Source organism: Streptomyces sp. NPDC052101 (assembly GCF_040680235.1).
In the GTDB taxonomy this organism is placed as follows: domain Bacteria; phylum Actinomycetota; class Actinomycetes; order Streptomycetales; family Streptomycetaceae; genus Streptomyces.
This window is the reverse complement of record NZ_JBFAWH010000018.1, coordinates 57,269-112,631: the sequence shown is the minus strand read 5'-3', so window position 1 is coordinate 112,631 and position 55,363 is coordinate 57,269. Positions and strand designations below refer to the sequence as shown.

The following is a 55,363-nucleotide window of genomic DNA, read 5'->3' as shown; positions in this document are numbered from 1 at the left end:
CGCCCCCGCGTCCACCCACGCCTGGAGCTTCTTCACCGCGTCGGCGGCCGTGGGGTCGGTCACCGTCGAGGAGTCGACCACCTTGAGCAGCTTCGGCAGCACATCCTCGGCACGCAGATCGGCGACGGCCGCGTCGGCCATGGCCTGCACCAGCTTGCTGCGGGTCACCCCGCCCGCCGCGACCAGCTTCTTCACCCGGTCCTGCAGCAGATTGCCGCGGTGCACGGAGCCGTCGCCCCAGGACGCGGTCGTGTAGTCCTTGGCCTGCTTGTTGTTCCAGGAGACGTAGTAGTCCTGGTCGACGGAGTTGGGGTGGGCGGAGGCCGGGGTGTAGTCGGCGGTGTTGGTGGCCGGGTCCCAGTTCTGCCACTCGTACGCGGGCTGGGCCCAGACCGGGAACTCGGAGTCGACGCCGGCCGCCCGCACCGGGTTGTCACCGCTGTTGTAGTACGCGGTGTGCTGGGAGTCGGCGTAGAACCAGTTGAAGGTGTAGTTGATGTGCTGGGCCGCGCTCTGGAAGTCCTTCGGGCCCTTGACGAAGTCGGGGTCGTTCAGCATCTGGAAGCCGATGATCGAGTCGGCCTCGTGCAGATACGAGGAGCGCAGCGTGGTGTAGGCGACCTTCTTGCCGCCGACGGTCGCGCGGTACTCCACCGGCCCGTACCTCGTGCGCCACACCCGCATCGTGTACGACCCCGCCGGCGTGCCGTCGGCCGTGGTCGGCGACCAGGCGTTCTTCTGCTCGACCTTGTCCATGGCCGTACAGGTGCCGTGGTACAGGTAGTGGTAGTCGTCCTGGCACAGTTCGACGGCGTAGGTGTCGATGATGTCCTGGCCGGAGGTGGTCGCGGACCACGAGTAGTCCTGGCCGCGGCCGAGTTCGACGTACATGCTCAGCCCCGCGAAGGAGGCGCCGCGCGCGCTGATGCCCGGGCCCTGGATCTCCTGGAGCATGAGCAGCTGCGGGGCGAAGTAGCCGGTCTGCGGCCCGAAGACGGCGATCGGATGCCCGCTGGCGGTGTACTTGCCGCTCACGACGAGCGCGTTGGACATCCCGCGCCTGGCCGAGCCGAGCGTGGTCTTCGCCGCGGTGGCGGAGGTGCTCTTGGCGGCCGCCGTGCCCGCGCTGCCCGTGCGGTCGTAGACGAGCGGTTCCTGGGTGACCGAGCCGGCGTCGGGCAGGGCCTCGCCCTTCGCGTCTGCGGGCTTGGTGCCGTACGGGAAGCTCTCGCCGTCGTGGACGGTCAGGACGGCCTCGGGGTCGTTGCGCTCGCGGAAGGACTCCCAGACCTTGGTGCCCTCCTCGACACCGTACTTGGACTGTGCGGCCATCAGCGAGAGGGCGTTGTTGACCTCACCGCCTCCGCCGGAGCCGAACAGCGAGCCGATGACGGAGGCCAGTGCGACCAGGTCGGTGATCTTGAAGTGGTCAATGGTCCCGGAGTTGGTGATCGGGTCCTTGTGGCCGGTCAGGTCGTACTCGCCGGGGAAGTAACGGCCGCTGTCCGAGGCGTCGATATAGGCGTTGATGCCGGCGAGGTAGGCATTGGCGTCGGCCAGGGCCTGCTGACCGCGGGCGCCGTTCTTCGCCACCGCGTTGTCGATCTGCGCCTGCAGGTCGGCCTCGGTGTACGGCGCGTTGCGGTAGAACTCCTGCTCAAGGCCCTGGTTGGCGGCCGCGCCGCCGGCGAAGGAGGTCAGCTGGCCGCGGCCGACGTGCCGGAAGACGTCCATCAGCCACAGCCGGTCCTCGGCCGCCGCGTAACCGGCGCCGTACTCGGTGCCGTACCGGGTCGTACCGGTGATGTGGGGCACACCGGACTTCTTGTCCCGGACGATCGTCACATCGCCGCGCCCGCCGGGCTTCTCGGAGGAGGCGACCTGGTCGGACGGGACGCCGAACGAGGAGTCGTTGAAGAAGTTGTTGATCGTCGAGTCGGTCAGGCCGGAATAGCCGGTGGCGAGCTTGGCGTACGGGCCGAGCTGGTCCTCGGCGTGCGAGGGCTGGGTGCCGAAGGCCTGGTTGAGCAGGATCTGCGCGAGCGTCGCGTTGCCGTTCTCGCCGGGCGGCAGGATGTCCGAACACTGGCCGCCGCAGTAGTCGTTCGAGGCGATGGCCTCGGCGGCGGCCGCGGTCCGGGTGAGCGGGGAGAGAAGTCCGCCGACGAGTACGCATATCGACGCGGTCTTCAGGAACCCGCTGAAGCGGCGGGACGTTCTCAGTCTGTCAAGGGCGGTACGTGGGGTTCGCCGTGGCATGGCGGCTCCTAGCGACAGGGGTGGCCGAACGTTACCGCCGGTATCCCCAGGTTTAAAGGTGAACATGCGTCACTTTTGGAGTCGGCGAGTAGAGCGCACGAGAAGACCGCGAGAAGAGATGGAGCCGAATCACCTGTCGATACGTCTATTCGGCGACGTCCGTGCGACGACGCCGAAGTGACCGAAGTGCAGGTGCAGGTGTGACGGAGGTGCAGGGCGATGGCCGGTTTCCGGAGTCTGGCGAGACAGGTACGCGACCCGGGCTGCGATCTGGCACTACGGCGATACTCACTGCGCAAGTGCCTTGAGAAATTCGCCCCTTACGGGCATCGGGCGACCTGGGACCATCTGTGCTCCCGGGCGGGCTTCGGCCCCGAGGACCGCTCCCCCGACTCGGTGCGGCTCGTGGCCGCGCTGGAGGAGCTGGAGGAGGCGCGGTCCGTCTGGCTCGCCTATGAGACCGACTTCACCGAGCGGCGCAGGAAGGAGAAGCACGACGGGCTGCGCCGGCCGGGCAGCGTGGACGACTGGCACCGGCTGACCTGGGGCGGCTTCGGGGTCGCCTGGTGCGACGACCCACGGGTCCACCCCGGCGAGCCGCTGGGCGAGGTGCTGCGCCGGCTGATCGCCGCGCTGAACCATGAACCGGGCTCGGGCTGCCCGGTGTGCGGCGGGTACCGACTGATCTGGCGCTACGGCCTGGACCACGAGCCGTCGTCCGGCCCGGTCTGCACGGACTGCGGGATACTCGTCCCCCGCCCCGTGCTCACTCCACAGGCCCTGGCATCCGCGAGGCGGGGGCAACTGCTGGTGTCGGCCTGAGTGTTGGGGGGTTCCTTGGGGGATCCTTGGGGTGCGCTGGGGGATGCCGCACCCTGGCGGGGCTGTATCGATGCGCGGCTCCGCCGCGATGAGGGTCCCCCCGGGTTCGAGCGAAGCCGGGACTCGGGGGAGCGATCAGCCATGAAGGCGGGGCAGGCGACCGACGCCCCATCGCGGCACCACGGCATACGGCACTTCGAGGAGGAGCGCGATGCAGGCCTGCCTGAACGGCCGCCGATCCCCGGCGGACAGCGCCGCCGTTCCCATGTCACCCGAGGACATGGCGCGTTCCGCGGCGGAGGCGGTCGCGGCCGGGGCCACGCAGATCCATGTCCACCCGAAGACGCCGTGCGGGCACGACAGCCTCTCCCCGCGCGTCCTCACCCCGGTGCTGGAGGCGATCCGGGCGCGGGTGGCGGTGCCGGTCGGGGTGACGACCGGAGCCTGGGCGGAGCCCGATCCGGCAGCGAGGCTCGCCCGGATACGAAGCTGGTCGGTGCTGCCCGACTTCGCCTCCGTCAACTGGCATGAGCCGGGCGCCGAAGCGGTCGCCGCACAGCTGCTCGCCCTGGGCGTGGGCGTCGAGGCGGGCATCTGGTCCGGCACCGACGGCGCGGCCCGGTTCGCGGCCTCGCCCCTCGGGCCGAGGGTGCTGCGCGTGCTGGCGGAGGTGACCGACCCGGACCCGGCGACCGCCGAGGCCTCGGCGCGGGCCCTGCTGGCCGGCCTCGGGGAGGCGTTCGCGCGGCCGGTCCTGCTGCACGGCGAGGAGGGCGGCAGCTGGCCGGTGCTGCGGCTGGCCGGACGGCTGGGCCTCGCGACCCGGATCGGCCTGGAGGACACCCTGTTCCTGCCCAACGGCCAACGGGCTTCCGGAAACTCCCAGTTGGTGGCCGAGGGGCGGGTCCAGTACGGGTCATTTGCAGCGGTCGCCGTAGGGCAGGCCGAGCCGCCCGCCACCGGGCGAGGACGAACGCCTCCAGGGCCGAGATCACGACGTTAGCAGGCCCGAATCCGGTCGCTCCACCGCTTTCCCGTGCGGACAGTTGGAGGTGATGAAACACGTCTGACGGGCATCGATGTGCCCGCACACCCGAGGAGTTGTGATGTCGACGCTGCGCGTCACCGCCGAAGTGCTGACCGTCCACGAGCATCCGAACGCCGATGCGCTGGAGCTGGCCCAGGTGGGCCTGTACCGAGCCGTTGTCGCCAAGGGCGCGTACCGCACCGGTGAGGTCGCCGTCTACATCCCCGAGCAGTCCGTGCTCCCGCCCGGGCTGATCGAGGAGCTGGGCCTGACCGGGCGGCTGGCGGGCGGTGAGGCCAACCGGGTCAGGGCGGTGCGGCTGCGCGGCGAGCTGTCGCAGGGCATCGTGTGCCGGCCGAAGGCACTCGCGGACGTCGACCTGGCGCGGGCGGCGACCGACGGCACGGACTTCGCCGAGCGGCTGGGCATCACCAAGTGGGTGCCGCCGATCCCGCCGACCATGAACGGCGAGGTGGAGTCCGCGCCCGGCCTGCTGCCGTGGGTCGACATCGAGAACGTCCAGCGCTACCCGGACATCTTCGCGCCGGGCGAGCCGGTCGTCCTGACGGAGAAGCTCCACGGCTCGGCCTGCCTGCTGACGTACGTCGCCGAGGAGGGCCGGGTGTACGTGTCCTCCAAGGGCTTCGGCGCCAAGTCCCTGGCTCTGAAGGAGGATCCGCGGAACCTGTACTGGCGGGCGATGCGGGGGCACGGCGTCGCCGAGGCGGCGGCGAGGCTCTGCGCGCGGCTGGGCGCCACACGGGTCGGCATCTTCGGGGAGGTCTACGGCGCCGGGGTGCAGGACCTGTCGTACGGCGCCGACGGTCGGCGGGAGACACTCGGGTACGCGGCGTTCGACGTCTCGGCGGAGATCGACGGCACCGTGCGCTGGCTGGACGCGGCTCAGCTGCTGGAGGGGGAGCTGCCGGTGGTTCCCCGGCTGTACGCGGGGCCGTACGACATCGAGCGGGTGCTGGAGTTCGCGAGCGGCCGGGAGACGGTGTCGGGGCGGGGGCTGCATCTGCGGGAGGGCGTGGTGATACGGCCGGCCGTGGAGCGGTACAGCGCGGTGACCGGGGGCCGGGCGATCGCCAAGGCGGTGAGCCCGGCGTATCTGACGCGCAAGGGCGGCACCGAGTACGAGTGAGGCCGCGGCGTCCCCTGGCCGAGTCTCAGCGCCCCTCCGCGAACAGCCGCGACCCCGTCAGCCGTTCGCCGAACACGTCGTCCGGGTTGGAGAGGACGCAGTTGTCCAGGGAGAGGCAGCCGCACCCGATGCAGTCGGTCAGGTGGTCGCGCAAACGGTTCAGCTGCTTGATGCGTTCGTCGAGTTCCGCGCGCCACCTCTCGGACAGCCGCGCCCAGTCCTCCCGCGTCGGTGTCCGCTCCTCCGGCAGCTCCGCCAGGGCGTCCCGGATCGTGGCCAGCGGGATGCCCACCCGCTGCGCCGCGCGGACGAAGGCGACCCGGCGCAGGGTGTCGCGGCCGTAGCGCCGCTGGTTGCCGGTCGTGCGGCGGCTGCTGATCAGGCCCTTGGACTCGTAGAAGTGCAGGGCGGAGACAGCGGCGCCGCTGCGCGCGGACACCTGGCCGACGGTCAGCTCATGGATCGTCTCGGGAATCTTGGGCACTCCCCAGAGCCTAGAGCCTGTCCGGCGGACCGGGGCGTGCCGGTCCGTTGACAGGCGCCCCGGACCCGACCATGCTAAGCAGTTGCTTAGAGACGCGAGCGAGAGGCCGGGATCATGGCAGAACCGAGGACCTTCACCTCCCCCGACGAGCTGAAGGCCGCCGTCGGCGAGCAGCTGGGGTACACCGACTGGCTGGAGGTCGACCAGAAGCGCATCGACCTGTTCGCCGAGGCCACCGGCGACCACCAGTGGATCCACGTGGATCCGGAGAAGGCGGCGGCGGGTCCCTTCGGGACCACCATCGCGCACGGCTATCTCACGCTCTCCCTGCTCCCGCTCTTCGGCCCGCAGCTGATCCGGGTCGAGGGCGTGAGGATGGGCGTGAACTACGGCACGAACAAGGTCCGCTTCCCCGCCCCCGTCCCCGTCGGCTCCCGGCTGCGCGCCACCGCGAGGATCACCGGTGTGGAGGACGTCACCGGCGGTGTCCAGGTGAGCATCGCCTTCACCGTGGAGCGCGAGGGCGGCGACAAGCCGGTGTGCGTCGCGGAGTCGGTGTCCCGGTACTACCTCTGAGCCAGGGCGCCGCAGGACCCCTGCGCCAGGGGCCCTACTCCGCCCCGACCATCCGGAGCACGAGGTCGGCGTAGAGCGCGCCGACCTCCTCGGGGGTGCGCGGGCCGTTCACGGTGAACCAGCGGGCCACGTCGATGCACAGCGACAGCACGGCGAGGGTGGTGCCGTGGACGTCCGGCACGTCGAACTCGCCCGAGGCCACGCCCTCCTCGATGATCCCGCGCACCTCGGCGTCGACCTGGCGGCGCAGCGCGACGATCTCGGCGCGGGCCTCGGGGCCGAGGGCGTCGAGTTCGTACTGCACGACCCGCGCGGTGGTGCGCCGGCCCGCGTGCCAGCGGACGAAGGAGCTGACCGCATCGGCCAGCCGCTCCTTCGCGGTGCCCTCGCGCCGCGCCGCCGTGCGCAGGATGTCGAGGGCCTTGTCGTGACCGATCCGGCTGATCCGGTGGAGCAGCTCTTCCTTGGTCTTGTAGTGGATGTAGAGCGCGGCCGGGCTCATGCCGGCGCGGCCCGCGATGTCGCGGGTGGTCGTCGCGTGGTAGCCGCGCTCGGCGAAGGCCTCCACGGCGGCGACGAGCAGCCGCCGGGCCGCGTCAGGGGTGACCTGTTCCCACGGCTCCACTTCGCCGCCGGTCGTCTCCTCCGCCGTACTCATCGCTCGCTGGCCCCTCTCCGTGACAGGAGCACCACCATACCGCCGACGGTGAGCGAGCGCTTAGCATGCCTGCTCAGATCTTCTCGAAGGGGTCGTGCTCGGCGAGGAGCTTCTCCAGCCGCGCCTGGTCGACCCGGCTCACGATCTGCCCCGCCTCCTGCCGGTCCCTGATCACCTTGGCGAGCGTGAAGGCGGAGGTGACGAGGTACAGGACCGCGATCGCGAGGAAGCCCCGGACCCAGGCGCTGGTGTCCAGCTGGTAGATGCCGATGGCGGTGGCGGACATGGCGACCGCGAAGGAGGCGACGGCCTGGCCGTAGAAGGCGGCCGTGCTCTGCTGCTTGACCGGTGTGTCACTCATGCAGAAGAGCATCGGCGGACGTGGCCCGCGCCACATCCGCCGAAGTACTCAGGGGTGTACTCAGATGCTCAGAACGCCGAAACCCCGGTCAGGGAGCGGCCGATGAGCAGCTTCTGGATCTGGCTGGTGCCCTCGTAGAGGGTCATCACGCGGGCGTCGCGCAGGAGTTTGCCGGCCGGGTACTCGTCGATGTAGCCGTAGCCGCCGAAGACCTGCAGGGCGTTGTTGGCGGCGCGGACGGCAGCCTCCGAGGCGAACAGCTTGGCCTTGGAGGACTCGACGGCGAACGGCTGCCCGCGGTCGATCAGGTCGGCGACCCGCCAGGTGAGCAGCCGGGCGGCGTCCACGTCGACGGCGATGTCGCTGATCAGCTCCTGCACCAGCTGGTGATGGGCGATCGGCCTGCCGAACTGCTCGCGCTCTCCCGCGTACCGCACGGCCGCGTCCAGCGCCGCCTGGGCGATGCCGACGCAGCCCGCGGCCACCGACATCCGCCCCTTGGCCAGCGCCGACATGGCGACGGAGAAGCCCTTGCCCTCCTCCCCCAGCAGCGCCGAGGCGGGCACCCGCACGTCCTGAAGGACCAGCTCGGCGGTGGCCTGGCCGCGCAGGCCGAGCTTGCCGTGGATGGTGCGGCGGGTCAGGCCGGGCGTGTCGGTGGGCACGAGGAAGGCGCTGACGCCCTTGTGGCCGGGGGCTTCGGTGGAGCGCGCGAAGAGCAGGACGACGTCCGCCCAGGTCCCGTTGGTGATGAACATCTTCGTGCCGTTGATGACGTAGTCGTCGCCCTCGCGTACGGCACGGGTGGTCAGGTTGCCCGCGTCGGAGCCGGTGCCGGGTTCGGTGAGGCCGAAGCAGCCGACGTACGCGCCCGCGGTCAGCCCCGGCAGCCAGCGCCGTTTCTGCGCCTCGTCGCCCCAGGCGGCGATGGTCTTGGCGACGAGCCCGAGGGACACGGACACGATGCCGCGCACGGAGGAGTCGCCACGCCCCAACTCCTCGGTGACCAGGCAGTACGCGAGATGGTCGCCCCCGGAGCCGCCGTACTCCTCGTCGACGGTCAGCCCGAGGAAGCCGACCTGGCCGAGCTTCTTCACGATGCTCCGGTCGACCTCCTCGGCCCGGTCCCACTCCACGACATGCGGGGCGATCTCGCGCTCCACGAAGGCCCGGGCGAGCTGCCGTACGGCGGCCTGCTCCTCGCTCAGCTCCAGGTTCACCACGCGATCACCCCACACCAGATGGATCCACACCGGATGGATCTTGAAAGCCGTACATTTAAATTAGCACTGCTAGTTTCTGTTCGCAGCCCTACTATGTGCGCCATGGCCCGACCGCGCAAGCCCCTCCTCAGCACCGACCGGATCGTCGCCACGGCCCGGGAACTCGTGGACCGGGAGGGCCTGGCGGCCGTGTCCACCCGCCGGCTCGCCGCCGAGCTGGGGGTGAGCGGGCCCTCGCTCTACAACCACTTCCGCACCAAGGACGAGATCCTGGAGGTGGTCGCCGACTCGGTGAGCGGCCTGGTCGACCTGTCGATGTTCGAGGACGGCCGCGACTGGCGGACCGCGCTGCACGACTGGGCCGTCTCCTACCGGGCCGCCCTGCGCGAGCACCCGAACATCGTCCCGGTCCTCGCCCGGGGCCCGGGACGCCGTCCCGCCGCGCTGCGCCTGGCGGACGCGGTGTACGGCGCGATGGTCGAAGCGGGCTGGCCGCCGGCCCAGGCGACCTCGATCGGCGCGCTGATGCGGTACTTCATCATGGGCTCGGCGCTCGGCTCGTTCGCCGGCGGCTTCGTGGACGACGCGAGCGCGTACGACCCCGCCGACTATCCCCACCTCGGCCAGGCCCATCTGCTCGCCGAGCAGCAGGAGAAGATCGACGAGCGGGCCTTCGAGACGGGGCTGACGGCCCTGCTGGACGGGCTCGCCCAGCAGTACGAGCAGGTACGGCAGAGCGTGCAGCGATAATTCGGTGGGCGCCGAAGTGTCCGTGCCACATGCTGGGACACATGACCGCCAAGGACTCCCGGGCCGCCGCTCTCGCCGCGCTCGCCTCCCTGCTCGCCGACGAGACCCGGGCCGCGTGTCTGCTGGCGCTGCTCGACGGGCGGGCCTGGACCGCCGGTGAGCTGGCCCGGCACGCCGGGGTCGCCGCGTCGACGCTCAGTGCGCACCTGGGCAAGCTGGTGGCCGGGGGCCTGCTCACGGAGGAACGGCAGGGACGGCACCGGTATGTGCGGCTGGCCGACGCACGGGCGGCGGGGCTCGTCGAGGACCTCGCCGCACACCTGCCTCCGGCGGCGGTGCGGCGCCCTCCGCGGACGCTGCGGGAATCGAGTGCCGGTTCCGCGATGGCGCGCGGCCGCACCTGTTACGACCATCTCGCCGGGCGGCTCGGGATCACGGTCACGGACGCGCTGGCCCTCAGGGGGCTGCTGCGGCGGGACACCGGGTTCGCGCTCACGGACGCGGGCGTGGAGTGGTTCCGCGCGGCGGGGATCGCCCTGGAGGTGTCGAGTCGGCGTCCGCTGGCCCGTGCGTGCCTGGACTGGACCGAGCGGCGGCCGCACCTCGCGGGGGCGGCGGGGGCCGCGCTGTGCCGGCATGTGCTGAACGCGGGGTGGGTCGTGCGGATCGGGTCGGAGCGGGCGGTGAAGGTGACTCCGTCGGGGAAGCGAGAGTTCTCCGCGCGGCTCGGCATCCCGCCGGAAGAGCTGCGGTGAACGGTCCGATTTCCGCCAGCCCAGATCGCAACCCCTACCTAGCCTCGGGAGCATGATGAACGCCAACCGGAGCCGTGAACAGCTGCTCGCAGCGGGCGCGGCCTGTGTCTCCGTGGTCCTCTGGGCCTCCGCCTTCGTGGCGATCCGGAGTGCCGGCCAGGCCTACTCCCCCGGTGCGCTGGCCCTCGGCCGGCTGCTGGCCGGTGCCGTCACGCTCGCAGTCATCTGGGCCATACGCAGGGAGGGGCTGCCGCCGCGGGGGGCCTGGCCCGGGATCCTGGTGTCCGGGGTGCTGTGGTTCGGGCTCTACATGGTCGTCCTGAACTGGGGCGAGCAGCAGGTGGACGCGGGCACGGCGGCCCTCGTCGTGAACGTCGGTCCGCTGCTCATCGCGCTGCTCGGTGCCCGGTTGCTCGGTGACCCGATGCCGCCGCGGCTGCTGGCCGGGATGGCGGTGTCGTTCGCGGGCGCGGTGACCGTGGGGCTGTCGATGTCCGGCGGCGGGGGCTCCGTGCTCGGTGTGGCGCTGTGTCTGCTCGCCGCGGTGGCGTACGCCGGCGGGGTCGTCGCCCAGAAGCCCGCTCTGGGGCGCGCGAGCGCGTTGCAGGTGACGACGTTCGGGTGCCTGGTCGGCGCCGTGGGCTGTCTGCCGTTCGCCGGGCAGCTGGCGCACCAGAGCGCCCACGCACCCCTGTCGGCCACCCTCTCCATGGCCTACCTGGGCGTCTTCCCCACCGCCCTCGCCTTCACGACCTGGGCCTATGCCCTCGCCCGTACGACCGCCAGCCGGATGGGCGCGACGACGTACGCCGTGCCCGCGCTGGTGGTGCTGATGTCCTGGCTGGTGCTCGGCGAGGTGCCGGGTGTGCTCACGCTGGCCGGCGGGGTGCTGTGTCTCGCGGGTGTGGCGGTGTCGCGGTCCCGGGCGCGCGGCGGCCGGACGGTCCGGGTCGCGGCCGGAGAAGAGCCGCGACCCGAGAAGGTCACCTGAGGCGACGTCAGAACACGACCAGGGCCCGGCCGCCCTTGCCCGCGAGCATGTTCTCGAAGGCGGCCGGGATGCCTTCGAGGGCGATCCGCTCGGTGACCAGCGCGGAGAGGTCCAGGCGGCCCGCGCGTACGTGTTCGGCGAGCACCGGCAGGTCGCGGGCGGGATCGGTGTTGCCGTAGACGCAGCCGGACAGGGTGCGGCCCCAGTGGAAGATCTCCAGGGCGTTGAAGGTGACCTCCTGGTCCTTGCCGCCGATGCCGACGACCGTCGTGCGGCCGCCCCGGCGGGTGGAGTCCCAGGCGGCACGGATGCTGACCGCGCGGCCCACGCACTCGATGGAGACGTCGACGCCCTGCTTGCCGGTGAGGTTGCGGATCTCCCGCGGGGTGGTGTCGGAGGCGAGGACGTAGTCCGTCGCGCCTGCCGCCCTGGCCAGCTCTTCCTTCTCCGGTGACACGTCCACGGCGATGATCCGGGACGCGCCCGCGATGCGGGCCGACTGGAGGGTGGCGAGGCCGACTCCGCCGGCGCCGAAGACGGCCACCGTCTCGCCCTGGCGGACCTTCGCCGCGTGGTGGACGGCGCCGTAGCCGGTGAGGACGGCGCAGCCGAGGAGGGCGGCGTCCACCAGCGGCACCCCTTCGGGCAGGGGCAGCACGCAGGACGCGGAGACGACCGTCTCCTCGGCGAACGCGGCCACGTTCAGGCCGGGGTGCAGCTCGGTGCCGTCGGTGGTGCGGGCGTAGACGTCGGCGGCGCCGTTCAGGGCGTTGCCGCACAGCCAGACCTCGCCGCGCGCGCAGGCGGGGCACCGTCCGCAGGACGGGGCCCAGTTGAGGACGACGGGGTCGCCCTCGGCGACGTGGGTGACACCCTCACCGACGGCCACCACCGTGCCGGCGCCCTCATGACCGAGGACGGCCGGGACCGGTACCCGCATGGTGCCGTCGGACAGGGACAGGTCGGAGTGGCAGACACCGGCGGCGGCGAGGCGGACGCGGACCTGTCCGGGGCCGGGGTCGGGCAGGTCGATGCCAGCGATCTCCAGGGGGGCGCCGATGGCGGGCAGGACGGCGGCTCGTACGGCCATGGGTCGCGTACTTCCTTAGAACTGGAGGGACTTGGTCTGGAGGTACTCGGTGAGCCCGTGCGCGCCGAGTTCGCGGCCGACTCCGGACTGCTTGTAGCCGCCGAAGGGGGCGAGGGGGTTGAACCGGCCGCCGTTGATGTCGACCTGGCCGGTGTCCATGCGCCGGGCGAAGGCCACGGCCTCGGCCTCGTCAGCGGCCCAGACGGCGCCCGCGAGACCGTACACCGTGCCGTTGGCGATGCGCAGGGCGTCGTCCTCGTCGTCGTACTTCAGGATCGACAGGACCGGGCCGAAGATCTCCTCCTGGGCGATGGTCATCTCCGGGGTCACGTCCGCGAAGACCGTGGGGCTGATGAAGTAGCCCTTGTCGTGCGGGGATTCGGGGCCGCCGGTGACCAGGCGGGCGCCCTCGGCGATGCCCTTCTCCAGGTAACCGCGCACCCTGGCCTGCTGTTTGGCGCTGACCACCGGGCCGATGCGGTCGCCGTACTTGGCGGCGGCCGTCCGGGCCAGCTCGACGGCCTCCTCGTACCGGTCGCGGTGGACCAGCATGCGGGTCCAGGCGCTGCACGTCTGGCCGGAGTTGGACATCACGTTGGCGACGCCCACGTTGACGGCCTTGGCGAGGTCGGCGCTCGGCAGGATGACGTTGGCGGACTTGCCGCCGAGTTCGAGGGCCACCTTCTTCACGGCCGCGCCGGCCACCGCGCCGATCTCCTTGCCGACCGCGGTGGAGCCGGTGAAGGAGACCAGGTCCACGCCGGGGTGCTCGGCGAGGGCCTGGCCAGCGACCGGGCCGAGGCCGGTGACCAGGTTGAACACGCCGGCCGGTACGCCCGCCTCGTGGACGGCCTCGGCGAACAGCTGGGCGGTGAGCGGGGTGTCCTCGGCGGGCTTGAGGACGACCGTGCAGCCCGCGGCGAGCGCCGGTGCGACCTTGGCGACGATCTGGTGGAGGGGGTAGTTCCACGGGGTGATCGCGCCGACCACGCCGATCGGCTCGTGCAGGACGGTGGAGTTGCCGACCTTCTCCTCGAAGGAGTGGGTGGCGGCCAGCTCGGCGTAGAAGCCGGCGACCGCGATCGGCACGGCCGCGTGCACGGCCTGGGAGAACGGCAGCGGGGCGCCCAGTTCGGCGGTGACCGTCTCGGCGATCTCGTCCTTGCGGGCCACGAGGAGGTCCCGGAGGGCGGCGAGGCGTGCGGCGCGTTCGGCCGGCGGTGTGGCCGCCCAGGCCGGGAGGGCGGCGCGGGCCGCACGGACGGCGGTGTCCACGTCCAGGGCGCCGCCGGCCGGTACCCGGGCGATGACCTGCTCGTCGGCGGGGTTCACGACCTCGATGACTTCCGTGCTCTCGGCGGGGCGCCAGGCGCCGTCGATGTACAGGCCGTCGTGTGCCTTCATGCTGCTTCCTCCCGGCGGATCCGCGTCGTCCGGGACACAAACTAGCGGCGATAGTTTTTCGGCGCCAGACGTACCAGTGGACGGCGGATGCACGAGGACATCATCGCCGGGGCCGTCGGGGAGACGACACGGGGCCGCCCTTATCGCGTCACCTGGTCGCGGTGAGGTGGGCGAAGACCACCACGTTGCTGGTGTAGCCCGTGCGCCGGCTGTAGAGGCCGCCGCAGGTCAGCACGCGCAGTTCGGGCCGCTGGACGCGGCCGTAGACCTCCTTGTCCGGGAAGCTCGCCTTGTCGTAGACCTTCATCCGGTCCACGGTGTAGACGGCGGTACGGCCGTCGGCGCGCCCGACCTCGATGAGCTTGCAGGGCTTGATCTGGGCGAGCGCGGCGAAGACGGCCGGGCCGGTCAGCGTGTCCCGGTGGCCGACCGCGATCGCGGTGCCGGACTCGCCCGGCGTGGGGCCCCTTTGATACCAGCCGACCAGCTTGGGTTCGCCGACGGGCGGGGTCTCCAACTGCCGTTCCCCATCGAGCCCCAGGGCCGCGATCGGGGCCTCGACCCCCAGGGAGGGGATACGGAAGGACGTCGGCCGGGACCGGGGCAGCGGAGCGGGCGGGGGCCCGGGAGGGGGCTCGCAGGGCTTCTCCCCGCTCGCGCCCTCCCCGCCGGCGGCCGCCACCGCGTCGGGGCCGTCGGCCCCGGCGTGCCCGCCGTGCCACCCGCACCGGTTCCCCATCGCCACCAGGACGGTCACCAGCAGGGCCGTCCTGGTGAGGCGGTAGGCGCGGGTCCGGTGCCAGGGCCTGCGTCTGCGCCTACGCGGCGCCATGAGGCCGCCGGCGGCTGCGCCGGATGTACACGGCACCGCCGACCGCGATCAGGCCCACGGCACCCGCGGCGGCCACCGGCGAGTAGGCGGCGGCCATGTCGATGAGACCGCCCCCGCCCGCGTGCACACCGCCCCTCGGGGGATCGTCGCGGTCCCCCCTGCCCCAGCCCGGGCCGTCCTGCCGCTCGTGGTCCCGGTGGTCCTGATGGTCCTGGTGGTCCTCGATCTGCCCGTTCGGACCGTGCGCCCCGTCGTTGTGATCGTGGTCGTGGTCGTGGTCGTGGCAGTTGACGCGGAAGAGCTTCTCCTTGACGGCGCCCGCCGCGACCCAGGTGAGCTTGTACTGCCCGTCGGTCAGGCCGATCGCGTCGGTGTGTCCGGCGCCGCCGGCGAACTGGATGATGCCGGTGATGGTGGCGGCGGTGGGCAGCGGGGGCTGGGCCTGGATGATGTAGGCGATGTTCGGCAGGATGTCGAAGTTGACGGCGTCCAGGTAGAACTTGCAGACCGTCGGCTCGTCCTTCGACACCCCGTAGGGCACGCCCACGCTGTGCACCCTGATGTCGCCGTTCTCCCCCTGGGCCGCCGCGTTGGGCGCCGCCACCCACGACGCACCCACCGCGGCGAGGGCGGTGAGGACGACAGTGGCGCCCGCACGGGAGCCGAAGGCACGTGGTGAGGTCGTGGTGGCCATGCACATTCCTCCGAGTCAGACGATTTTCATACAAATCGTTCTTTCGACTGACTGTGCTCCATACACGCCATCCCGTACGAACCGACACCCGGCGCGCCGTCAGAGATCGCTCGTGCGGCGCAATCCGGAACGCGTTCGGCCCTGCCCCTAGCTCCGCTCCGGCCCCTGGGGCCGGCTTGCGGCGAGCTGGACGGGGATGCCGTTCAGGACGGCGTTGCCCGAGAGCGGGTCCAGCAGGCTGCCGTCGAGGAGCTGGTTGACGTTGACTCCGGGTGCGGTGGCGGCGTGGCCGAGGCGGGTGCCGGGGCGGTCGTGGCCCCAGCCGTGCGGCAGGCTCACCACTCCGGGCCGTACGGCGTCGGTGACCTCGGCGGGCGCGACGACCTCTCCCCCGGCGCCCTTCACCCGTACGTCCGCCCCGTCCAGGACGCCGAGCCGGGCCGCGTCCTCGGGGTGGATGTGCAGGGTGCAGCGGTTGGAGCCGCCGGTGAGGGCGGGCACGTTGTGCATCCAGCTGTTGTTGGAGCGCAGATGGCGGCGGCCGACCAGGACGAGTCCCGCGGGCCGCTCGTGCAGGGCCTGGCGGAGCCGGGGCAGGTCGGCGGCGATGGGGCCGGGCAGCAGCTCGGCCTTGCCGCTCGCGGTCTTCAGCGGCTGCGGCAGACGCGGGCGCAGCGGGCCGAGGTCGATGCCGTGCGGGTGGGCGAGCAGCCGGGCGAGGGTCAGCCCGTCGGGCCGGGCGCCGAAGCCGTCGCCGTACGGGCCGAGGCGCAGCATCATGTCCAGCCGCCGCTCGGGACCGGTCTCGCCGGTGAGCTGCGCGGCGAGTTCGCGCGGGTCACGGCCGTACACCGGGGAGTGCTTCTCCTGTACGGCCTTGCCGAGGGTCTGGTCGATGACCATGGCGTCGACGGCGGCGGGGTCGGCGCCGTGCATGCCGGTGGCCGCGAGGACCAGCCGGGCGAGGATCTCGCTCTCGGCCATCCGGCCGGGCTCCAGCGGGACGGCGGGGCGGGTGTAGCGGACCTGGTTGCGCACCGCGAGGGTGTTGAAGGCGAAGTCGTGGTGCGGGCTCTGGGAGGGCGGGGGCGGGGGCAGCACGACGTGGGCGTGGCGCGAGGTCTCGTTGAGGTACGGGTCCACGCTGACCATGAAGTCCAGGGAGTCCAGGGCCTTGTCGAGGCGGTCGCCGTCGGGCGCGGACAGCACCGGGTTGGCGGCCACGGCGATCAGCGCGCGGACCGGCTCGCCCTCCTCGGTGGCGGTGTCGATCTCCTCGGCGAGCGCGGAGAGCGGCAGCTCTCCCTTGGCCTCGGGAAGTTGCCGTACCCGTGAGTGCCAGCGGCCGAGCGCGAAGCCGCGCCCGGGGCCCGCCGGTCGGGGCGTCTTGTCGGTGGCGGCCTGCGGGAAGAGGGCGCCGCCGGTCCGGTCCAGGTTGCCGGTGAGGATGTTGAGGACGTCCACCAGCCAGCTGGCGAGGGTGCCGTGCGGGACGGTGCAGCTGCCGATGCGGGCGTAGACGGCGGCGGTGGGGGCGGCGGCGAGTTCGCGGGCGAGGAGACGGATGAGGTCCGCGTCGATGTCGCAGGCACCCGAGACGGCTTCGGGGGTGAAGTCGCCCAGGGCTGCCCGGAGTTCGTCGAGGCCCTGGACGTGCGGGGCGAGGTGGGCGAGGTCGGCCAGGTCCTCCGCGAAGAGAGTGTGTGCCATCGCCGCGAGCAGCAGGGCGTCGGTGCCGGGGCGGATCGCCAGGTGCCGGTCGGCGAGCCTCGCGGTGCGGGTGCGGCGCGGGTCGACCACGGTCAGGTGTCCGCCGCGGGCCCGGAGCGCCTTGAGCTTGCCGGGGAAGTCGGGGGCGGTGCACAGACTGCCGTTGGACTCCAGCGGGTTGGCGCCGATGAGCAGCAGGTGGTCGGTGTGGTCCAGATCCGGTACGGGGATGGCGTTCGCGTCGCCGAAGAGCAGTCCGCTGGAGACGTGCTTGGGCATCTGGTCGACCGTGGAGGCGGTGAACAGGCTGCGGGTGCGCAGGCCGGCGAGGAGGACGGGCGGGTAGAGGGCGCCGGCCACGGTGTGCACGTTGGGGTTGCCGAGGACCACGCCGACGGCGTTCGGGCCGTGGGCCTCCAGCACCGGGCGCAGACCGGCGGCGACCGCGTCGAAGGCCTCCTCCCAGGTGGCCTCGCGCAGTGCGCCGTCCCGGCGGACGAGCGGGGTGCGCAGCCGGTCGGGATCGGCGTCCACGGCGGCGAAGGAGGCCCCCTTGGGGCAGATGAACCCCTTGCTGAAGACGTCCTCGCGGTCACCGCGGGCGCCGGTGACACGGGTGCCCTCGACGGTGAGGGTCAGGCCGCAGGTGGCCTCGCACAGGGGGCAGATACGCAGGGCGGTGCGGGACACGGGTCCTCCCGGAGGGTCGGCGGCGATGCCGGGCGAGCGCGCGACGGCACGACGGGCTCGGGAGCGAGCATACCGACCGGTATGCATGGAGGGGAGGCCTTGCGGATGATCGTCAGTCGAGCACGCGCCCCAGATACGCCCGCAGCAGTTCCCGGGTCTCCGTGATGATCGCCTCGTCCCCGTTCGGATCGGTCCGGAAGGCCAGCTGGACGAGGGTGTCCGCGGCTTCCACGGCGACCAGGAAGACCCGGCGCAGGTCGTCGTCGGGCGTGCGGTCGAGATAGCCGGAGAGCAGCTCGGTGAGCAGGTCGGCGACGCGGGTGTTGGGCCCGGCGTGCCGGGCGCCGACCGGTATCTGATTGCCGAAGTCGACCAGGGAGAAGCCGGGCGCGGTGCGCTTCATGGCCAGGTACTCGTCGAGGACGGCGTCCATCGCGGCCCGCCAGTCACCCTTGTGCGCCTTCTGCAGCCGCCGGGTGACATGCTCGGTGTACCGCTCCAGGTTGCGCTGGGCGAGGGCGTCGGCCATCTGCCGCTTGTTGCCGAAGAACCGGTAGACGGAGCCGATGGGGACGCCGGCGCGCAGGGCGACGGCGCGGGTGCTCAGGGCGTCGTAGCCGACCTCGTCGAGGAGTTCGGCGCAGGCGTCGAGGATCCTGGTCAGCCGTTCGGCACTGCGGCGCTGAACGGGCGCGCGGCGGAGCGATGTCGCATGGGGCACGGACTTCATGATGCCTCTCCCCCGTCGGTCCGGTGAACCTCGCCCTCCCCTACGAAGAAGTGTGTCCGGTGCACTCATTTCCCCGCGACCAGGGTCGTCGTGCCGGTCGAGGGCTCGGCCGCCTCCGCGTCCGAGACCGTTATGTCGGCGGTGCTCTGCACCGGCTTGCCGCGTACGGCCCACACGGTGCCGTCGTCGGCGTACAGCCGGGCGGTGACGTGGTGGGTGCCGTGCGGGACGAGGCGGTCGGGCAGGTGGTACTCGGGGGTGCGCAGCCGGGTGACCTCGCGGCCGTCGACGAGGAGGTGCACGAGCCCACGCCCGGTCGTCGCCGCCGGCCTCATGCCGGGTGCCGAGCAGCGGAAGTGACGGAAGGTCAGCCGCACGTCCCAGCCGCCGTCGGAGAGCGGGGCGACCTCGACGCCGACCTCGGGCGCGTTCTTCCTGTCGACCTCGCGCAGATGCCGGCCGGTGTCGTCGGTGTCGTCCAGGACCTTGCCGACCGGCGAGGACGCGACCGTGCCGCCATGGGCGTGCCCGGTCGTGCAGGCCGCCGCGCCGAGCGGCAGCAGCGTGCCCGCCGCGAGTGCGGCGAGCGTCCTGCGGATCCACGGTCTCCTCGGCATGCCCAGGAGACTAGAACAGGGCTCCGGTCTCCCGAATCCGCCTGAAGTCGGGTTCCTGCCGCCCTGTGCAGTCCCTCAGGCGGAGTACCCCTGGCCCTCTTGCGCCCACCCCCACCCTATTCCTACGGTGATACATAGGAATCAGGAGCGCAAGGGAGCGATCATGAGCGGGGACGCGCGGAAGACCGCCGCGGCACTGTCGTATCTGTCCGGGTTCGGCAATGAACATGCCTCCGAGGCGGTGCCGGGCGCCCTGCCCGAGGGCCGCAACTCGCCGCAGCGGGCACCGCTCGGGCTGTACGCGGAGCAGCTGAGCGGTACGGCGTTCACCGAGCCGCGCGCGCACAACCGCCGCTCCTGGCTGTACCGCATCCGCCCCTCGGCCGCGCATCCCGCGTTCACCCGCACCGACAACGGCGCGATCCGTACGGCCCCGTTCACCGAGACCGTGCCCGACCCCAACCGGCTGCGCTGGAACCCGCTGCCCGAGCCGCCGGCCGGCACCGACTTCCTCGCCGCCCTGTGGACGCTCGGCGGCAACGGCGACGTCACCCAGCGCACCGGCGTCGCCGTGCACCTGTACCACGCCAACGCCTCGATGGAGCGCGTCTTCTCCGACGCCGACGGCGAGCTGCTGATCGTGCCGGAGCGCGGCGGGCTGCTGCTGCACACCGAGTTCGGCCGCCTGCATGTGGAACCCGCCCATGTGGCGCTGATCCCGCGTGGGGTGCGCTTCCGTGTGGAGCTGCTCGACGAATCCGCCCGAGGGTATGTGTGCGAGAACTATGGGGCGCCGTTCCAGCTGCCCGACCTCGGGCCGATCGGCGCCAACGGGCTCGCCAACGCCAGGGACTTCCGGGCACCGGTCGCCGCGTACGAGGAGACGGAGGGCCCGGTGGAGGTGGTGAACAAGTTCTGCGGCAACCTCTGGACGGCCACCTACGACCACTCCCCGCTCGATGTGGTCGCCTGGCACGGCAACCATGTGCCGTATGTCTATGACCTTCGCCGTTTCAATGTGATCGGCACCATCTCCTACGACCACCCGGACCCGTCCATCTTCACGGTCCTGACCTCCCCGTCGGACACCCCGGGCCTGGCCGGCGTCGACTTCGTCGTCTTCGCCCCGCGCTGGCTGGTGGGCGAGGACACGTTCCGGCCGCCGTACTTCCACCGGAACGTGATGAGCGAGTACATGGGCCTGATCGAGGGGGCGTACGACGCCAAGGCGGAGGGCTTCGTGCCGGGCGGCGGCTCGCTGCACAACATGATGTCGGCGCACGGCCCGGACCGGGAGACCTTCGACAGGGCGAGCGCGGCGGAGCTGAAGCCGCAGAAGATCGACGACGGTCTGGCGTTCATGTTCGAGACCCGCTGGCCGGTGACGCTCACCGGGCACGCGGCAGGCGCGGACCACCTCCAGCGGCGCTACGACGATGTGTGGCAGGGGCTCCAGCGCCACTTCCGCGCATGACGCCGCTGTTGCGTCGCACGTTCATCGACAGGTACGGATAGCCGCGTGACCTCCTTCGCTCCGGATTCGATCGTCCTGAACCGCAAGCTGCCGCTGTGGTACCAGGTGTCACAGTCGCTGCGCGCCTCGATACTCGGCCGCTCCCCCGAGGACCCGCTGCGGCTGCCCACGGAGGAGCAGCTGGCCGAGCACTACGGCGTGAGCGTGCTGACGATGCGGCAGGCACTGAAGGAGCTGGAGGACGAGGGGCTGATCAGCCGCCACCGGCGGCGCGGCACGTTCATCGAGCCCGATGTGCGGCGCGGCGCGCCCGTGCGGCTGCTGGGCTCGGTGGACGCGATCGTGGCCCAGCAGTCCGGGATGACGACCGAGCTGCTGGACCACGGCAGCGTGCCCGTGCCGGCCGGGCTCGCCGAGTACTTCCCCGACCTCGCGGAGGTGATGGCGTACCACCGCCTCCGCAGCGACGAGAAGACCGGCGAGCCGACCAACCACGCCGTCAACCACATCCGGCCCGAACTGGCCGCGCGCATCGACCTGGAGGACCTGGTCCGCTGGCCGATGACGAAGGTGCTGCGGGACGTGGTCGGGGCGGACATCAGCCGCATCACGGACACGGTGGAGGCGCGGCTCGCGGACCCGGAGACGGCACGGCTGCTCCAGGTGCCGCTGCTCAGCCCGATCCTGCACTACACGGGTGTGACGTACGACAGCGGTGGCCGGGTGCTGGACGTGGCGGTGATCCATTACCGGGGGGACCGCTTCTCCTTCACGGTGACCTTGGATGCGACCTGATACCGGGTCCCGGTCAGGTCGTACGATGCCCTGCGTGCCGTACGACGACGCTCCGCTGCTGGCGGACCTCATGCCGTGGTCCGTCGCACCGCTGCGGCCGGGCCGCGCCTGGCCGGCGGCACCCGACCCCGGCTCCCTGAAGGCCCGCTGGGACGCCCTGCTGAAGGCCGAAGGGCCCGACCGGGAGGCCCTGTTCGAGCCGACCCGTGCCCGCACGACCGGCTCCGCGGTGGCCCAGCTGCCCGGTCAGTCCACCGGCACCGAGCGGCTGGCCCGCGCCGAGGGCCCCTGCGCGGATCCCGTACGCGTCCTTGCGGCCCCCTTCGACGAGCAGTGGCTGATCCCGGACCACCGGCTGATCGACACCGCCCGGCCGGAGTTGTGGCGGGTGGCGGACGCGCACCAGGTCTTCGCGGTGGAGACGGGAGACGGGGACGACCCCTTGCTGGTCACCTCCCTGCTCCCCACGCTCCGCACGGGCCGCATCCGCCCGCTGTACCGGCGCCCCGGCGGCACGGAACCCAACCTCGCGACGGGTCTGACGGCCCACCTGGCCGACCGCCTGGGCTGCGCCCCCACCGCGGCGGACGTCGTCTCCTGGATCCTCGCGGCCACCGGCCCCGACCTCACCGTGCCGCTCACCGACGACCCCGACCTGTGGTCGGCCGGCGTCGAACTGGGACGCCGCACCCTGTGGCTGATGCGCCGCGACGGCGAGCGCCCCAAGCTGCCGGGCGGCCGCCGCCCCTACGTCCGCGCGCCCCTGCCCGCCCGCCCCCTCACCCTGCACTACGACCCGGACGAGGAGACCCTCCACCTCGACGAGGGCCGCATCTCCCCCGTCCCGCCCGGCGCCTGGGGCTTCGAGGTGGCCGGAGCCCGCGTCCTGGAGTCCTGGTTCACGGCCCGCACGGCCCCGCCCGAACCGGGCACCCTCACCGCGATCCGCCCGGCGACCTGGCCGCAGACCTGGACATCGGAGCTGCTGGAACTGATCACGGTCCTGGCCCTGCTGGCGGAACTGCGCCCGCGCCGGGCCGAGTTGAAGGTCACCTCGGCGATCACGGCGACCGACCTGCGATCGGCGGGCGTCCTCCCCGTACCGGACGCGGCCCGGCGCCCCGCCTCGGTACTTGACCACCACGAGGAGGGCCCGGAGGGGCAGTTCGCCCTGCTCTAGCGGCACCTCAGCGCCGCCTCAGCGCCGCCTCCAGCCGCGCGATGTCCGCCACGTCCTTCGCCCGTCGCGGCCGGGAGGGATCCCACACGGGCATCATGCGCTTGATCTCGATCTGCGCGAGAGGGCTGACGATCGCGGCCTCGACGGCTCCGACCCGCCCCGGCTCGGCATCCAGCAGGCCGTCCGGCCAGGGGGTCCCGGCCCACGGCCCGCCGGCGACCACGACCCGCCCCGCGGCATCCCGGTCCACCAGCGTGAAACTGCACTCCAGTCCGTTCTTGACGAAGTCCAGCTGAAGGTCGGGCGGAGGTCCGGGCACGGGCGTGTGCCCGAGACGGACCAGCATCTCGGCGAGGGGCGCCGAGTCCCCGGCCCATGCGAACCAGTCGATGTCCCCGTGCTCCCGGGTGACCTCCCCGAGGTAGAAGTCCATCGCCCAGCCACCGCGCAGCCACAGTGAGATGCCGTGGTCCCGAGCGGCTTCAACGGTCTCCGAGATCAGATCGAGTTGCTCCACGACCACCAATCCAGAACGAGCGCACCGCGGGGGGCGATGCCGGGCTGCTGACAAAACCGCCGGTCAGGGGAGATCATCCACCCCATGGATCATCTCCCGCTGCCCCTTGCGGGCATCACCGTCGTCGCCGTCGAACAGGCCGTGTCCGCGCCCTTCGCGACCCGGCAGCTCGCCGACCTGGGGGCCAGGGTCATCAAGGTGGAGCGGGTCGACGGCGGCGACTTCGCGCGCGGCTACGACACGGCGGCCCGCGGTCTCGCCTCGCACTTCGTGTGGTGCAACCGCGGCAAGGAGTCCCTCGCGCTGGACCTGAAGGACCCGCGCGGCCTGGACGCCGTACGGCGGCTGATCGCGGACGCGGACGTGTTCGTGCAGAACCTCGCCCACGGGGCGGCGGCCCGGCTCGGTCTCGACGCGGCCACGCTGTGCGCGGCGCATCCCCGGCTGATCGCCGTGGACATCTCCGGGTACGGCTCCTTCGGGCCGTACGCGGACAAGCGGGCGTACGACATGCTCGTGCAGTGCGAGGCGGGGCTCGTGTCGGTGACCGGGACGCCGGAGCAGCCGGTGAAAGCGGGTGTCCCGGCGGCGGACATCGCGGCGGCCATGTACGCGTTCTCGGGTGTCCTGGCGGCTCTGGTGCGACGGGGGACGACCGGACGGGGCGGGCCGGTGGAGGTGTCGATGCTGGAGGCGCTCGCCGAGTGGCTGGGGCATCCCCTGCACCATGCGATGCACGGAGGTGAGCCCCCGGCGCGCACCGGACTCGCGCACGCTGTCATCGCGCCGTACGACGCCTATCCCACGGCGGACGGCGGGCGGGTGTTGCTGTCGGTGCAGAACGACCGGGAGTGGCGGCGGCTGGCCGAACAGGTCATAGGTCGCCCGGAATTGGGGGCGGATCCGACGTATGCCACGAATGCGTCACGGGTCGCGAACCGGGAGAAGACGGATGAGCTGGTGGCGCGGGCGCTCGGCGCACTGGACGCCGAGGAGGCGCTGGCCCGGCTGGAGAAGGCGGGTATCGCCTGTGCCCGGCTGCGGGATGTGCATGAACTGGCCGAGCATCCGCAGCTGGCGGCCCGGGAGCGGTGGCGTGAGGTGGGGTCGCCGGTCGGGCCGTTGAAGGCGCTGCTGCCGCCCATCACACTGCCGGGCGGGGACGAGGCACGGATGGGTGATGTGCCCGCGCTCGGACAGCACACCGGGGCGCTGCTGCATGCCGTGGGGATGACGGACGACGAGATCGCAGCGATGCGCCGGGACGGTGTGGCGGCCTGAGCACGGGCATCCCGGAAGGGCTCAGGGGGCCGTCTGCTCGGTGCGCGGCGGCTCGGCGGCCGCCCGCGGGCCGCTCAGTGGCCGCCGAACAGCGAACGTCGCAGCCGCCGCAGCGGTGCGAAGAGCGAGACGCGGCTGACCCGCCTGCCCCGGTCGCTGCGCTGGTGCGCGGTGTCACGCGCTGTCAGCTCGAGCATCAGCGAGGTCGCCTCGGCCGCCTTCTGCTGCGGTATGGCGGGACCCGCCAGCACCGACAGATGGCGGTCCAGACGCGAACTGGTCGCGCTGCTCCCGCAGGTGATCGCAGGGACCCTGGCCCTGCTGCGCACTGTTATCTGATCCATGTCACTCCCCACCCGTACGAGTCCACCCGGCCCGGGCAGGGTAACCCTATCGCCCCACCGGGGCACGCGTGTATCGCGGCCACAGGATTCACCTTCCCCGCAAGGCTGTTGACCATCCCTCGTTGACTACTCTCCGAATCCGACCGATTTCAGGGTGAGTTGGACAATGGGCTGGCTGGTCGGCTGCGCTGAGCCGCCGTCAGGCTCGACGGTTACGGCGAGTGACGTCGAAGAGGGGTCGAGCCCCTTCGCGACCAAGGGCGTGTCGCCCGCGAAGAGCCCGAGGGAGCGCGGTTGCACGCGGGGGCGCATGAGCCAGAGCTGGCGGACACGGCCGTCGGGCGGGGTGCCGTATCCGCTGAGGGTGACGACGGCTTCCCCCGCCGATGCGGAAGCGATCACTCCGATACCACGGCCCCGCGCGTCCTTGCCGGCGGCGGCGCGCGCGTCGGGCGCGGCCAGAACGTGGGCGATCTCACGTGCCCGGGACCGCTCCGCTTCGAGCCGGTCTTGAGTGTGATGCGCCTGGACGGCGAAGAGGGAGGCGACGACGAGGGCCGCCGCCGCGGTGGCCGTGGCGAACGGCACGAACAGGGGGCGCCCGCGCCGCGTATGGGAGTGTCCGGGCGGGGGCTGGGTGCCCCAGACATGCGGTGGCAGCCGGGGCGAGCGCTCCCGGGCCGCGGCGCTCAGGTCGGCCGCGGCGGTCTGGTCCTGCGGGGTGGTCTGGTCCTGCGGGGTGGTGCGCACGGCGGCCAGCACCCGCTCGCGCAGCGCGGCGGGCGCCGGGGCGGCCGTGGACCAGGCGAGGCGCACGGCGTCCTCGGCCAGCTCCCGCACCTCGGCGGCGCAACGGTCGCAGCCCCGCAGATGCTTCTCGAACCGGCGCCGCTCCCCCGGTTCCAGGGCGTCGAGCGCATAGGGCGCGGCGAGGGAGTGCAGGTCCTCGCGGCGCAGCAGCTTGCCGAGGATGCTCATGCCGCGCCTCCCAGGCACTCGCGGAGCCGGGTGAGGCCGTCACGCATCCGTGTCTTGACCGTGCCGAGCGGCAGCGCGAGCCGCTCGGCCACCTCACGGTAGGTGTAGCCGTCGTAGTAGGCGAGGGTCACGGACTGCCGTTGCAGGTCCGTGAGCCGGCGCAGGCAGCGGCGCACCCACTCGCGCTCCATGCCGGCCTCGACCTCCTCGGCGACCTGGTCGAAGGCGGGCTCCCCGGCGCGCAGGGCCTCCCGCTGCTCGCGTTCGCCGGCCGCGCGGGCGCTGCGCACCCGGTCCACGGCGCGACGGTGGGCGAGGGTGAGGATCCAGGACAGCGCGCTGCCCCGGCCCGGGTCGAACCGGGCGGCCGAGCGCCACACCTCCAGCAGCACCTCCTGGGCGACCTCCTCGGACTGGGCGGGGTCGCGCACCACCCGTCGTACGAGCCCGAACACCGACCCGGACACCAGTGCGTACAGATCCTCGAACGCTCTCTGGTCACCGCCCGCGACGAGCAGCAGCAGCTCGTCCGCCTGCATGCGGGCCCCCTCTCCGTGGCCGCAGCCGGCCCTTTTGCGCACTCCACGCATCCGCACGAACGCACACCTCCGGCGGGTGATACGGATCAGCGGGCCGAAAACGCGGGCCGGGACATGCCCAAAACTTTTTTCCCGGCCGACCAATCCGGTCGGCGGGCCGGCTCCGAAGACCCGTCCGTCAAAGGCAAGTCGGCACTGAGGACGGACGCATGACACCTCTCTTCTCCAGGGGTCCCTTCTCCAGAAGCGGCACGGGACGCTCGGGCCTGGTCACGCTCATCTGCGGTGCACTGGCCGCCGGAGGGCTCACCGCCGCCGGCGCCGCCGCGCTGGCACCCGGGACGGCCGCCGCCTCCTCCCACCGGGAGGCGCCGCTGATCTCCGGGACCCCGCAGTACGACAACACCGACCTGTACGCGTTCGTCAGCCCGGACAAGCCCGACACGACGACGATCGTGGCCAACTGGATCCCGTTCGAGGAGCCGGCGGGCGGACCGAACTTCTACACGTTCGCCGACGACGCCCAGTACGACATCCATATCGACAACAACGGTGACGCGCAGGGCGATCTGGTCTTCCGCTACACCTTCAAGACGCACACGAAGAACGGCAACACGTTCCTCTACAACACCGGTCCCGTCACCAGCCTGGACGACCCCGACCTCAACGTCACGCAGACGTACGACATCGATCTGATCCGGCTGAAGAAGCAGCACGTGGTGTCGGACACGAGGCTCGCGGACGACGTGCCGGTGGCGCCGTCGGACGTCGGCAAGGCGTCCATGCCGGACTACGGAAAGCTGCGCGCGCAGGCCGTGCACAAGACGGCCGGCGGCGCCGCGACCTTCGCCGGGCAGGCGGACGACCCGTTCTTCGCGGACCTGCGCGTCTTCGACCTGCTGTACGGCGGGAACCTCAGCGAGGTCGGCCGGGACACCCTGAAGGGCTACAACGTCAACACCGTCGCCCTGCAGGTGCCCAACGACCTGATCCGGGAGTCGGCCGGGCAGCCGATCGTCGGTATCTGGTCCACCACCCAGCGCCGCAACGCGCAGGGCTACTACACGCAGGTCTCGCGCCTGGGCAACCCCCTGGTCAACGAGGTGGTGAACCCGCAGAAGGACAAGGACAGGTTCAACGCCTCGCAGCCCGCGTACGACGCCCAGTTCCTGAAGAACGTCACCAACCCCGAACTGCCGAAGCTCATCGAGTCGATCTACAAGATCAAGGCGCCCAGTGAGCCGCGCAACGACCTGGTCGACGTCTTCCTGAAGGGTGTCAAGGGCCTCAACCAGCCCCCCAACGTACGTCCCTCGGAGGAGCTGCGCCTGAACACCTCCATCAAGCCGAGCATGCATCCCAAACGGCTGGGCGTCCTGGACGGGGACAACGCGGGCTTCCCGAACGGGCGCCGGCTCACCGACGACGTGATCGACGAGGCGCTGCAGGTCATGGAGGGCGAACTGGCCGGCTCGAAGAACGACTTGGGCGACGCGGTGGACAAGAACGACAAGGGCTTCGAGAAGTACTTCCCGTACGTCGCCGAGCCCAACTCCGGTTCCCGCGGCCCGCTCGCCAAGGGTACGACGGCGGGCACGGACGTGCGCAGCCAGCTGGGCGACGCCCTCCAGCCGGCCGGGTCCTCCTCCGACGGCTCCGGCAACACCGTGCTGATCGCCGCGTCGGCGGCCTCGGGCGCGGCCGGGATCCTGCTGATCGGCACCGCCGTCGGCTGGTGGCGCCGCCGCATCCGCCGCCCGTACTGACCCCGCCCCCACCCCAGACCGGCGCGGCCCGTACCTTCCCCTCCCCCACGGCGGGCCGCGCCTTCTCCCTTCCGACCAGCACCAGGCGACCGAGGAGAGGCCATGTCTCCCCGCACGAACGACGACGAGGCCGGCGCACGGCAGGCCAACAGGGAGCAGGACGGCACCCCCGCCTCCGAGACACCCTCGGCCGACGCCACCGAGCACATGTCTCCCGCCTCAGAAAAACCCCCAGCCACCAAGGCCCGGTCCGCGACGGCCACCTCCCAAGAGCCCGCAGCCTACGACGACCGAAGGACGCCCGACTCCGAGATCACCCCGGCCCCCAACCCCGGCCCGGACAACCGCACGACCCCCGACCCGGGCATACCCTCGCCTTCCGGCTCCGGCTCCGGCTCCGATCGGCCTACGGCACCGGGCCCCGAAGAGTCCCCCGGCTCCGAGGCACCCTCGGCCACTCGCCGCACAGAGCCCCCTGCCGACGGCACCGAGTTCGTGGCTTCTGCCCTCGACGACCGTAAGACGCCCGGCTCCGAGATCAACCCGCCCCCCAACTCCGGCCCGGGCATGCCCTCGGCCTCCGGCTCCGGCCAGCGCGTGGCGCAAGGCCTCGAAGCGGACCCCGGCCCGGACGACCGCACGACCCCCGGCCCCGACATCTCCCCGGCCCTCGGCTCCGGCTCTGGCTCCGGCTCCGGCTCCGGCTCCGGCTCCGGACAGCCTGGGGCACCGGGCCCCGAAGAATCGCCCGGCTCCGAGGCGCGTGTGGCTGCGGTTCGGCGGTTTGCCGGTGTTGGGCGTCGGTGGCGGTCCGGTCAGTTCATCGGGTGTGCCGTTCTGCTGGCCGTCGCGCTGACCGGTGGGGCCGTCGCTCTCGGTGCAGGTCGAGCGCCCGCGACCGTGCCGGCCGCCTCCACCGCTGTCGACCCCGGTGTCCTGGGCGGCGGCAACCTGGACGCCTCCATCGCCGCGCTCCAGTCGCATCTGCGCACCCAGCCCAAGGACGCCGGCAGCTGGGCCACGCTGGGCCTGGCCTATGTCGAGCAGGCCCGTACCAAGGGCGACCCCGCCCGCTACCCGCAGGCGGAGCAGGCGCTGAAGCGGTCCCTGTCGCTGGCCCCGGACAACGACCAGGCGCTGGCCGGCCGCGCCGCCCTCGCCGCCGCCCGGCACGACTTCAAGGACGCCCTGACCTCCGCGGACGCGGCACTGCGGCAGAACCCCTACAGCGAGCGCGCGCTGTCCTCCCGTATCGACGCCCTGGTCGAACTCGGCCGGTACACCGAGGCGTCGCAGGCCGCCGAGACCGCCGACGCGCGCAAGCCGGGAGTACCGGTCTTCACCCGGTACGCGTATGTGCACGAGCTGCGCGGCGACGTGACGACGGCTCGCCGGGTGCTCGGGCAGGCCCTGGCGAGTGCCACGTCGCCCGGTGACATCGCGTACGTGGCCGCCCAGCTCGGTCAACTCGCCTGGAACCAGGGCGAATACCGGACAGCCCTCAGCTACTACGCCCGTGCCCTCGCCGCCGACGACACCTACCTCCCGGCGCTGGAGGGCCGGGCGCGGGCCCAGGCTGCGAGCGGCGACCGCGCGGCGGCGATCAAGGGGATGGAGACGGTGGTGTCCCGCTATCCGCTGCCGGGCCCGCTCGTCGAACTGGGCGAGCTGTACGAGGCGCGAGGCGCGGCCGGCGACCGGGTCAGGGCACGGCAGCAGTACGCCCTCGTGGACACCTGGATCACGCTGGCCCGCGCCAACGGCGTCAACGCCGACCTCGACACCGCGCTGGCCGCCGCCGACCACGGCGACAAGGCGGCCGCCCTGCGCGCGGCCCGCGCCGAATGGGCCCGCCGGCACACCGTGCACACCGCGGACGCGCTGGCCTGGGCGCTGCACGTCAACGGCCGTGACGCTCAGGCCCTGCCGTACGCCCGCCGGGCCACCGCCACCGGTTACCGCAACGCCGTCTTCCTGTACCACCGCGGCATGATCGAGCTGGCCACGGGCCACCGGACGGACGGACGCGCCTCGCTCACCTCCGCTTTGAGGCTGAACCCCGGCTTCTCACCGCTCGGCGTGGCCGAGGCCCGCAAGGCCCTGGAGGCGGCGAAGTGAGACTGCGCCTTCCGTTCGTCGCCGGCGCCGTGTGCGCCCTTGTGCTGCTGTCCGGCACCGGCGCGAGCGCGCACCCCCTCGGCAACTTCACCGTCAACCGGTACGACGGTCTGGTGGCCGCGCCGGGCCGGCTCCGGGTGGACCATGTCGAGGACCTGGCCGAGATACCGGCGACCCAGGCCAAGCAGGACATCGCGCGGCTGGGCATGGCGGAGTGGGCCCGGCGGCGCTGCGCGCAGGCCGCGCGGGGCAGCGCGGTGACCGTGGACCGGCGTACCGTCCCTCTCACCGTGCAGGGCAGCCGGGCCGCCCTGCGGCCGGGTCAGGCGGGCCTCAACACCCTGCGCGTGGAGTGCCGTTGGACCGCACCGCTGCCGCGGACCGGCTCGGTCGCCCTCGGCTTCCGCAGCGCGTCGAACTGGTCCGGCCCCGGCTGGCGGGAGATCACGGCGCGCGGGGACCGTATGACGCTCACCGGGTCGGATGTGCCGAAGGCATCCGTCTCGCACGAACTGACCACCTACCCCAAGGACTTGTTGTCGTCCCCGGCCGACACCTCCGCCGCTTCGCTGCGCGTGCGCCCCGGCGGTCCCGCCCTCGCCGAGGAACACCAGAACGCCCCGGACGCCCCGGCCGCCTCCGTGCTTCCCCGAGGCGCCGACCGCTGGACACAGGCCCTGGACCGCCTGGTGGCGCGCCGGCACCTCACCGTCGGCTTCGCCGCGCTCGCCCTGCTCGTCGCGGTCGTCCTCGGCGCGCTGCACGCGCTCGCACCGGGCCACGGCAAGACCCTGATGGCCGCGGCAGCGGCGGCGCGCGGGGGCCGTGCCCGGCCGCGGGACGTGCTGCCGCTGGCGGCCTCGGTCACGGTGACTCACACCCTCGGCGTGGTCGCCCTGGGCCTGCTCGTCACGGCCGGTTCCGCCGCCACGCCCTCGGTGATCGCCTGGCTGGGCATCGCCGGCGGCGCGCTGGTCCTGGCGACCGGCGCCGGCCTCGTACGGAAGGTGTGGTCCGCCCGCCACCATCACGCCCCGCACGACGGCGAGCACAGCCATGAAGCACACACCCCTGGGGAACACACCCATGACGGGCACGCCCCCCATGGAGAACACGCCCATGGAGCACACACCCACGCCCACGCCGGTCATCCGCACACCCATGGGGGCCACACCCACACCCACCCCGTCGCCCCCACCCTCCGCGGCACGATCCTGCTCGGGTTCGCCGGTGGGCTCGTGCCCAGCCCGTCCGCCGTGGTCGTCCTCGTGGGCGCCGCCGCTCTCGGGAAGGCCTGGTTCGGGCTGTTGCTCGTGGTGGCCTACGGCGCCGGGCTCGCGCTGACGCTCACGGCGGCCGGGTTCGCCGTGGTCCGGCTGGGCTCGGGGGTGTCCCGGGTGCTGGAGCGGCGTCCGCGCTGGACCGTCCACCCGGTGGCGACGCTGGTGCGCCGGTCCGTGCCGCTCGCGTCCGCGCTGGTCGTGATGGCCCTGGGTGCCGGATTGGTGCTCAAGGGGGCCGCATCCGCGCTGGGCTGAGCTACTTTTGTGGAGAATTCGCGCGACATGCCTTGGGGGCGCCGTGTCCGGAGAACCGGGCCGTGAACGTGTGATCGCGGGCCGCTACCGTCTGCTGTCCCCGCTGGGCGAGGGCGGCATGGGCACCGTGTGGCGTGCCCGGGACGAGGTGCTGCACCGCGAGGTGGCCGTCAAGGAGGTGCGGGCCCCGGCCGGGCTGCCGGCCTCCGAAGTGGAGCGGATGTACGCGCGCCTGGAGCGCGAGGCGTGGGCGGCGGCCCGGGTCGCGAACCGCAATGTGGTCACGGTGTACGACGTGGCGCTGGAGGGCGGCCGACCGTGGATCGTGATGGAGCTGGTGCGCGGGCTGTCGCTCGCCGACCAGTTGGAGGCGGAGGGTCCGCTGTCTCCGCAGCGGGCGGCGCACATCGGTGCCGAGGTGCTGTCCGCGCTGCGCGCCGCGCACGCCGCCGGAGTGCTGCACCGGGATGTGAAACCGGCCAATGTGCTGCTCGCGAACGACGGGCGAGTGGTGCTGACCGACTTCGGGATCGCCTCGGTCGAGGGCAGCTCGGCGATCACCATGACCGGCGAGGTGGTCGGCTCGCCCGAATTCCTCGCTCCGGAGCGGGCGTTGGGGCGGACGCCGGGGCCGGAGTCCGATCTGTGGTCGCTGGGGGTGCTGCTCTACGCGGCCGTGGAGGGCGTGTCGCCGTTCCGGTACGACACCCCGATCTCCACCCTGCGCGCCGTCGTCGACGAGGAGTTGCCGCCGCCGCGCCGGGCCGGGCCGCTCGCCCCGGTCATCGAGGGGCTGCTGCGCAAGGACCCCGCCGAGCGGCTCGACGCGGAGCGGGCGGCACAGGAACTGTGGCTCGTCGCGGCGGGGGGTGCCCCCTCCGGGGGAGGTACGCCTCGTCCGGGAACGCTGCCGCTGCCGCCGTACACCGCCCCGATGGCCATGCATCCGCAGCGCACCGGCCCCTACCCAGCGTCCTCCCCGTCCTCCCCGACCCCGCCGACGTCCCCGTACGGCACCACGACGTCCCAGGCGCCTGAACGCACCCGGCGGGCCGGTGCGGTGCTGGTGGCGGGCCTGCTCGCGCTCGTGCTCGCGCTCGCGGGGCTGGCGTACGCGCTGTTGAACCGGGACGACGGCGGCGGCCAGGGGAACACGGGCGGCGCCTCGGCGAGCGGCACCGCGCACACGCCGGCCCCGCACAGCGGCACCGACTCGGGCACCGGGACGTCGCCGACGGCGGGCGGCGGCACGTCGTCGAGCACGCAGCCGGCGCAGTCCGTGCGGGTCACCGTCGTCGGTGCGCACACGACGTACTCCGGGGCCTGTCCTCCGCCGGCCGGGCAGGCGCCCGCCTTCACGGCCACGTTCACGGTGGGGCGGCTGCCGGCGCAGGTGGACTACCGGTGGGTGACGACGCGCGGATCGGTGTCGGATCCCGGGTGGCGGACGCTGTCCTTCCCGGACGGCGGCGGGAAGAGCCGGAGGGCGGGGGTGACGCTGGCGGTGGACTCCGGCGGCGGGACGACCGAGGACCAGATCAGTGTGCAGGTGCGCGGTCCCGTGCAGGCCACCTCGAACGCCGTTCCGTTCTCGGTGAGTTGCTCGCCCACGGCGACCGGAACGGCGACGGAGACCCCGTCGGGCGGGGCCTCCGCTTCGGCGTCGGGCTCGCCGGAAAGTTCACCCTGACGGGCGAGCCCGGTCAGGTCACGCGTTGTTCGTGAGCACGGGCAGATAGCCGCCCGACTGACCGGCCGCGGTGGGGTGGTACGACTCGCTGATGTCGAGCCAGTTGACGCTGTGCAGCCAGGAGTCGCCGGAGCAGATCTCATGGCTGGAGAACGCGGAGCGGATGTCACCGAAGACGAAGCCGTGGGCAGCGGCACGCTTCTGGATGGCGGCGTCGATGTAGTCGGCCGCGCCGTTGATCGCGGACCGCTTGGTGTCGGAGAGGCCGAGGCAGGTCTGGCCGAGCAGGTAGAAGCGGGGGTAGCTGAGGACGACCACCCGGGCGCCGGGGGCCTTGGCGCTGATCGCGTCGTAGACGGTGTCCAGCTTGCCGGGGAGCGTGGAGTCGACGTATGCCTCGGCGGTGGCGATCTTGGAGAGGCAGGCGCTGTCGGACTGGAGCACACACGTCGTCATGACGTCGGAGAATCCGGCGTCGTTGCCGCCGATGGTGATGGACACCAGTGAGGTCGAGGAGTTCAGGGAGCCGAGCTGATTGGCCATCACGTCGTCCGTGGTGGCGCCGGAGCAGGCGTTGAAGGCGAACGAGGACGGGCTGTGGGCGGCGTTCCACAGGTACGGGTACGCCTTCGTGCTGCGGTCGCAGTTGCCGCTGGAGCTGATGTAGCTGCCCGAGCCGACTCCGGAGGAGTAGGAGTCGCCGAGTGCGACATAGCCGCCGGTCGCGGCCGTCGAGGAGGCCTGCGCCGACGCGGCTCCGGTGAGACCGAGGCCGGCGGCGAGGAGGAGCGAGGTAACGAAACCGGTAAGTCGGGAACGTCTCATGGAACCTCCCTTTAGCAGGATCTCTGCCGCAACTGTCGTAGCAACTACGCGTGTTGACGGGAAGTGTCCATGCCAAGACTTTTAGGGTCTCAACAGGATCAACCAGAAACATTCACCGTTCATCTATTGCTCGGCCGTCTTGACGCCCTCCCCGGGCCTGCGCCACATTGAAGCCCGGCATCCGGCGCGTCGGGGGGCAAAGTCGCCAATGCGGACCATAAGCATCAAGTCATCTTCGTTGCCGCTGTTCGCGGGGGCCGGGACCGCCATCGCGGCGGTCGGCGCGCCGCTCGCTCTCATCGACTCCACTTCTCCGCTGCGCGGCCCGTGCGCCCTGTTCTTCCTGCTGGCGGCGCCGGCCGTGGCGCTCGCCGTGGCGCTGCGCGGGCTGGATCCCTTCGGCCGGACGCTCTGCGCACTTGCGGGTTCGGTCGTCGTCAACATGCTGGTTGCCCAGGGCATGCTCGCGGTCCACCGCTGGTCCGTCCGCGGCGGGGTGGTGACGGTGACCGTGCTGAGCCTGTTGCTCCTGCTCGCGGTGCCGCTCCGGGAACAAATTTCCGGAAAACGCACACAACACTGAGCAAGACCGGCCAAAGTTGTGTAACGGCCAAACCAACAAAAGCGTGAGGCAGCCCTCCAGGGCTTGCCTTTCGGGTTCAATCGTCAATACCGTCGTACATCTCACCCGCACCGGCACGTCGGCACACGGCTCCAGGGGAGGGCTCAGGGCCGCGGCGTCCACCGGCGCGGGGCGCGGTAGGGGGGTGCCGTGCTCGGTGACCGCAACTCTGTGACCGAGTCGTGCCGCGCGACCGGCTGCCGTTTTTCTCCGGCAGGCCGGCCAGCTTTGCCAGCTCATCGGCGTGCACAGAGATCGATTCGCAGATCGACTCATAGATCGATTCGCAGATCGGCTTCCCGTGCCGAAGATGAGAACCCCCCTTTCGAACCGGATACAGAGCCGGGCCGCCCGGGGGTGGGCGGTCCACCGGACGAGAGGGAAAACACTCATGAGTTCCGTCCTGCGCCCGCCCAGTTCAGGGCAACAAGATCCGTCGGTCGGTGCGTACTACCGGCCGATCTCCTCTCACCTCGCGATCACTCCGCCGGTGAGCGTGGTGATTCCCGCCATGAACGAGGCGGAGAATCTGCCCTACGTCTTCAAGACACTTCCGGACTGGATACACGAAGTCGTTCTGGTGGACGGCAATTCCACCGACGACACGGTCGATGTGGCCCGTGCCCTGTGGCCGGGCGTCAAGGTCGTCGAACAGCACGGCAAGGGCAAGGGGGATGCCCTGATCACCGGGTTCGAGGCGTGCAGCGGCGACATCATCGTGATGGTCGACGCGGACGGCTCGGCCGACGGCGGCGAGATCGTCAGCTATGTCTCCGCGCTGGTCTCCGGCGCCGACTTCGCCAAGGGCTCGCGCTTCGCCAACGGTGGCGGCACCGACGACATGACCTTCATCCGCAAGCTCGGCAACTGGGCGCTGTGCACCGTCGTCAACCGCAAGTTCGGCGCCCGCTACACCGATCTGTGCTACGGCTACAACGCGTTCTGGCGGCACTGCCTCGACAAGATCGACCTCGACTGCACCGGCTTCGAGGTCGAGACGCTGATGAACATCAGAGTGGTCAAGGCCGGTCTGAAGGTCCAGGAGATTCCGAGCCACGAGTACCTGCGCATCCACGGCACCAGCAATCTGCGGGCCGTGCGCGACGGGTTCCGGGTGCTGAAGGTCATCCTCAAGGAGCGCTCCAACCGGCGTGAACTGCGCCGCCAGGAACACCCCTCGCCGATGCTCGACACGGTCCGGGGAGAGGTGTCTTGACAGATCCCGGCATCTCCGTCGTGATCTGCGTGTACACCGAGGACCGCTGGGAGGACATCCTCGCGGCGGTCTCCTCGGTGCGCGCGCAGTCGTACCCGGCGCTGGAGACACTCCTGGTCGTGGACCACAACCCGGCCCTGAAGGACCGGCTGGACCGCGAGTACAAGGAGACCGGCGGCATCCGGGTGCTCGCCAACGCGGGCCCGCGCGGCCTGTCCGCCGGCCGCAACACCGGCATCGCCGCCTCCCACGGCGAGGTGATCGCCTTCCTGGACGACGACGCCGTGGCCGAACGCGACTGGCTGCGCCACTTCGCCGAGGGGTACGCCGACCCGTGCGTCATGGCGGTCGGCGGCCGTACGGAACCCGTCTGGGCGTCGGGCCGGCGGCCCGCGTGGTTCCCGGAGGAGTTCGACTGGGTGGTCGGCTGCACCTACAAGGGGCTGCCGCCCGGCCGCGTCCGGGTCCGCAACGTCCTCGGAGGAAACGCTTCCTTCCGGCGTACGGCGTTCGACGCGGCGGGCGGCTTCGCCACCGGCATCGGCCGCGACGGCGACCGTCGCCCGCTCGGCTGCGAGGAGACGGAGCTGTGCATCCGCCTCACCCGCGCCCGCCCCGACGCCGTCCTGCTCATCGACGACCGCGCGGTCATCCACCACCGGGTGCCCGCCCCCCGCGAGCACTTCGCCTACTTCCGCACCCGCACCTACGCCGAGGGCCTGTCCAAGGCGCTGGTCGCCCGCAGCGTGGGCGCGGAGAAGGGACTGCAGTCCGAACGCCGTTACACCACAAGGGTGTTGCCCGCCGGGGTCGCTCGTGGCCTGCGGGACGCCCTGCTGGCCCGGCCGGGCGGCGCGGGACGCGCCGGCGCGATCGTCGCCGGGGTGCTCACCGCGGCCGGCGGCTATGTGGTGGGCAGTGTGCGGGCACGGCGCAGCGGTACGACATTCTCCTCGGCGCCGATCCCGGGGGCATCGACGAGCCAGGAGGGCGCCCGGGCGCGCACCGGTTCCGGAGGGGGCACTCATGAGTGACGTACCCGTACCCATCCTCATGTACCACTCCGTGGCCACAGCGCCCAACGACGCCACCCGCGCCCTGTCGGTCGCGCCGGAGGCGTTCGCGGAGCAGATGGCGCTCATCAGCGACCTGGGCCTGACCCCAGTCACCACCGCCGGCCTAGCCACCCGCTGGCGCACCGGCCGCCCGCTGCCCGCCCGGCCGGTGCTGATCACCTTCGACGACGGCTACGAGGGCGTGCACCGGCACGCGCTGCCCGTGCTCGCCAAGCACGGCTTCCCGGCCACGCTGTTCGTCTCCACCGGCTGGATCAGGGGTACGTACGACACCGGGGGCGGCCTGGACACCATGCTCGACTGGACGCAGGTGCGCGAACTGGCCGCCGCCGACGTCGAGATCGGCGGGCACAGCCACACCCACCCGCAGCTCGACCAGCTCGACGACGGCGCGCTGCGCGCGGAACTGACCCGCTGCACGGAGATCGTCGCGGACGAACTCGGCGCGCGGCCGGTGTCGTTCGCCTATCCGTACGGATACTCCAGCCGCCGGGTCCGCGAGGCCGTGCGCGCGGACGGGTACGCCCAGGCACTCGCCGTCGGCAACGCCCTCGCCCGGCGCCGCCAGGGGCCGTACGCCCTGCACCGTGTCACGGTCCGCCGCACTACGGACGCGGAGGAGTTCGAGCGGCTGCTGAACGGCCGCGCCGTCGCCCGCACCTTCGTCAGGGACCGCGCCCTCACCAAGGGCTACGCCCTGGTCCGCAGAGCCCGCCAGGTCCGCCGGAAGGCCATGTGTTCCCGTGTCTGACACGACCACCACCACCGAGGCCGCGACGACCGGCGCCGAGGCGCCCGGGAAACCCGGGCGCCGTCTTCGGCTGCCCGGGACGGGCCGGTCCTCCGGCGGCAGCCCGCTGTTCCGCAACGCCTACGCGCTGATGCTCAACACCGGTATCTCCGCCGTGCTGGGACTGGGCTTCTGGCTGGCCGCGGCACGCTACTACTCCGAGTCGTCGGTCGGGCAGGGCTCGGCCGCCATCGCCGCGATGAAGTTCCTCGCCGGGCTGACCGCGGTGACCCTGACCGGCGCCCTGGCCCGCTTCATCCCGGTGGCCGGGAAACGCACCGGCACGCTCATCTTCCGCACCTACGCGGGCAGTTCGCTGGTCGTGGCGCTCGCGGCGGGGGTCTTCCTGCTGACCCTGGACACCTGGGGGCCGTCGTACCGGTTCCTGCACGGCACGGTCAACGGGCTCGGCTTCATCCTGGCGGTCGCCGCCTGGAACCTGCTCACCCTGCAGGACGGTGTGCTGACCGGGCTGCGCAGCGCGACCTGGGTGCCGGTGGGCAACACCGTGTTCTCGGCCGTGAAGCTGGCCCTGCTCGCCGCGTTCGCCGTCGCCATCCCCACCACCGGTGTCTTCGTCTCCTGGGTGGCGGCGATCGCCACCTCGGTGGTGCCGCTGGCCTGGCTGGTGTTCCGGCGGCTGGTGCCCCGGCACATCGAGGCGACCGAGGGCCGCACGGAGCCGCCGACGCTGGGCCAGGTCGGCAGGTTCCTGGCCGGGGACTACACCGGCTCGCTGTTCTCGCTCGCCGTGATCTACCTCGTGCCGGTGCTCGTCGCCTCGCAGGTCAGCTCCGCCGAGAACGCGTACTTCTACATCGCCACCACCATCGGCGGCACGACCGACCTCCTCGCCATCAACATGGGCGCGTCGCTCACCGTGGAAGGCTCGCACGACCCGGAGCGCCTGGCCGCCAACACCCGGGCCGCGCTGAAGCGGATGGCGCGGATCATGCTGCCGATCGCGGGCCTGCTGATCATCGGCGCACCCTGGATCCTCGGCGTGTTCGGCGCGGGCTACGCGCACGCGGCGACCCCGCTGCTGCGCTGGCTCGCGGTCGGCTCGGTGCTGCGGGTGGTGATCGAGACGCACTTCGCGGTGCTGCGCGCCCGCAGCCGCACCGGCGGACTCGCCTGGCTGCAGGGCCTGTTGTGCGTGCTGACGCTGAGCCTGACGCTGCTGCTCCTGCCCCGGATGGGCCTGACCGGCGCGGGCGTCGCCGAGGCCGGCAGCCTCGCCGTGATCGCGGCGATCGCCGGGCCGCGGCTGTGGAAGACCGTCCGGACCGCGCCCGCCGCCGTGCCCGACACGGTGGCGGCCGACGGGGACCTCGCCGACCTGGGGCCGCGCGAGATCCCCGCCACCGGTGTCACGCCCCGTCGGCACAGCCCGGCCTGGGCGCTGGACTCCGACACCCTCGCCCTCGGCATCCACGTCGACTTCGACCATGCGGAGCGCCGGCCGGACGTCCGCCCGGGCCCCGGCACACCGCCCGCCGGTACGCCGGGGCTCCCCCCGGGGCTCCCGGTGGGGCTCCCGCTGGGGCTCCCGGTGGAGGAGAGGGCGCCCGGCAGCGAGGTCTCGCTGGGCCCGGCCGAGGCCGCACTGCTGCGCGAGGCGGAGGCGGCGGAGGTCGACGCGCCGTTCACGACCGAGGAGTTGGAGACGTCCTTCGCACGGGCCGGCGTACCCTCGGCGCAGGCGGCTCCCGACCCCGCCGCACCGGACGAGACCGTGCCCGAGGAGCCCGTGCCCGAAGAACCACCGGCACCCGTGTCCCTGGCCAGGCGGCTGCTGCCCACCCGCTCCGGTGTTGTCCTCGGCTGTCTGCTGGTCGCCGCGCTGCTGCTGTACTGGGTGCCCGCGCTGCGCCTGGGCGAGGCCGATCTGGACCGGATGGGCGGCCTCGGACTGATCTCGGTGCTGCCGCTGCCGACCCTCGTCGGAGCAGCCCTGCTGGTCGTGGTCTTCACCGCGTTGCTCTGGCTGCGCCGCGAGCACCGGGCGCTGCTGCTGCTCACGCTGGTGGCGACCGTCGTATCACTGCACGCGCTGCCCGCCGTGATCGAGACCGAGCCGCGGTTCCCGACGGCCTGGCAGCATCTCGGCTTCATCGACTACATCGACCGCACCGGGTCCGCCGTACCGGACCTGGACGCCCGCTGGAGCTGGCCGGGCTTCTTCGCGGTCGCCGCGTTCGTCGGCCGGGCCTGCGGGGTCACCGACTTCACCGAGGTCATCCGCTGGTGGCCGACCGCCATCCAACTCGCCTATCTGGCACCGCTGTTCCTGCTCACCCGGTCGATGCGAGCGAGCTGGCGGGCGAAGTGGACCGGCGTGTGGCTGTTCGTGCTGTGCGGCTGGGTCGGTCAGGACTACTTCTCGCCGCAGGGCTTCACCTTTCTGCTGTATCTGCTGTTCGTGGCGATCCTGCTGGTCTGGTTCCGCCCGCCGCGGGTGATCTGGACGAGGTTCCGCCCCGGCGAGGCCGAGGTGGAACCGGCTGACCGGCGCGGGCGGGCCGTCCTGCTCCTGGTGCTGATCGGCCTGTACGCGGCGAGTGTGCCCGCGCACCAGCTCACCCCGTTCGTCATGCTCGGTGTGCTCGCGGCCCTGGTCCTGCTCGGCCGGTCCGAACTGCGCGGGCTGCCGCTGCTGTTCGCGGTGCTGGTCGCGGTGTGGCTGGGCTTCATGGCCGAGCCGTACTGGTCCGGGCACTTCAACGACCTGTTCGGCGGGGTCGGCGGGGTCGGCAGCAATGTCTCCACCTCCGTCTCCGGCCGGATCCAGGGCGGCAGTTCGACGCACAAGCTGGTGCTGTACGTCCGGGTGCTGCTGGCCGGTTCGGTGCTGGCGTTCGCCTGCTGGGGCTGGTGGCGGCGGCGCTTCCACCGCTACCGCGAGCGCTCGCTGCCGGTGCTGACCTTCGTGCCGTTCCTGGGCTTCGGCATGCAGTCGTACGGCGGCGAGATGGCCCTGCGCGTCTTCATGTTCGCGGTGCCGGGCGCGGCCCTGCTCGGCGCCCTCGCCCTCTTCCCGCGCACCGGTGCCACCGCGAAGGAGCGCGAGAAGGACCGGGTGAGCCTCGCTCCGCTGGCCGCGCTGCTGGCCGGGCTGCTGCTGATGGGCGGCTTCCTGGTGGCGCGCTGGGGCAACGAGCCGTTCGAGCGCACCCGGCCCGGCGAGGTCGCCGCCATGAACTGGGTGTACGCCCATGACAAGCCGACGGTGCGGCTGCTGTGGCTGACCCAGGACACGGTGAACGACGTGACCCCGGCGATGCCGTGGGGCGCGAAGGACATGGAGCGGGTGAACTACGTGCCCACACTGGCCCCGACCGACCCGGTGCTGGTGTCGGGTCTGGTCAAGGCGCTGAAGGACGCCGGCCCGAACTCGTATCTGATGATCAACAAGAGTCAGGTGACGTATCTGGAGCTGGACGCGGGCTACTCCGCGACCTGGGAGCCCCGGCTGGTCCAGAGCCTGGACGACCGGCAGGAGCTGACGAAGGTCCTGGTCAACGACGACGTGACGGTGTTCGCGCTGCACAGGCAGACCGCGGGCGCGGTCCCGAAGCCGCACCCGGGGCCGATCGGGCCGCAGGTGACCTGGACCCCGTGGTCGGTGGTCGGCGCGCTGTCCGCCGTCGTCCTGGTCCTGCTGCTGGCCGCGCGCGAGGTCGTGCGGGTCGCGGTCCGGCCGGGAGTGCGCCAACTACGGCTGCTGCAGGGCTCGTTCTGGTTCGCGCTGCCGCTGCTGGCGGTGGTGCTGGCCTCGCTGGCGCAGCGGTTCCTGACGCTGAAGTGATGACGCCGAAGTGACGGGTGCGGGGTGGCTCAGCGGTCGAGCCACCTCACCTCGTACGGCCGCATGTCGAACCGTTTGCCGTCGACCTGCGCGCTGATCGCCCGGTCGAGGGTGTTGACCACCAGAATCGTCCTGGCACTGGCCAGGACCCGGACATTGGGCACGTCATCCGGTGCGACCTGGACCGTCTCGTACCGGGTGCCGGGCGGGAACGCCTTGGCGAACCGGGACACCAGGTCGTACATGGGCAGGGCCTTGCCGCCGCCGGAGCCGTCGGTCGGCGTCCACAGACAGCCGGGGCAGCCTGAGCCGGCCTTGTCCTCCGGGTTCCAGTAGAAGCCGGAGCCGGCGCCGCCCCTGACCATGGCGATCATGCCGGTGGCCTGTACGGCGACGCGGTGCGGCTCGGTCCAGCCGGTGCGGCCGTCGTTGCCGTCGCCGGGCTCCACGTAGTACTCGGCCCACCACAGCGGCAGATCGCGGGTCTGCCGCCGCAGCCACTCGCTGACCGCCGTCAGCTTGTCGGTGGCCGCGAACTCGTTGGGCAGCAGATCGTCGTCGCGGGTGTAGCTGGAGCCGTCGACGACGGTGAAGTCGGCGCCGGCCTTGTGCGCGTTCCAGTAGGAGAACGCGTCGAGGACCCGCTGGTCCATGGCGCCCCAGGGCCCCTTCAGCGCGGTGGAGGCGTTCTGGTCGCGCGGGTCGACGCTGTCCATGACCAGGTAGGGACCGCCGACCATGATGTCCTTGTCGACCTTCTTCAGCGCCTTGTACACGAGGTTGTACAGCTTGGTGTATCCCTCGTAGTCCCAGCGGGACTCGGCGTCGTTCCAGAAGCCCTTGAACTCGTTCCAGACGATGAAGTGCTTCACGTCCGGGTAGCGGCGGGCGACGGTCGCGGCGAGGTCGGCGAAGTCCTGGTAGTGGCCGGGGGTGGGGGCCTTCTCCAGCGCGGGCCGGCTCCAGTCCGTGTTGTCGACCCCCGCCCTGCCGCCCTTCATCCAGTCCGGGGAGCAGCACAGGGTGATCACAGGGGTGCCGCCGGAGGCGCGCATGAAGTCGATACGGCGGTCGAGGGCGCCGAAGTCGTAGTGTCCCTCGACCGGTTCGGGGTTGTCGGCGCCCCAGCCCATGATGTGCTGGTTCTGCGCCAGCCCGCCGTTCTGTCCGAGCAGTTGCGCAACGCTCTTGGTGGCCGCGCCGGCGCCGACGTCGGCGCTGTACTGGGTGTGGGTGAAGCCCCAGCCGACGTACGGCTCCGGTTTCCCGCCGGGGCTCGCGGGGGTGCCGTGCACCTTGCCGCCGTCACGTGTGGTGCCGGCCGTGCTCGGCGCGCCGGAGAGCGTGCTGAACAAGGTCACCGCGAGGGCGAGCGCGGCCGCGCCGACGCCGAGCAGGGCGGTGAGCCGCCACCGCCGAGTATCCGAATCCCACCCATGTCGTCCCATCAGGGGCAACAGTAATGGCGGAGGCGGCGCCTCCGGCAGGTCTTGGGAACACCCGGAACAGTCTTGGAACACCCGGAACGAGCGACGGAAATGCCGTGCGCGCCGACCGCCCTTGCCGGATCATTGCGGCATGTCTGCGAACCCACACGACGCTCTGCCGATCCGGCTCCACGTCGACGACTCCGACTCGCCGTCCGACGTCGTCGACGCGCTGTTCCTCGGCCGCTTCGCGACGGGCGAGCAGCCGTACTCGCACGCGGCGAACATCGACCGCGTCCGCTCCGGCGCCACCCTGCTGCCCGACGGCGCCCGTGTGCTGCGCGTCGCCCGTGACGACGACCGCAGCGCCACCCTCGCCGAGGGCGACGGCTGGACCCTGCTGGTCTCCCGCTGGAACCGCGGCGCGGACGTCACGGTGACCGCGACCAGCGCCGAACTGGCCAAGACGGTCCTCGACCAGGCCACGGACGGCGCGACCGACGAGCCCGAGCCCCAGCCCGAGAACGTGACGATGGGCTTCTGGTACGTCTCCCCCAGGCGCGGCCCGCACCGCACCACCCGGCAGATCTCCGCCGGCACCTGGGACGAGGTCCGGCCCAACTACACGGCACCGGTGGCGGACGCCATGGACCGCCTGATGAAGACGACCCCGGAGGACATCGCCGGCCGGCTGCTCCTGCTGCACGGCCCGCCCGGCACCGGCAAGACCTCCGCGCTGCGCACGCTGGCCCGCTCCTGGCGCGACTGGTGTCAGGTGGACTGCGTCCTGGACCCCGAGCGCCTCTTCTCCGACGTCGGCTATCTGATGGACATCGCGATCGGCGAGGAGGACGGCGCGGGCAAGGGCCGCTGGCGTCTGCTCCTCCTGGAGGACTGCGACGAGCTGATCCGCGGGGAGGCCAAGCACACGGCGGGCCAGGCCCTGTCCCGGCTGCTGAACCTCACCGACGGCCTGCTCGGCCAGGGCCGCAACGTCCTGGTCGGTGTCACCACCAACGAGGACCTGGAGCGCCTGCACCCGGCCGTGGTCCGCCCCGGCCGTTGCCTGGCCCGGATCGAGGTGGGCCCGCTGACCCACCGCGAGGCGGTGAACTGGCTCGGCAGCGAGGAGGGCGTCGGCCGCGAGGGCGCGACGCTGGCCGAGCTGTACGCGCTGCGCCGGGGCACGGCGCCGACCTCGGTGCCGGGGGCGCGCGACGGCGCGGACGCGGGCCTGTATCTGTAGTGCTTTGATGGTGCTGTGACCTTGTTCGTCGGCACCTCGGGGTGGCAGTACAAGGACTGGCGGGACCTCGTCTATCCGGCCGGGGTCCCGGCGCGGCTGTGGCTGGAGGAGTACACCCGCCTCTTCGCGACGGTGGAGATCAACAACGCCTTCTACCGCCTCCCCTCCCGCGAGAACTTCGAGACGTGGCGGGACCGGGTGCCGGCGGACTTCGTGGTCGCGGTCAAGGCCAGCCGCTATCTGACCCACATCAAGCGCCTGAAGGACCCGGCCGAACCGGTCGACCGCCTGATGACCCACGCGGCGGGCCTCGGCGACCGCCTGGGCCCCGTCCTCCTCCAGCTCCCGCCGACCCTGCGCGCCGATCCCGCCCTCCTGGACGCCTGTCTGGCCTGCTTCCCGCCCGGCACCAGGGTCGCCGTGGAACCCCGTCACGACTCCTGGTGGACGCCCGAGGTGCGCGAGGTGCTGTCGGCCCGGGGCGCCGCCCTGTGCTGGGCGGACGTCCAGGCCCGCCCGGTCACCCCCCTCTGGCGCACCACCGACTGGGGCTACGTCCGCTTCCACGAGGGCCGCGCCCACCCCTGGCCCCGCTACGGCCACCGCTCCCTGGAGACCTGGGTGGACCGCATCGCGACGACATGGCGCAAGGGGGAGGACGTCTACGCGTACTTCAACAACGACCCCGGCGGCGCGGCGGTGCGGGACGCGGTGACGTTCGGGAGGGCGGCGGGGAGGGCGGGGCTGCGGGTGACCCGCGTACCGGAGCCGGCACGACTCCGCTGAACCCCCTACTCCCCGTAGGCCGCCCGCAGGGCGTCCCGCACGGCGGCCAACGCCTCGTCCTCGGTGAGCCCCAGCCGCCGCACACGCTCGACGTAAGCCTGAGCGGCCAAGGAAGCCTCACGTTCCGCGGCCGAGCCGGCGGCGGCCACGAACGTTCCGTTGCGCCCCCGCGTCTCGATCACCCCGTCGCCCTCCAGCGCCCGGTACGCCTTGGCCACCGTGTTCACGGCGAGGCCCAGGGACTCGGCGAGCCCCCGCACCGTCGGCAACCGGTATCCCACCGGCAGCGCCCCGGACCGGGCCTGCTCGGAAATCTGCGCCCGCACCTGCTCGAACGGGGGCGCGCTGTCATCGATGCGGATCTTCAGGCTCACGGGCCGATTGTCCCGTACCCGACGGAAAATGAGAGGCAGCCCCGACGCGTATCCCCGTACGGTGCAGCCCCATGACTGTGATCGTGCGGGACCTTCGCCCCGACGTCCCCGCTGACACCGAGGGCTTCGCCCGGGTCCGCCATCTCGCCCTTCCGTACATCCTGTTCACCGCGGACTCGGTCCGTCACGACGCCCTCCACATGCCGCCCGAGGCGCGCTACCGCCCGCTGGTCGCGGAGGAGGACGGCGAGGTGATCGGCACGGCCCAGGTGCATCTGGCCCATGACAGCACCGATCCGGGCCAGGGCCTGCTGAACATCCACGTCCGGCCGGACCGGACCGGTCGCGGCGCCGGCGGGGTCCTGCTGCGGGCGGCCGAGGAGTACCTCGCCGCCCAGGGGGCGACCAGGCTGCTCAGCTGGGTCCTGGACGAACCGGCCCACCGCGCCTTCGCCGAGCGCCACGGCTATCGCGGCAGCCGGTCGGCTCACTTCCTGCGCCTGGACCTGGCGGGCTCCGCCCTCCCGCCCGTCCCGGAGACCCCGCCGGGCGTCGAGCTGCGTACGGCCGCGGACTTCGCGGCCGACCCGCGCCCGCTGTTCGAGCTGGACGCGGAGGCGATGCTGGACGAACCGGGAGACGTCGACTACGAGTTGACCGGCTACGAGGCCTGGGTCGAGCAGTACTGGAAGCATCCGCTGCTGGACCGCAACCTGACGGTGGCCGCATGTGTCGAGGGCCGGCCGGTCGCCTTCAGCGTGGCCTACACCGACGGCGGCCGCTACACCAGCGCGATGACCGGCACCGCCCGCTCCCATCGCGGGCACGGCCTGGCCAGGCTCACCAAGATCCACTCCCTGTACCGGGCCCGCGCGGCCGGCGTCACCGAGGCGTTCACCGGCAACGACGCCGGGAACGCCCCGATGATCGCGATCAACAAGTGGCTCGGTTACGAAATCTGCGCGACGGAGGTACGCCATGTCCGTGAACTCGTCTGATCTTTCCGGTGCTTCGGCACAGCTGGAGGTCGTCCTGGTCAAGGCCGGCCGGACGAAGATCCGTTATCCGGCCGAGCTGCTCCAGGACGACGGCACCCGCATCGCCGTACGCGCGCCCTGGGCGGGCTCCGGCGTCCGCGACTTCGGTTTCGTCCGCTTCGAGCCGGGTGACCTCTTCACCGAGTACTACTGGCGGGACCGCTGGTACGCGGTGAAGGAGGTCCGCGCCGCGGACGGCGCCGTGAAGGGCTGGTACTGCGACATCACGCGTCCGGCGGTCCGCAGCGGCGGGGATCTGGTCGTGGAGGACCTCGACCTGGACCTGTGGCGGTCCGCCGACGGCACGGACGTACGGCGGCTCGACGAGGACGAGTTCGCCGAGAGCGGGCTGGCGGAGACGGACCCCGAGGCCGCCTCCGCCGCCATGGCCGCCCTCACGGAGCTGGAGGGGCTGGCCCGCGCCGGAGGTTTCACGGAGTTGCTGACCTGAGGTCCCCGGCCACCGCGACCCCCGCCGCCGTACCCGGGCGCCGCCCTCACACGGTCGCCACCACCGCGTACCGCTCGTCCTCCACCGCCTTCCCCCACAGCACCGGGTCACCGGAGAGTCGCTCCACGCGCACGTCCCGGCTCAGCGGTGCCAGGAGTGCGGTGAGCCGGTCGGCGGGTATGCCGACGGGGTGGACGGTGCCCCAGACGCCCTCGACCAGGACGAACCGGCCCGTGGGGCGCAGCAGGCCCCGCCAGTGCCGCAGCACCGTGTCCGGCTGAGGCAGCGTCCAGAGCACATGCCGTACCAGGACGACGTCGAAGCGCCGCTCCCCCACCGGCGGGGCCGCGGCCTGCCCGTGCAGGACCACCGCGTCGTGCCCGGCGAGCTTGGCGCGGGCCCGCTCGACCATCGCCGAGGACGCGTCGACACCGGTCACCCGGTGTCCCTGAGCGGCCGCGAGGAGCGACAGGCTGCCGGTGCCGCAGCCGAGGTCGAGGACGTCGGCGGGGTGCTCGGGCAGCCAGGAGCGGAGCCTGGCCGCCCAGGCGGCACGGGTTCCGGGGTCGCGCAGGCCGTGGTCCGGCTCGTCGTCGAAAGTGCCGGCCGCGGCGTCCCAGTCGACTTCCGGGACATCTGCCGCAACCGTGGGGCCGTTCGCATTCGTCATGCCCAAAGAGTGACACCCGCCACTGACAATCCGGCTCCGATGAGGAACTCTCCCCAAAAGCGTCTACCTCCGTGACACCGCGGAAAACGGTAGGCACTGAAGGAGGCAGCCATGCGCCGCGCAACCGTGCAGAAGCCCCTGAAGAAGACGGACAGCCGCCGCAACCGCGAAGAGGCGGAGGAGCGCCCGGCAGTCCGTCCCGAGGTCCGCAAAGACATCGCACGCACCTGGTGGCCCGACGGCTGACCCCGCGGGGGCCGTCAGTCCAGCCGCTTGCGGTAGTGAATCCGGTCGTAGGGCCCGTCGACGCGGCGTTCCACCACCTCGTACCCGTACTTCGGATAGATCCTCTGGTTCTCCCACATCAGCGCGTTGGTGTAGAGCCTGATCTCGCCGAGGCCCAGCTCACGCGCGCGTGCCTCGACGAAGTGCAGCAGCCGCCGCCCGACGCCCGTGCCATGGGCGCGCGGGTGGACGGCGATGCTGTCCAGGAAGAGGTGGTCGGCGAACGCCTCGATCACGACCAGTCCGTCGACCTGTCCGTCGACCGGTTCTGCGGTGACGAAGACCTTGCCCGCGGCCACGTCCGCGGCGTGGTCCGCCTCCATGGGCCGCGGCACCACCCCGATGCGCTCGATGTAGGGGTGGTAGGCCGCGTCCGTCACCGCCCGCACGGCCGGCACATCCTCGGCGACGGCCACACGGACCCGCTCCGGGTTCCTGTCGATCATGCACGCACGCTACCTACCTGAGCGCAGCCTGAGTACCCCCTTAACGCCACCATAAGGATCTCCTCCACCCGCCTCCAGCAGGCGATTTCGCGGTTTCTCGGGGCTAGCTTCGGAGCACCCCCACGGGATCCAGCCCCCACCGAGGGACCGTCTTTCGAGGAGTTCCGCATGTCCGCTCGCGCCCGTCGCACGGCCGCCGTCGTCGCCGTGCTCGGTCTGCCGCCGCTCGCCCTGACCGTGCTCGCCGCCGCGCCCGCGTCCGCGCACGGTTCGATGGGCGATCCGGTCAGCCGCGTCTCGCAGTGCTACGCGGAGGGCCCGGAGAGCCCGAAGTCGGCCGCGTGCAAGGCGGCGGTGGCGGCCGGCGGCACGCAGGCGCTGTACGACTGGAACGGCATCCGGATCGGCGATGCCGCCGGACAGCACCGCAGGCTGATCCCGGACGGGAAGCTGTGCAGCGCGAACAACGACGAGTTCAGGGGCCTGGACCTGGCCCGCGCCGACTGGCCGGCGACGAGCGTGCACAGCGGGTCGTACACCTTCAGGTACCGGGTGACCGCCCAGCACAAGGGGACCTTCAAGGTGTATCTGACCAAGCCCGGTTACGACCCCGCCAAGCCGCTGGCCTGGTCCGGGCTTGATCTGGCGCACCCGGTGGCGACGGCCACCGACCCGGTCGCCTCGGGCGGCTTCTACACGTTCTCCGGCACGCTTCCCCAGCGGTCCGGCAAGCAGCTGCTGTATGCGGTCTGGCAGCGCTCGGACAGCCCGGAGGCGTTCTACTCCTGCTCGGACGTGAGCTTCGGCGGCGCCGGCGCGGGGAGCGCGGGCAGCAGCCCCGCTCCGACGGCCTCGGCGCCCTCCGACCGGCAGATCTCGGCCGGTGCCGACAAGTCGACGATGCGGCACGACGGTCACGGCGGCGACGGTACGGCAGCCATCCCGGCCCGACAGCCCACGCCCGCGTCCGCCTCCGCGTCCAACGCGCCGAAGGCGGCCGGAGCTGCGAAGAACCTCGCGGAGACCGGTGCCTCCTCCGCCACCTCGTCCATCGCGATCGGCGGCGCGGCGGCGCTGGCGCTCGGTTCGGCGGCACTGTTCCTGTCGGTGCGGCGGCGCGCGGGGGGCGGCGCCCACCGCAGGTGAGGGCCCGGGGCCTGTCCGGCGGCTCAGGTCGGACAGGCCCCGGCGGCACGTCAGCTGAAGGCCGACGCGCAGGTGGTGGCTGTGGCGTGGGCCGGGTCGAGCGCATTGGCCACCTCATGGAAGGCGATGCGGTCGAACAGGCCGATCGCGACATGCTCGGAGAGGTCGAGCGGGCACAGGTCCTGCAGCAGGACGTTGTGGACGTCGGAACCGCTCAGATACTGGCTCTGCCAGGGCGTGGCCACCTCGTCGTACTTGGTGGCGATGACCGTGTAGTGCACTCCGGGGACGGTGTCGCCGTCCGCGTTGAGCTTGGTGAGGAAGTCGGAGCCGGGGATCTGGTCGGCTAGGCCGGGGGTGGTGGCCTTGATCAGGTCCGCGGCGCCGGGGAAGTACGGCAGCAGGTTGGTGAGACCGCTCAGGCCTGCGCCGTGGTTGTCGGGGGCGATACCGACGAGGGCGTCGACCTTGTCCGCCCCGCCGAGGAACTTCATGTAGTAGCGGGGCATCATCCCGCCCTGGGAGTGCCCGACCAGGTCGGCCTTGGCGGCTCCGGTCGCGGCGAGCACCTTGTCCACGAAGGCCGACAGCTGCTCGGCCGACTTGTCGATGGGGCCGAGGCCGTAGAAGAGGGGGACGCCGGCCAGTTGGCCGTAGTCGAGGGAGAAGACGCAGTATCCGCGGTCCTTCAGGTACGGGGCGAGGGCCAGCCAGTTGTCGACCGAGTTGCCCAGGGTGCCGTGCACCAGGACGACCGGGCGGGGATGGTCGGCGGAGGGCTTGCAGGAGAAGTCGTTCCAGCCGGTGCTGGGGGCGGTGTCGGCAGCGGCCGCCGTTGCGGCGGGAACAGTGGCGACGGCGGCAGTGAGGAGCAGCGCGGCGAGGGGTCTGAGCGCTCGCTTCCAGGGCAGCATCGTGTGATCTCCTTGCGGCTCAAGGGAGGTGGGGGCCTTACCTTGTGATCCGGATCACGAGGATGCTGTTCACTCGTCAAGTTACGGGTGAGTAGCACACGTGTGAAGTTACGCGTCAGTAAAAACTTCCAGTGGTAACCAGAGTGCGGCCTGAACACTGACGGACCGTCACCAGGCGGGCCTGATCGGACCACAGGGAGCGATCCGCGCCAAACCCTCCCTCAGCGCGCGCACTTCACCCTCACCCAACAGCGCGGCCCATCCCCCCACGACCTCGGCCGCCGCCGCCTCCGCCGCCCTGGTGCAGGCCCAGCCGCGCTCGGTCAGCACGATCAGCCGGGCCCGCGCGTCCTGCGGATGCGGCCGGCGCTCGGCGTACCCCTTGCGCACGATCTCGTCCACCAGCTGACTCGCGGCCTGCTTGGTCACCCCGAGATGCACGGCGAGATCGGTGACCGTGGCCCCCTCCGGGGCGAGCCGGGCGAAGGCGAAGCCGTGCGCCGGCCGGAGATCGGCGAACCCGCGCGCGACGACCCCTTCGTGAATGCGTTGCGTGAGGTCACCGGCGACGGCGAGCAGGGCGGCGGACAGGGCCATGGCTTCGGAGTTCTGCACGGAGGCATTGAAACACCCTTGACAGGATGGTCAAGCAGCTTGACCATATAGTCAATCAGCTTGACCACTTGACCGGAGGCCACCGTCATGCCCGTCGTCCGCGCAGCGCAGTCCACGACCCATGAGATCCACGGCGCCCGCTTCGTCTCCTACGCCACCCCGCTCACCGGCAGCAAGGAACTGTGCGCGTGGCGCGGGGAGATCCCGGCGGGCACCAAGGCGCCCGCCCACACCGTCAACCGCGAGGAGATCTTCCATCTGCTCGTGGGTGAACTCCTGATCACCCTCGATGACCGCACCGACCGCATCGGTGCGGGCGACACGGTGATCGTCACCCCCGGCGCGACCCTCGCCGTGGAGAACCCGACCGACCACACGGCGATCTCCTGGGTCACCACCTCCATCGGCCTGGAGGCGGAGCTGGCGGACGGCACCCGCATCACCCCGCCGTGGGCCAACTGACGTACGGGCGAAGGAAGTCACGCCGCCAGCGCCCCCGACATCACCGCCCTGGGCCCGAACTTCGCCCGCGCACGGTCCGCGACCTCCTCGATCCGGCGGACCTTCTCGTCCACGGGGTCGAAGGTGAGCTGGCGGGAGGCCTGGTCGGCGGGGGCCAGGCCCTCGGCGCGCAGGGCGAGCCCGCGCACCCGGGCACGCTGCAGGCCGAGCGCCTCGTACATGCCGTAGGCCGCCTTCGCCAGGGCCGGCGAGTGCGCGGTCGGCTCCTTCAGGGTGCGGGTACGGAGGGTCGAAGTGGGGGTCCCCCCGCTCGAGCGAAGTCGAGAGTGGGGGAGGTCGGCGTAGCGCACGGTGAGGGTGAGGGTGCGGCAGATCCGCTCCATCGCGCGCAGCCGGGCGCCCAGCTCCTCGGCGGCGGACAGCAGCGCCCTGCGGTGCCGGTCGGGATCCAGCTCGTCGATCCCGAACGCCCGTTCCGTCATCAGCGACCGCGAGACGGCGTTCGGCACGACCCGGCCCCGGTCGATGCCGCTCGCCCTCTCGCGCAGCTCGCGGCCCGCCCGCGCGCCGATCAGCCGCTGGAGCGTGGACAGCGGCGCGCCGGCGACCAGCCCCAGGGTGTCCAGGCCGTACTCGCCCAGGGTGCGGGCGGTCGCCGCGCCGACGCCGGGCAGCGCGGACACCGGCCGTTCGGCGAGGAACTCCGCGATGCCGTCCGGGTCCTCGGGCACGGTGCACGTCACCCCGGGCCGGGCGTCCCGCAGCGCCGCGCGGGCCAGCATCGGCCCCGGACCGGCGCCGATCACGCAGTCGACGCCGTACCGCGCAAGCGCCCGTACCCGGATCACCGAGGCCAGCTCCACGGCGCTGCGCCCGAAGTACCGCTCGGCACCGCGCAGATCGGCCAGCGCCCCGTCCGGTGGCAGCGCCTCGACGACCGGGGTGAAGTCCTCCAGCAACCCGAGCAGTCCCGGCAGGGCCTCGTACATCGGCGGCAGCTGGAAACGTACGCAGAGAATGGTCATCCCGCACTCCCCGGACTCTGGTGCCACAACTTCCGTACGGCCGCGGGCCCTTGTGCGGCCTCCTGGCCGGCGGGCCGCAGATCGGCCCATGGATGCATCGCGTATCCGGTCGGCAGCTGGATCCGCCGCCCACCGGTCGGATCCTCGCCCCCGCCCTCGGCCACCGGCTCCGCGAGCCGCGCCGCCACCTCGTCGAGCCCGCCCGCGGCACGCAGTTCCACCAGCTCGGCGAGGTTCCAGGCGGCGGACCCCACCACGCTCAGACTGCGCGGACCGCGCCGCTGCACCACGCCACGCACCAGCAGCAGCCACGAGTGGAAGACGGTGTGGGCGCAAGCGTCGTGCGAGTCGTCGAAGAACGCCAGATCGACCAGCCCCGTGCCGTCGTCCAGCGTGGAGAAGATGACCCGCTTGCCGGAGCGGATCGGCGGGGTCTGGGTGGCCGCCTTGGCGCCCGCGACCAGCACGGTCTCGCCGTGCCGCACCTCGCGCAGCCGGCGCGCGGAGACCACGCCCAGCTCCCCCAGGAACTCCCGGTGGTCGTCCATCAGATTGCGCGAGGCATCCATGGACAGCACACCCAGCTCGGCGCTGAGCCGTTCCGCCGGCGTCAGATCCGGCAGCCCGGCCGACGCGGTCCTGCGGCCCCCGGCCAAGGGCAGTTGGCCGCCGCCACCGCTCCGGGCACCCCGGTGCAGCTCGGTCAGATGCAGCTGCAGATCCCGCCGGTTGGCACCGAAGGCGTCCAGGGCCCCCACCTGGGCGAGCCTTTGGGCCAGCGGACGGCTCGGCCGCCCCCGCTCCCAGAAGTCCACCAGCGAGGAGTACGGCTGCCCGTCCGCGATCCTCTTCGCCTCCGCCTCGCTGATGCCGTGCACATCGGAAAGAGCGAGCCGCAGCCCCCACACACCGGACTCGGACACCAGTTCGATCCGATGGGCGACCCCGGACACATTCACGTCCAACGGCAGGACCGGCACCCCGCGCCGCCGCGCATCGGCCAGCAGCAGCCGCTTCGGGTACATCCCCGGATCGTGCGTGAGCAGCCCGGCGTAGAAGGCGGCCGGGTGATGGGCCTTCAGCCAGGCCGACTGATACGTCGGCACGGCGAAAGCGACGGCATGCGCCTTGCAGAACCCGTACGACCCGAACGCCTCCACGATCTCCCAGGTCCGCAGAATCGTTTCCGCCCCATATCCCCGCGCCGCGGCCTGCTGCGCGAACCACACCTTGATCCGCCCCTGCGACTCCGGGTCGGACAGCCCCCGCCGCACCCGGTCGGCCTCGCCCCGGCCGCACCCGGTCATGATGGCGACGATGTCGATGACCTGCTCATGAAAGACGACGACGCCGTACGTCCCCTTCAACGGCTCTTCCAGATCCGGATGGGGATAGCGCACCGGCGCCCGCCCGTGCCGCGCCTCGATGAACGGCCGCACCATGTCGGCGGCGACAGGCCCGGGCCGGAACAGCGAGATGTCCACGACGAGATCATGAAAGGTACTCGGCTGCAGCCGCCCCACCAGATCCCGTTGCCCGGGCGACTCGATCTGGAAGCATCCCAGCGTCTCGGTGGACCGGATCAGCCGATATGTCTCCGGATCCCCCGGCGCCACCGCGTCCAGATCGATCCGCTCCCCGGTCACCCGCTCCACCTCGGCAACGGCGTGTGCCATCGCCGACTGCATCCGCACCCCCAGCACATCGAGCTTGAGCAGCCCGAGGTCCTCCACGTCCTCCTTGTCGAACTGCGACATCGGGAAGCCCTCGCCACTGGTCGGCACGACCGGCGTACGCGCGAGAAGCGAGGCGTCGGACAGCAGCACCCCGCACGGATGCATGGCGACCCCGCGCGGCAGGGCGTCGAGCGCCTCGACCAGCTCCCACAGCCTGCCGTACCGCGCCCCTTCCCGCTGAAGCTCCCTCGCGAGCCGCTTCAGCTCGGGCAACTCCTCCAGCGCGGCCCGCGCGTCCCGGGCCCGGATGTGCGGGAAGGACTTGGCGATCCGGTCGATCTCACCCGGGTCCATGGACAGGGCGGCCCCCACGTCCCGGATGGCGTGCCGCACCCGGTAGGTCTCCGGCATGGAAACGGTCGCGACCCGCTCCTCCCCGAACCGCCCGATGATCGCCCGGTACACCTCCAGCCGGCGCGCGGACTCCACATCGATGTCGATGTCGGGCAGCACCACCCGCTCCCTGGACAGGAAGCGCTCCATCAGCAGTCCGTGCTCGACCGGGTCGGCGTTCGCGATACCCAGAAGATGATTCACCAACGACCCCGCGCCGGACCCCCGGGCGGCGACCCGGATCCCCATCTCCCGCACGTCATCCACGACTTGAGCGACCGTCAGGAAATAAGAGGCGAACCCGTGATGACCGATGATGTCCAGCTCGTGGTGCATCCGCTCCCAGTACTCACGCCTGCCGCCGTACCCGAGCCGCACCATCCCCGCCACCGCCCGTGAGGCGAGCGCCCGCTGGGCGGTGCGACGGCCGGCGCCGACGAGATGCGCCTCGGGAAAACGAACCGTACCGATACCGAGGTCGCCCTCGGGATCGACGCGGCACTCGGCGGCCGTCGCCCGGGTCTGCTCCAGCAGCCGATGGGCGGTGTCCCGCCGGTACCCGGCGGCCTCCACCACCCGCTCGGCCACCCCCGTCATCGCCCGCGCGTCCTTCAGCCACGCCTCCCCGGAATCCAGCTCCCCGCGCGGGTCGATCGGCACCAGCCGCCGGGCGGCGTCCAGCACATCGGCGACAGGGCCCGCCCCCGGATCGGCGTACCGGACGGCGTTGCTGAGCACAGGCCGCACCCCCTGCTCGGCGGCGAACCCGACGGTACGGGCGGCGAGCCGCAGGGAACCGGGCCCGGTACCCGTACGCCCGTGCCAGACGGCCTCCAGGCGCAGGGCGTCGCCATAGACCTCGCGCCAGGGGGCGAGGAGCACGGCCGCACGGTCGGGGCGGCCCGCGGCCAGGGCCCGGCCGACGTCGGAGGCGGGCCCGAGCAGCACGGTCAGACCGTCACCGTGATTGCCGGACCAGGCCAGCAGGGGATCACCCGCCCCCGCATGCGCGGCCGTGACGAGCCGGCACAGA

General features: G+C 72.0%; 52 protein-coding genes (2 of these 52 cut by a window edge). 27 read left to right on the top strand and 25 right to left on the bottom strand.

Features of this window, described 5'->3' with window-relative positions; translation table 11 throughout:
- Positions 1-2,259, bottom strand: the 5' portion of a protein-coding gene (locus AB0L75_RS29100) for a penicillin acylase family protein (RefSeq protein WP_365186563.1). 528 nt of this gene lie to the left of the window's left edge; 2,259 of the gene's 2,787 nt are visible here — the first part of the coding sequence; its start codon is at positions 2,257-2,259; its stop codon lies beyond the left edge, outside the window.
- Between the two features lie 219 nt (positions 2,260-2,478).
- Between AB0L75_RS29100 and AB0L75_RS29095 the strand changes: the two genes are divergently transcribed.
- The 3 genes from AB0L75_RS29095 to AB0L75_RS29085 all read left to right on the top strand — a co-directional run bounded on the left by AB0L75_RS29095 (position 2,479) and on the right by AB0L75_RS29085 (position 5,255).
- Positions 2,479-3,081 (top strand): hypothetical protein, encoded by a 603-nt coding sequence (locus tag AB0L75_RS29095; RefSeq protein ID WP_365186560.1) that lies wholly within the window; start codon positions 2,479-2,481, stop codon positions 3,079-3,081.
- Between the two features lie 211 nt (positions 3,082-3,292).
- Positions 3,293-4,084, top strand: a complete 792-nt coding sequence (locus AB0L75_RS29090) for a 3-keto-5-aminohexanoate cleavage protein (RefSeq protein ID WP_365186557.1) — start codon at positions 3,293-3,295, stop codon at positions 4,082-4,084.
- A gap of 103 nt (positions 4,085-4,187) precedes the next feature.
- Positions 4,188-5,255 (top strand): RNA ligase (ATP), encoded by a 1,068-nt coding sequence (locus tag AB0L75_RS29085; RefSeq protein WP_365186554.1) that lies wholly within the window; start codon positions 4,188-4,190, stop codon positions 5,253-5,255.
- Positions 5,256-5,280: 25 nt separating this feature from the next.
- Here the strand turns inward: AB0L75_RS29085 and soxR are convergent, their stop codons facing one another.
- Positions 5,281-5,739 (bottom strand): redox-sensitive transcriptional activator SoxR, encoded by a 459-nt coding sequence (soxR, locus tag AB0L75_RS29080; protein ID WP_365186551.1) that lies wholly within the window; start codon positions 5,737-5,739, stop codon positions 5,281-5,283.
- Positions 5,740-5,853: 114 nt separating this feature from the next.
- Between soxR and AB0L75_RS29075 the strand changes: the two genes are divergently transcribed.
- Positions 5,854-6,315: a MaoC family dehydratase gene (locus AB0L75_RS29075; protein WP_365186549.1), complete on the top strand. Its 462-nt coding sequence runs from the start codon at positions 5,854-5,856 to the stop codon at positions 6,313-6,315.
- A 34-nt stretch (positions 6,316-6,349) separates the two neighbouring features.
- On the opposite strand, the gene AB0L75_RS29070 is transcribed toward AB0L75_RS29075, so the two are convergent.
- From AB0L75_RS29070 to AB0L75_RS29060, 3 genes are all read right to left on the bottom strand, one after another.
- Complete coding sequence (locus AB0L75_RS29070; RefSeq protein ID WP_365186547.1) at positions 6,350-6,973, bottom strand: TetR/AcrR family transcriptional regulator; 624 nt, start codon at positions 6,971-6,973, stop codon at positions 6,350-6,352.
- Positions 6,974-7,046: 73 nt separating this feature from the next.
- Positions 7,047-7,334, bottom strand: a complete 288-nt coding sequence (locus AB0L75_RS29065) for a YiaA/YiaB family inner membrane protein (RefSeq protein WP_069783954.1) — start codon at positions 7,332-7,334, stop codon at positions 7,047-7,049.
- 68 nt (positions 7,335-7,402) lie between these two features.
- On the bottom strand, positions 7,403-8,554 hold the full coding sequence (locus AB0L75_RS29060; protein WP_365186692.1) for an acyl-CoA dehydrogenase family protein: 1,152 nt from the start codon (positions 8,552-8,554) through the stop codon (positions 7,403-7,405).
- 105 nt (positions 8,555-8,659) lie between these two features.
- On the opposite strand from AB0L75_RS29060, the gene AB0L75_RS29055 reads away from it, so the two are divergent.
- From AB0L75_RS29055 to AB0L75_RS29045, 3 genes are read left to right on the top strand one after another with little or no spacing between them, the layout of a single operon-like run.
- The gene (locus tag AB0L75_RS29055) at positions 8,660-9,307 is read left to right on the top strand and encodes a TetR/AcrR family transcriptional regulator (RefSeq protein ID WP_365186543.1); all 648 of its coding nucleotides are present in this window, start codon (positions 8,660-8,662) and stop codon (positions 9,305-9,307) included.
- A gap of 41 nt (positions 9,308-9,348) precedes the next feature.
- Positions 9,349-10,062 carry a winged helix-turn-helix domain-containing protein gene (locus AB0L75_RS29050; protein ID WP_365186541.1) on the top strand — a complete coding sequence of 238 codons (714 nt, stop codon included), beginning with the start codon at positions 9,349-9,351 and terminating at the stop codon, positions 10,060-10,062.
- Positions 10,063-10,114: 52 nt separating this feature from the next.
- The gene (locus tag AB0L75_RS29045; protein ID WP_365186538.1) at positions 10,115-11,053 is read left to right on the top strand and encodes a DMT family transporter; all 939 of its coding nucleotides are present in this window, start codon (positions 10,115-10,117) and stop codon (positions 11,051-11,053) included.
- Between the two features lie 7 nt (positions 11,054-11,060).
- Here the strand turns inward: AB0L75_RS29045 and AB0L75_RS29040 are convergent, their stop codons facing one another.
- From AB0L75_RS29040 to AB0L75_RS29010, 7 genes are all read right to left on the bottom strand, one after another.
- Complete coding sequence (locus AB0L75_RS29040; protein ID WP_365186535.1) at positions 11,061-12,143, bottom strand: Zn-dependent alcohol dehydrogenase; 1,083 nt, start codon at positions 12,141-12,143, stop codon at positions 11,061-11,063.
- A gap of 15 nt (positions 12,144-12,158) precedes the next feature.
- A complete protein-coding gene (locus AB0L75_RS29035; protein WP_365186532.1) occupies positions 12,159-13,547 on the bottom strand; it encodes an aldehyde dehydrogenase family protein in 1,389 nt (462 codons plus the stop codon).
- A 148-nt stretch (positions 13,548-13,695) separates the two neighbouring features.
- Positions 13,696-14,379: a class F sortase gene (locus AB0L75_RS29030; RefSeq protein WP_365186529.1), complete on the bottom strand. Its 684-nt coding sequence runs from the start codon at positions 14,377-14,379 to the stop codon at positions 13,696-13,698.
- Positions 14,366-15,073 (bottom strand): hypothetical protein, encoded by a 708-nt coding sequence (locus AB0L75_RS29025; protein WP_365186526.1) that lies wholly within the window; start codon positions 15,071-15,073, stop codon positions 14,366-14,368. Before AB0L75_RS29025 ends, AB0L75_RS29030 begins: the two co-directional genes overlap by 14 nt.
- 147 nt (positions 15,074-15,220) lie before the next feature.
- Entirely contained in the window at positions 15,221-17,473 is a 2,253-nt protein-coding gene (locus AB0L75_RS29020) for a molybdopterin oxidoreductase family protein (RefSeq protein WP_365186523.1), read from the bottom strand.
- A 112-nt stretch (positions 17,474-17,585) separates the two neighbouring features.
- Positions 17,586-18,203, bottom strand: coding sequence for a TetR/AcrR family transcriptional regulator (locus AB0L75_RS29015; protein WP_365186520.1), 618 nt, complete (start codon positions 18,201-18,203; stop codon positions 17,586-17,588).
- 65 nt (positions 18,204-18,268) lie between these two features.
- Positions 18,269-18,820 (bottom strand): hypothetical protein, encoded by a 552-nt coding sequence (locus tag AB0L75_RS29010; protein ID WP_365186517.1) that lies wholly within the window; start codon positions 18,818-18,820, stop codon positions 18,269-18,271.
- Between the two features lie 163 nt (positions 18,821-18,983).
- Between AB0L75_RS29010 and hmgA the strand changes: the two genes are divergently transcribed.
- The 3 genes from hmgA to AB0L75_RS28995 are packed head-to-tail and all read left to right on the top strand — an operon-like array spanning position 18,984 to position 22,269.
- Positions 18,984-20,294 carry a homogentisate 1,2-dioxygenase gene (gene hmgA / locus AB0L75_RS29005; protein ID WP_365186514.1) on the top strand — a complete coding sequence of 437 codons (1,311 nt, stop codon included), beginning with the start codon at positions 18,984-18,986 and terminating at the stop codon, positions 20,292-20,294.
- A 45-nt stretch (positions 20,295-20,339) separates the two neighbouring features.
- The gene (locus AB0L75_RS29000; protein ID WP_365186511.1) at positions 20,340-21,089 is read left to right on the top strand and encodes a GntR family transcriptional regulator; all 750 of its coding nucleotides are present in this window, start codon (positions 20,340-20,342) and stop codon (positions 21,087-21,089) included.
- Positions 21,090-21,114: 25 nt separating this feature from the next.
- A complete protein-coding gene (locus AB0L75_RS28995) occupies positions 21,115-22,269 on the top strand; it encodes a type ISP restriction/modification enzyme (RefSeq protein WP_365186509.1) in 1,155 nt (384 codons plus the stop codon).
- A 7-nt stretch (positions 22,270-22,276) separates the two neighbouring features.
- Here the strand turns inward: AB0L75_RS28995 and AB0L75_RS28990 are convergent, their stop codons facing one another.
- A complete protein-coding gene (locus AB0L75_RS28990; protein ID WP_365186506.1) occupies positions 22,277-22,786 on the bottom strand; it encodes an aminoglycoside adenylyltransferase in 510 nt (169 codons plus the stop codon).
- An 84-nt stretch (positions 22,787-22,870) separates the two neighbouring features.
- Here AB0L75_RS28990 and AB0L75_RS28985 point away from each other — a divergent pair, with 84 nt between their 5' ends.
- Complete coding sequence (locus AB0L75_RS28985; RefSeq protein WP_365186504.1) at positions 22,871-24,067, top strand: CaiB/BaiF CoA-transferase family protein; 1,197 nt, start codon at positions 22,871-22,873, stop codon at positions 24,065-24,067.
- Between the two features lie 74 nt (positions 24,068-24,141).
- Here AB0L75_RS28985 and AB0L75_RS28980 read toward each other — a convergent pair whose 3' ends face one another.
- From AB0L75_RS28980 to AB0L75_RS28970, 3 genes are all read right to left on the bottom strand, one after another.
- Entirely contained in the window at positions 24,142-24,411 is a 270-nt protein-coding gene (locus AB0L75_RS28980; RefSeq protein ID WP_365186501.1) for a hypothetical protein, read from the bottom strand.
- Positions 24,412-24,537: 126 nt separating this feature from the next.
- Positions 24,538-25,389, bottom strand: a complete 852-nt coding sequence (locus AB0L75_RS28975) for an anti-sigma factor (protein ID WP_365186499.1) — start codon at positions 25,387-25,389, stop codon at positions 24,538-24,540.
- Positions 25,386-25,928: a sigma-70 family RNA polymerase sigma factor gene (locus tag AB0L75_RS28970; RefSeq protein ID WP_365186497.1), complete on the bottom strand. Its 543-nt coding sequence runs from the start codon at positions 25,926-25,928 to the stop codon at positions 25,386-25,388. Before AB0L75_RS28970 ends, AB0L75_RS28975 begins: the two co-directional genes overlap by 4 nt.
- A 209-nt stretch (positions 25,929-26,137) precedes the next feature.
- Here AB0L75_RS28970 and AB0L75_RS28965 point away from each other — a divergent pair, with 209 nt between their 5' ends.
- The 4 genes from AB0L75_RS28965 to AB0L75_RS28950 all read left to right on the top strand — a co-directional run bounded on the left by AB0L75_RS28965 (position 26,138) and on the right by AB0L75_RS28950 (position 33,040).
- Positions 26,138-27,694 (top strand): DUF4331 domain-containing protein, encoded by a 1,557-nt coding sequence (locus AB0L75_RS28965; RefSeq protein WP_365186495.1) that lies wholly within the window; start codon positions 26,138-26,140, stop codon positions 27,692-27,694.
- Positions 27,695-27,796: 102 nt separating this feature from the next.
- Complete coding sequence (locus AB0L75_RS28960; protein ID WP_365186493.1) at positions 27,797-29,812, top strand: hypothetical protein; 2,016 nt, start codon at positions 27,797-27,799, stop codon at positions 29,810-29,812.
- A 2-nt stretch (positions 29,813-29,814) separates the two neighbouring features.
- Positions 29,815-31,350 carry a nickel transporter gene (locus AB0L75_RS28955; RefSeq protein WP_365186690.1) on the top strand — a complete coding sequence of 512 codons (1,536 nt, stop codon included), beginning with the start codon at positions 29,815-29,817 and terminating at the stop codon, positions 31,348-31,350.
- Between the two features lie 43 nt (positions 31,351-31,393).
- A complete protein-coding gene (locus AB0L75_RS28950) occupies positions 31,394-33,040 on the top strand; it encodes a serine/threonine-protein kinase (RefSeq protein WP_365186491.1) in 1,647 nt (548 codons plus the stop codon).
- Positions 33,041-33,058: 18 nt separating this feature from the next.
- Here AB0L75_RS28950 and AB0L75_RS28945 read toward each other — a convergent pair whose 3' ends face one another.
- On the bottom strand, positions 33,059-33,865 hold the full coding sequence (locus tag AB0L75_RS28945; RefSeq protein WP_365186489.1) for an SGNH/GDSL hydrolase family protein: 807 nt from the start codon (positions 33,863-33,865) through the stop codon (positions 33,059-33,061).
- 238 nt (positions 33,866-34,103) lie between these two features.
- On the opposite strand from AB0L75_RS28945, the gene AB0L75_RS28940 reads away from it, so the two are divergent.
- The 5 genes from AB0L75_RS28940 to AB0L75_RS28920 all read left to right on the top strand — a co-directional run bounded on the left by AB0L75_RS28940 (position 34,104) and on the right by AB0L75_RS28920 (position 41,377).
- On the top strand, positions 34,104-34,448 hold the full coding sequence (locus tag AB0L75_RS28940; protein WP_365186487.1) for a hypothetical protein: 345 nt from the start codon (positions 34,104-34,106) through the stop codon (positions 34,446-34,448).
- Between the two features lie 430 nt (positions 34,449-34,878).
- Positions 34,879-35,703, top strand: coding sequence for a glycosyltransferase family 2 protein (locus AB0L75_RS28935; RefSeq protein WP_365186485.1), 825 nt, complete (start codon positions 34,879-34,881; stop codon positions 35,701-35,703).
- A complete protein-coding gene (locus AB0L75_RS28930; protein WP_365186483.1) occupies positions 35,700-36,737 on the top strand; it encodes a glycosyltransferase family 2 protein in 1,038 nt (345 codons plus the stop codon). The genes AB0L75_RS28935 and AB0L75_RS28930 overlap by 4 nt, the downstream gene beginning before the upstream one ends.
- On the top strand, positions 36,730-37,530 hold the full coding sequence (locus tag AB0L75_RS28925) for a polysaccharide deacetylase family protein (protein ID WP_365186480.1): 801 nt from the start codon (positions 36,730-36,732) through the stop codon (positions 37,528-37,530). Before AB0L75_RS28930 ends, AB0L75_RS28925 begins: the two co-directional genes overlap by 8 nt.
- The gene (locus tag AB0L75_RS28920) at positions 37,523-41,377 is read left to right on the top strand and encodes a lipopolysaccharide biosynthesis protein (RefSeq protein ID WP_365186478.1); all 3,855 of its coding nucleotides are present in this window, start codon (positions 37,523-37,525) and stop codon (positions 41,375-41,377) included. The genes AB0L75_RS28925 and AB0L75_RS28920 overlap by 8 nt, the downstream gene beginning before the upstream one ends.
- Positions 41,378-41,406: 29 nt before the next feature.
- Here the strand turns inward: AB0L75_RS28920 and AB0L75_RS28915 are convergent, their stop codons facing one another.
- A complete protein-coding gene (locus AB0L75_RS28915) occupies positions 41,407-42,825 on the bottom strand; it encodes a xylan 1,4-beta-xylosidase (RefSeq protein WP_365186475.1) in 1,419 nt (472 codons plus the stop codon).
- Between the two features lie 130 nt (positions 42,826-42,955).
- On the opposite strand from AB0L75_RS28915, the gene AB0L75_RS28910 reads away from it, so the two are divergent.
- Positions 42,956-44,050 (top strand): DUF5925 domain-containing protein, encoded by a 1,095-nt coding sequence (locus AB0L75_RS28910; RefSeq protein ID WP_365186473.1) that lies wholly within the window; start codon positions 42,956-42,958, stop codon positions 44,048-44,050.
- A gap of 15 nt (positions 44,051-44,065) precedes the next feature.
- Complete coding sequence (locus AB0L75_RS28905; RefSeq protein ID WP_365186471.1) at positions 44,066-44,836, top strand: DUF72 domain-containing protein; 771 nt, start codon at positions 44,066-44,068, stop codon at positions 44,834-44,836.
- A gap of 5 nt (positions 44,837-44,841) precedes the next feature.
- Here the strand turns inward: AB0L75_RS28905 and AB0L75_RS28900 are convergent, their stop codons facing one another.
- On the bottom strand, positions 44,842-45,210 hold the full coding sequence (locus AB0L75_RS28900) for a GntR family transcriptional regulator (RefSeq protein WP_365186469.1): 369 nt from the start codon (positions 45,208-45,210) through the stop codon (positions 44,842-44,844).
- Positions 45,211-45,281: 71 nt separating this feature from the next.
- On the opposite strand from AB0L75_RS28900, the gene AB0L75_RS28895 reads away from it, so the two are divergent.
- Both AB0L75_RS28895 and AB0L75_RS28890 read left to right on the top strand, forming a co-directional pair.
- Positions 45,282-46,208 carry a GNAT family N-acetyltransferase gene (locus AB0L75_RS28895; RefSeq protein WP_365186467.1) on the top strand — a complete coding sequence of 309 codons (927 nt, stop codon included), beginning with the start codon at positions 45,282-45,284 and terminating at the stop codon, positions 46,206-46,208.
- A complete protein-coding gene (locus AB0L75_RS28890; RefSeq protein ID WP_365186464.1) occupies positions 46,189-46,698 on the top strand; it encodes a DUF402 domain-containing protein in 510 nt (169 codons plus the stop codon). Before AB0L75_RS28895 ends, AB0L75_RS28890 begins: the two co-directional genes overlap by 20 nt.
- Positions 46,699-46,744: 46 nt before the next feature.
- Here the strand turns inward: AB0L75_RS28890 and AB0L75_RS28885 are convergent, their stop codons facing one another.
- Entirely contained in the window at positions 46,745-47,368 is a 624-nt protein-coding gene (locus AB0L75_RS28885) for a class I SAM-dependent methyltransferase (protein WP_365186461.1), read from the bottom strand.
- A gap of 111 nt (positions 47,369-47,479) precedes the next feature.
- Between AB0L75_RS28885 and AB0L75_RS28880 the strand changes: the two genes are divergently transcribed.
- Positions 47,480-47,614: a hypothetical protein gene (locus AB0L75_RS28880; protein ID WP_365186459.1), complete on the top strand. Its 135-nt coding sequence runs from the start codon at positions 47,480-47,482 to the stop codon at positions 47,612-47,614.
- Positions 47,615-47,628: 14 nt separating this feature from the next.
- Here AB0L75_RS28880 and AB0L75_RS28875 read toward each other — a convergent pair whose 3' ends face one another.
- The gene (locus AB0L75_RS28875; protein WP_365186456.1) at positions 47,629-48,099 is read right to left on the bottom strand and encodes a GNAT family N-acetyltransferase; all 471 of its coding nucleotides are present in this window, start codon (positions 48,097-48,099) and stop codon (positions 47,629-47,631) included.
- A gap of 168 nt (positions 48,100-48,267) precedes the next feature.
- Between AB0L75_RS28875 and AB0L75_RS28870 the strand changes: the two genes are divergently transcribed.
- Entirely contained in the window at positions 48,268-49,245 is a 978-nt protein-coding gene (locus AB0L75_RS28870; protein WP_365186453.1) for a lytic polysaccharide monooxygenase, read from the top strand.
- Between the two features lie 50 nt (positions 49,246-49,295).
- Here AB0L75_RS28870 and AB0L75_RS28865 read toward each other — a convergent pair whose 3' ends face one another.
- Together AB0L75_RS28865 and AB0L75_RS28860 are read right to left on the bottom strand one after the other, a co-directional pair.
- Positions 49,296-50,159, bottom strand: coding sequence for an alpha/beta fold hydrolase (locus AB0L75_RS28865; RefSeq protein WP_365186450.1), 864 nt, complete (start codon positions 50,157-50,159; stop codon positions 49,296-49,298).
- Between the two features lie 168 nt (positions 50,160-50,327).
- Complete coding sequence (locus AB0L75_RS28860) at positions 50,328-50,774, bottom strand: MarR family transcriptional regulator (RefSeq protein ID WP_365186447.1); 447 nt, start codon at positions 50,772-50,774, stop codon at positions 50,328-50,330.
- An 87-nt stretch (positions 50,775-50,861) separates the two neighbouring features.
- Here AB0L75_RS28860 and AB0L75_RS28855 point away from each other — a divergent pair, with 87 nt between their 5' ends.
- The gene (locus tag AB0L75_RS28855) at positions 50,862-51,236 is read left to right on the top strand and encodes a cupin domain-containing protein (RefSeq protein WP_365186445.1); all 375 of its coding nucleotides are present in this window, start codon (positions 50,862-50,864) and stop codon (positions 51,234-51,236) included.
- Positions 51,237-51,253: 17 nt separating this feature from the next.
- Here AB0L75_RS28855 and AB0L75_RS28850 read toward each other — a convergent pair whose 3' ends face one another.
- Both AB0L75_RS28850 and AB0L75_RS28845 read right to left on the bottom strand, forming a co-directional pair.
- Positions 51,254-52,261 carry a hypothetical protein gene (locus tag AB0L75_RS28850; RefSeq protein WP_365186443.1) on the bottom strand — a complete coding sequence of 336 codons (1,008 nt, stop codon included), beginning with the start codon at positions 52,259-52,261 and terminating at the stop codon, positions 51,254-51,256.
- On the bottom strand, positions 52,258-55,363 hold the 3' portion of the coding sequence (locus tag AB0L75_RS28845) for a DNA polymerase III subunit alpha (RefSeq protein ID WP_365186442.1). The gene runs 326 nt beyond the window's last position; only the last 3,106 of its 3,432 coding nucleotides appear in the window; its start codon lies beyond the right edge, outside the window; the stop codon is at positions 52,258-52,260. Before AB0L75_RS28845 ends, AB0L75_RS28850 begins: the two co-directional genes overlap by 4 nt.

What these genes read in the sequence shown, in the direction of transcription:
- AB0L75_RS29095 (WP_365186560.1), top strand. Translation starts at nt 2,479, where the DNA reads ATGGCCGGTTTCCGGAGTCTGGCGAGACAGGTACGCGACCCGGGCTGC.
- AB0L75_RS29090 (WP_365186557.1), top strand. Translation starts at nt 3,293, where the DNA reads ATGCAGGCCTGCCTGAACGGCCGCCGATCCCCGGCGGACAGCGCCGCC.
- AB0L75_RS29085 (WP_365186554.1), top strand. Translation starts at nt 4,188, where the DNA reads ATGTCGACGCTGCGCGTCACCGCCGAAGTGCTGACCGTCCACGAGCAT.
- AB0L75_RS29075 (WP_365186549.1), top strand. Translation starts at nt 5,854, where the DNA reads ATGGCAGAACCGAGGACCTTCACCTCCCCCGACGAGCTGAAGGCCGCC.
- AB0L75_RS29070 (WP_365186547.1), bottom strand. Translation starts at nt 6,973, where the DNA reads ATGAGTACGGCGGAGGAGACGACCGGCGGCGAAGTGGAGCCGTGGGAA.
- AB0L75_RS29065 (WP_069783954.1), bottom strand. Translation starts at nt 7,334, where the DNA reads ATGAGTGACACACCGGTCAAGCAGCAGAGCACGGCCGCCTTCTACGGC.
- AB0L75_RS29055 (WP_365186543.1), top strand. Translation starts at nt 8,660, where the DNA reads ATGGCCCGACCGCGCAAGCCCCTCCTCAGCACCGACCGGATCGTCGCC.
- AB0L75_RS29050 (WP_365186541.1), top strand. Translation starts at nt 9,349, where the DNA reads ATGACCGCCAAGGACTCCCGGGCCGCCGCTCTCGCCGCGCTCGCCTCC.
- AB0L75_RS29045 (WP_365186538.1), top strand. Translation starts at nt 10,115, where the DNA reads ATGATGAACGCCAACCGGAGCCGTGAACAGCTGCTCGCAGCGGGCGCG.
- AB0L75_RS29040 (WP_365186535.1), bottom strand. Translation starts at nt 12,143, where the DNA reads ATGGCCGTACGAGCCGCCGTCCTGCCCGCCATCGGCGCCCCCCTGGAG.
- AB0L75_RS29035 (WP_365186532.1), bottom strand. Translation starts at nt 13,547, where the DNA reads ATGAAGGCACACGACGGCCTGTACATCGACGGCGCCTGGCGCCCCGCC.
- AB0L75_RS29030 (WP_365186529.1), bottom strand. Translation starts at nt 14,379, where the DNA reads ATGGCGCCGCGTAGGCGCAGACGCAGGCCCTGGCACCGGACCCGCGCC.
- AB0L75_RS29025 (WP_365186526.1), bottom strand. Translation starts at nt 15,073, where the DNA reads ATGGCCACCACGACCTCACCACGTGCCTTCGGCTCCCGTGCGGGCGCC.
- AB0L75_RS29015 (WP_365186520.1), bottom strand. Translation starts at nt 18,203, where the DNA reads ATGAAGTCCGTGCCCCATGCGACATCGCTCCGCCGCGCGCCCGTTCAG.
- AB0L75_RS29010 (WP_365186517.1), bottom strand. Translation starts at nt 18,820, where the DNA reads ATGCCGAGGAGACCGTGGATCCGCAGGACGCTCGCCGCACTCGCGGCG.
- hmgA (WP_365186514.1), top strand. Translation starts at nt 18,984, where the DNA reads ATGAGCGGGGACGCGCGGAAGACCGCCGCGGCACTGTCGTATCTGTCC.
- AB0L75_RS28995 (WP_365186509.1), top strand. Translation starts at nt 21,115, where the DNA reads ATGCCCTGCGTGCCGTACGACGACGCTCCGCTGCTGGCGGACCTCATG.
- AB0L75_RS28985 (WP_365186504.1), top strand. Translation starts at nt 22,871, where the DNA reads ATGGATCATCTCCCGCTGCCCCTTGCGGGCATCACCGTCGTCGCCGTC.
- AB0L75_RS28980 (WP_365186501.1), bottom strand. Translation starts at nt 24,411, where the DNA reads ATGGATCAGATAACAGTGCGCAGCAGGGCCAGGGTCCCTGCGATCACC.
- AB0L75_RS28975 (WP_365186499.1), bottom strand. Translation starts at nt 25,389, where the DNA reads ATGAGCATCCTCGGCAAGCTGCTGCGCCGCGAGGACCTGCACTCCCTC.
- AB0L75_RS28970 (WP_365186497.1), bottom strand. Translation starts at nt 25,928, where the DNA reads ATGCAGGCGGACGAGCTGCTGCTGCTCGTCGCGGGCGGTGACCAGAGA.
- AB0L75_RS28965 (WP_365186495.1), top strand. Translation starts at nt 26,138, where the DNA reads ATGACACCTCTCTTCTCCAGGGGTCCCTTCTCCAGAAGCGGCACGGGA.
- AB0L75_RS28960 (WP_365186493.1), top strand. Translation starts at nt 27,797, where the DNA reads ATGTCTCCCCGCACGAACGACGACGAGGCCGGCGCACGGCAGGCCAAC.
- AB0L75_RS28945 (WP_365186489.1), bottom strand. Translation starts at nt 33,865, where the DNA reads ATGAGACGTTCCCGACTTACCGGTTTCGTTACCTCGCTCCTCCTCGCC.
- AB0L75_RS28935 (WP_365186485.1), top strand. Translation starts at nt 34,879, where the DNA reads ATGAGTTCCGTCCTGCGCCCGCCCAGTTCAGGGCAACAAGATCCGTCG.
- AB0L75_RS28925 (WP_365186480.1), top strand. Translation starts at nt 36,730, where the DNA reads ATGAGTGACGTACCCGTACCCATCCTCATGTACCACTCCGTGGCCACA.
- AB0L75_RS28915 (WP_365186475.1), bottom strand. Translation starts at nt 42,825, where the DNA reads ATGGGACGACATGGGTGGGATTCGGATACTCGGCGGTGGCGGCTCACC.
- AB0L75_RS28910 (WP_365186473.1), top strand. Translation starts at nt 42,956, where the DNA reads ATGTCTGCGAACCCACACGACGCTCTGCCGATCCGGCTCCACGTCGAC.
- AB0L75_RS28895 (WP_365186467.1), top strand. Translation starts at nt 45,282, where the DNA reads ATGACTGTGATCGTGCGGGACCTTCGCCCCGACGTCCCCGCTGACACC.
- AB0L75_RS28890 (WP_365186464.1), top strand. Translation starts at nt 46,189, where the DNA reads ATGTCCGTGAACTCGTCTGATCTTTCCGGTGCTTCGGCACAGCTGGAG.
- AB0L75_RS28885 (WP_365186461.1), bottom strand. Translation starts at nt 47,368, where the DNA reads ATGACGAATGCGAACGGCCCCACGGTTGCGGCAGATGTCCCGGAAGTC.
- AB0L75_RS28880 (WP_365186459.1), top strand. Translation starts at nt 47,480, where the DNA reads ATGCGCCGCGCAACCGTGCAGAAGCCCCTGAAGAAGACGGACAGCCGC.
- AB0L75_RS28875 (WP_365186456.1), bottom strand. Translation starts at nt 48,099, where the DNA reads ATGATCGACAGGAACCCGGAGCGGGTCCGTGTGGCCGTCGCCGAGGAT.
- AB0L75_RS28870 (WP_365186453.1), top strand. Translation starts at nt 48,268, where the DNA reads ATGTCCGCTCGCGCCCGTCGCACGGCCGCCGTCGTCGCCGTGCTCGGT.
- AB0L75_RS28865 (WP_365186450.1), bottom strand. Translation starts at nt 50,159, where the DNA reads ATGCTGCCCTGGAAGCGAGCGCTCAGACCCCTCGCCGCGCTGCTCCTC.
- AB0L75_RS28855 (WP_365186445.1), top strand. Translation starts at nt 50,862, where the DNA reads ATGCCCGTCGTCCGCGCAGCGCAGTCCACGACCCATGAGATCCACGGC.
- AB0L75_RS28850 (WP_365186443.1), bottom strand. Translation starts at nt 52,261, where the DNA reads ATGACCATTCTCTGCGTACGTTTCCAGCTGCCGCCGATGTACGAGGCC.